Below are 56,528 nucleotides of genomic sequence, written 5' to 3'. Positions count from 1 at the left end.
TGGCGTCTGCTGCGGGCGTTGGTGGCCGAAGGGCCCGACGACCTGTTCATCGTGGGGGACAGCCACCAGCGCATTTACGACCGGCGCTCGTCGTTGTCGAAGGTGGGCATCAAGGTGGTGGGTCGGTCATCCAAGTTGAAGCTGAACTATCGCACCACCCACGAGATCATGTCGTGGAGCCTGGCGATGCTGGGCGAGGCCGACACGTCTGCCGATCAGCCCGGCCCGGGGTTCGACGATCTCGACGGCGGCAGCGACACCCACACCTTTGCTGGCTACCACAGCCTGCGGTCGGGGCCCGAGCCCGAGCTGGGCGGCTTCACCACTGCCGCCGAGCACGACGAGGCCGTTGTTGCCCGGGTGCGGGCGTGGATCGACGAGGGGATCGACCCGATCGAGATCGGTATCGCCGCCCGAACCGGAAAATCGCTCGACCGGGTCAGTGCTGCGCTCACCGGGCAGGGCGTGACCGTCTGTCGGCTGCCGCAGAAGGACCTACCCAACCAGGAGGGCGTGCGGTTGGGCACGATGCACCGCATGAAGGGCTTGGAGTATCAGCGGGTGATCGTGGTTGACGCCGACGACGCGAGGGTGCCGCTGGCCTGGTCGATGACCGACCGTGACTCCGACCCGGTGCAGCACGCCGTGGATCTGGAGATGGAGAAGTGCCTGCTGTACGTGGCGGCCACCCGAGCCCGTGATGGCCTCTACATCACCTGGACCGGAACCCCGAGCCGCTTCCTCGGCCCGTAGCAGGTCAGCCTTCCCAGTCGTTCTTGACTGATCTCCTGCCGGCGAGGCTGGCTCGTGCGGTGGTTCAAGTCAGCACGCAGCCGTTACTCGTCAACGGTGACGCCATCGCATTCTTCTGCGGTATCTATTGTGGTCCACTCGCCAGTCTCGCTGTGATCTAGGGGAATATACACCTGGCACCCAGCCATGAAAAACGTCCAGCCAACCGGCTCTTTACCGTTCATGTCATTCACCATTTCTTGAGCTGCTGCCTGGTCGTGCTCGTCCGCGGTCTCGACAGGATTGTAGTTGCCTTGGGCGGCGCAATATAGATATTCGTTGCCCTCAAACAGTGTTTCGTCGTTGGTGAGCCAACACACTGGGCCACCACCGAAGAAGTGCTCCGTCCTGCTGGCTATACCTTCGTCAACTTCGTATACCAAGCCGCAACATTCGACCGACACTTGGGGCCCACCCTCCCTTCCAGGGTTGTTCGGAGGTAGATCTACGTTGAGTGGTGTATCACCTTTATCCCAATCAATCGATACTCGAGCTTTCCCTGGAGGCGAACTTGAAATGTCAAGCGACCAGGAGTGGACTCCAGTCGGTGGCCACATGGGCGCCGAATAGGTCCAGCCTTCCTCGTCGGTGAATCCGACCGACACACCCGGCAAATCGGAACGCCCGGTGGCTTCAGGGGGATCGGATACGTCGGTCGCTTCTTCTGGCAGATCAGGACCTGTCGAACTTGTCGGCTCTGGAAGCGAGGTGGCGGTCGCTGTCGTTGGGGGCACTGTGGGACCGCCTGCACGCACGTCGCGAGTTGTTGTTGGCCCCCCATCGGACTCGGAGCCAAGCTCGACTCCTCCACCACATCCAACGGCAAGTGTGCAAGTCAAAATCAGTCTTGCCACCCACCGGCCCGTAGTGGGGTTTGGCCTCCATCGAGTCGTATTTCCCCTGCTGCAACGCGACGGCTGGTTTGACTGGCTGTCAATTGGCTGCGTCATGTTTGTTCAAACCCCCAATGCGGCGTGACAAAATGCTGATGGTAATGCCCGCTGGCATGGACAGGGAAAAGGCCGACGTTAATGTGCCCCGAACGTGGTGGTCGACGAGGCGCGGGGTCTGCACGGAACCACCCACGAGATCATGGCGCGGAGCCTGGCGATGCTGGGCACCCACGATGGAGTCACGGCCGACGACCTCGACGGCGGCAAGGATGAGCACACCTTCGCCGGCTATCACAGCCAGCGGTCGGGTCACGAGCGGGTGCTGGCCGGGTTCACCAGCCGCAAGCAGAAGCTCGATAAGCAGGTCGATCGGGTGCGCGGCTGGATCGACGAGGGGGTCGACCCGATGGTGATCGGGTTGCGGTCCGCACCAACAGACAGGTCGAAGCCGCCAAGGAGGCGCTGGACGCGGCCGGGCTGACCACCTGCCCGTTGCCCCAAAGAGATCTGCCCAACCAGCCGGGCGTGCGGCTGGGGACGATGCACCGCATGAAGGGCCTGGAGTACGAACGGGTGGCGATCAGCGACGCCGACGACGACAGCGTCCCGGCGGCGTGGGCGATGACCGATCGCGATGCCGACCCGGTGCAGCACGTCTCCGACCTGGAGCTGGAGAAGTACTTGTTGTACGTGGCGGCCACCCGCGCCCGCGCCGGGCTCTACATCACCTGGTCGGGCACCCCCAGCCGTTCCTCGGCTGAGCATTTCGAAGGGCATTGCCGAATGACCGCTCTCGGGTTACATTTAGTTTCATGGCAGAAGTAAAGAAGCGGCGCAAGGGAACCACCCGGGTGAGCTCCCAGCGGCAGGTGACGATCCCTACCGAGGCCTTTCGCTCTGCGGGCTTCGTCGTAGGTGAGCGACTCACGGCTCGATCCGATGGTCCCGGTCGGGTGACGTTCGAACGGGCCGACGATGTGCTGGCGCAGTTTGCCGGGGCGCTGACCGGTGTCTATGAGCCCGACGAACTCGACAAACTGCGTGACGAATGGGACTGACGCTCCTGGACGCCGGAGTCGTCATCGGTTACCTCAATTCTGCGGATGCCCGCCATGGACCTGCAACCGAGGCGCTTGGGGATGCCATCGCCGCGAATCAGTCGTTGGCCATGCCTGCCTCGGTACTCGCCGAGGTCCTGGTTGGTCCATCGAGAAGCGGCATCGCGGCGGTTGAGGTGGTGCGCACCATGATCGCCACGCTGCCGATCGCTGTGGTTCCACTCGGCGACGAGATTGCGGTGGCTGCTGCTGGTTTACGAGCGCGCCACCCTTCCCTCAAGCTGCCCGACGCGTTGGTGATCGCCACCGCGGAGGAGGAGGAGGGCGCTGACAAGCTCCTGACGACTGATCGACGCTGGCCGTCCGCCCGTCATCTCGGTATCTCAACGAAACTTCAGGTGATGTAGGCCAAGCCGGGACGCCCGGTATGGACGGGTAGGACCCACAGTGGCAGTACGTGGCGGCCACCCGGGCACGCGACGGGCTCTACATCACCTGGTCGGACACACCGAGCCGTTTCCTCGCCTGACGTTGACCAGAGGGCGTCAACATGTACGATTCGTACATGTTTGAAGTGGCAGTGAGCGAGGCACGAAACCGCTTGGCCGAAGTCATTGAAGAATCGACGCGGTCGGGTGAGCCGGTGTCGGTCACCAGACGGGGCCGCCGTGTGGCGGTCATCATCGATCCGGATTCCTACGATGAGCTCGTCGACGCGGCCGAGGATGCGCTCGACCGCCACGAACTTGAGTTGGCTCGGGCCGAGAACGACTTCATTCCGTGGGCGGAAGTCAAAGCCGACCTTGGGTTGGAGTGAGCACGTACGACGTCCAGGTTTCTCGCTGGGCCGCAAAGGCCATCGGGCGGCTTCCCCGCAAGGAGCAGCGTCGGGTGCAGGCGGCGATTGAGCTCCTTGCCGGTGAGCCCCGACCGCCGGGGTGCGTCGCGATGTCCGGGGAGGCGTCGGTCTACCGGGTGCGGGTTGGAAGCTACCGAATCGTCTATGAAGTCGTCGACAGGCGGCTGGTGGTGCTGGTCGTGCGCGTTGGACACCGTCGCGACGTCTACCGGCCGCGTTGAAGTCGAAGCCGACGACTGGTCCCCGCGCATCGTCTCGACACGGCGACGCCGGTCAGTGCCCTAAGCGGTCGATCGCCCCTTCGAGGCGGGCGACGGCGGCGTCGAGAAGCGCCTGACCTCTCGTTCATCGCTGACGATCGCTGCGTTTTCGAATGCGGCGCCCAAGGTTGTGGTGTTCACAACCCGCCGAGGGTATCGCCCGATGCCGCTCCCGGCCCTGGCCATCTTCTCCGCCGAGCATCCCGGCCGACGCCTTCCGATCTGTGAGGTTTGAGGTGGGAGACAACCTCAACAAGCTGCGTGACGGGTGGGACTGACCCGCCTCGGTTTAAAGGCCGCACGAAGGCGGCATGCACCAACGGCGGCTCAGGCGTCGAGTGCCGAGGCCACGTCGGTCAACGCGAAGTCGCTGCCGACGTAGAGCAAGGACTCGTTGCTGGATGTGGCCAGTGCATACGAAAAGCAATCCCCAAAGTTCAGGGCAGCAGGGTGACGACCCTTGCCGAACCTGCGCCAACCATCAAGAGCCATGCGAGCGAGGTCGGGGGTCACGCCCTCGATGCCGATGTCGAAGGTCCTGATGATCTGCTCGACAAGGAGGCCCCCCTCGGCCCCGCACGAGCCTCCGCCACCACCATCAGTTCGACGTAGGTGGTAGCGGGAATTTTCGGTTTTACCTCGGAAGCCAGGAGCTCATCGATCTGTTCCGCGTGCGTTTCGCCCAGGAGCAGTGCAATGACGGCGGACGTATCCACGACCATCAGGTTGGAAGACCGTCGTCGTCGTATCCGAGGATCTCGTCTTCCGTTCGAGCATCGAGCGTTGCCAACCGTTGGAACCGGTGTGCGAGGTCGAGCGCACTTCTGCGTGGCTGACGCACCCGGCGTTCACGATCGAGGCGCGCAGCGATGGCTTTGGTGACCGCCTCGGCAATCGATCCGCCCGTGAGGTCGGCGAGTTCCCGTGCCTGCTGATCTGCCTCGTCGAACTTGATGCTCAACGCCATAATGGAATTTTATATGGACTCCGACCTTTCCGCCATGGAGCACCGAGTCTGCTGCTCGGCGACGACGAATCAGGAGTATGGAACCGATGGTACGACTTCGCGATCCCCAGAGCAGACGACCTTTTCGATGAACACCTCGCATCGCTGACTGAAGGAGAAGATTCCTGATGGCCAAAAATTTCAACAACCTCGTTCAGCCCATCCTTGATGACCCTGTTCGCGCCGCTCGCGTTGAGTAGTTCGTCGACGAGGCACTCCAGGACGTCATCGTGTATCAGTTCTCGGAACTTCGGCGGGAGCTGGGAATCGATCAGGCGGAACTCGCAGAACGGCTCGGGATGACTCAGGCGGGCATTTCCAAACTGGAGCGTTCGTCCGATCCAAAGTTGTCCACTCTTCGAAAGCTCATCGAGGGGCTCGGGGGCACATTGACACTTCATGCCGAGATTGCCGGCAGGACCATCCGCTTGGCACACGGCTCAGCAGCCTGATGTCCGCGCCTTGTTCCTACTCTCCGGTCGGTAGCGCGCACACTGAGTGAGCGGCTTGCCGAGCCTGAGACGCTCCCAGCAATTGACTTCGTCAATGCGTAGCTCCACGCAGCACCGTCCTCACCCGACGACTGGTTGCCCGGCCGCAACGACGAATCGTTCATCCGGAGGAGCCTGTGCCGGCTGAAGATCTCAAGGACCGGCGTGCAAGGGACGATGGTGAGGGACAAGCGCCCACTTCGTCGGCCGCCACGGCGGTCATGGGTAGCCTTCCCTGAACTGGACGCAAACGCCCCAAATGCAGAGGGATGGCCGCATGGACAACGAGATCGAACTGCTCAGCGATGGGGAGGGACTGGCGGTCATCGGCGATGCGGCCGCTGTTGAACAGTTCCTGGCCTCTGAGGGACTGACCCCGACCGAGCGTAAGCAGCCCCGAGCTGGAGCGTTGCTCATGAAACTAGCGACAGCCGCGCAGGCGGGCGCCGCGGTCGGGTCGGTGGCGGCTAACTCGGGGCGCTGGGTGAAGCTGACCAAGGAGTCGGCGGACGCTGTGAACAAATACGGGCTGATGGCGAGCAAGACCCCAGGTGTCAGTCACGCGATGATCGGCCAACCGGGAAATGTGCAGTCGTGGATCCAGATTACGAAAGTCGGGTCTCTGGCCAACCCAGCAATGCTTCCGGTCGCTGCTGCGACCATGTCGCAATTCGCCATGCAACAGCAAATGGACGAGATACACGACTACCTCGTCATGATTGACGAGAAGCTCAACGAGGTGCTGCGGGCTCAGATGAACCAGGTCTTAGCGCAGATGGACGGGGTGGACCTGGCAGTCAAGGAGGCCATGAGCGTGCGGGAGGCCGTCGGTCGTGTCTCTGAAGTTACGTGGTCAAAGGTGCAAAGTTCGGCTCAGTCGATTCATGAAACGCAGGGATACGCTATCCGCCAGTTGGCAGATCTCGCGGACAAGATCGAGGGGAAGTCCCGGGTCGACGAGATAGTCAAAGTGGCTAGGCAGGCGGAGGCAGACGTGCCGAAGTGGCTCTCGGTCTTGGCGCGTTGCTTCCAACTGCATGATGCGATTGCGGTGCTCGAACTCGACCGTGTGCTGGACGCTGCACCGGACGAGCTCGACCGGCATCGCATCGGTCTGCAGGCTGCCCGAGGGGATCGTGTGAACCTCTTCGTGGAGAGCGCCGAACGGCTGCTTGTTCGCATGGAGGCTGCAGCCAACACGGCCAACTCGAAGGTGTTGCTTAACCCGATCCAGTCGCCGGCCGTCATCAAGGCGAGCAACAGCGTTGTCGAAGGCGTCGGCGAATTCCACGGGTTGCTTGAGGTCGAGGCGTCCCTCCAATCGGCCGAGGCCAGACAGTGGAAGCACGCTGCCTCCGAGACCTGGGACACGACCTTTGAGCGAGGGGCTGCTGGCATCGGCACGGTGAAGACCTTCGGCGGGGACACCTTCAGCCATGCCAAGTCGGCAACGGGCAAGCTCTCCGGGAAGCTCTCTGGCCGGAAGCTGCGCAGGCGCGGAAGCGGTGACCAGGAAGAAGATGGGGCCTGACCCCAGCTACTTTGGCTGTACGAAGGAGGCGACTCTCTATGGCGAAGAACTTCGATGAACTCGCACAACCCATCATCGATGACCCAGTGCGTGCAGTCCGTGTCGAGCGGTTCGTCATCGAGGCCCTTGAGCAGGTCGTCACCCTTGAGGGCTCGGAGCAGGACGAGGCGGCAGAGGACTTGGTAGATCAACGCGAACTCGAGCTGGCCCGAGCCGAGAACGAGTTCCTCGCCTGGGAGGAAGTCAAAGCTGACCTCGGCCTGGCCTGAAGCTCCCACCCCGTCCAGAGTGACGGGCTCGCCGGTTAGAGCTACTTCCCAGCGTAGGTGGTGAACTCTGAGAGCGGGCGGGTGGCGTAGTCGTCAGCTTCTGCTTCGATCGCTGCGATGGTGGCGTGTCTGCCGTCGAGGATGTCGGGCTCGCCGGTGGGCTTGTAGAGGTAGCCGTCAGCATCGGCCAGGTAATCGCCGTATGGGTACAGCGGGGTGTCGGGCGTCGGCCTCGGCGCATTCTTCCGGGTCGGTTCGGTCGTGGTGGTGCTCATAGGAAATCGGCCTGTGTGCTCGGCCTCAGCTTCATAGAGTGGATAACTCGGTGTTCAGTATCGGACGGTACGTAGACAATTTCCAGTAGCTGTCCGGTCTGGGTCGCTCCGATGACGAGCACCCGCTCGTCGGGGCGCTCGGGTGGCTCGGCGTCGAGCGGCCAAATTCTAATCGGATGGCTGAGCGCGTGGAGCGTGTCGTCCGCCCTGATGCCGTGGTGAAGAGTGGAGCTCTCCAACCTGTAGGTGCCCATGCAGGCATCGTGAACAGAAGCGCAGTTTTGTCGACGGGTAGCGCACCCCGGTATGGGGTCCCAGCCATCGTCGACTCGGAGTGGTACGCCGCACTGGTTGACGCGGCCGATGAGGCGTTGGACCGTTGCGTACTGAAAGTGCCTCGATCCGAGGAGGGCTTCATCCGGTGCGTGGTCGTGCACGTTCTCTACACGTGAGGTGTAGCTTAGGTGTATGGCTCGAACTCGAACCAACATCGAAATTGACGACACCTACGTTCGGGTGATCATGGACCGCTTCTCCGTGCATACCAAGACTGAGGCGGTGGACCTGGCGCTCCGCCATCTTGCCGGTCAGCCGATGTCCCGTGAGGAAGCGCTGGCGATGAGGGGCGCCCAGGCCCTCGATGCGCCGCCAGCCGATGCGGTCCGGCCGACGCAGCGTGATCCTCGCTGACACGTCGGCATGGGTCGAGTTTGATAGAGCCACGGGTGGTGAGGTCGACCGCCGACTGACCGAGATCATCACCACCAGCGAGCCCCTCGGCGTTACTCAGCCGGTGATCATGGAGCTGACTGCTCGCGCGCGAAATGACGAACGCGAGCAGGACATCCGGCGGCTCTTGGGGCGCTTTGATCTGCTCAACTTCGATGCCGTCATCGACTTCGATGCCGCCGCCCGTATCTACCGGACGTGTCGACGAGCCGGAGTTACTCCACGAGGGATGGTCGACTGCACGATTGCCGCCATCGCTCTGCGATATGGGGCCACCTTGCTGGCCCAGGATGGTGACCTCACCCGCGTTGCCGCCGTGATGGGAATCCCGTTGGACGCGGCCTCTACCCGGGGTTGAGCAGCTCTCAAGCCTTGGGGTCAGCAGGGTGTTGGTCCGCCCCAGCCGGGTCATGATGTTCGGGTGACCGCTCGGCTGCTGACCCCGTCCAAGATCACCGCATGGCTGAGCTGCGAGCACGCGCTGACCTTGCAGCATCGGCTGGAGGCAGGGTCGCTGGCACCGGTTGCTCAGCCCTTCGGCTCGTTCGCCCGGCTGCTGGCCAACAAGGGATTGGAGCACGAGGCTGCGTGCCTGGCTGCCTATCGGGCGCAGGGTTTGTCGGTGCTTGAGATCGCACCCCGGCAACCAACCGAAAGCTTCGCCGACTGGGTGGAGCGCATCGGCGATCCGTTTGCCGAGGGCCACGACGTGATCTACCAACTGCCCTTCGCACACGACGGGGTGCGCGGCGTGGCCGACTTTGTGATGCGGGTGGTCGACGAGGAGGCCGGGCAGGTGAGCTACGAGCCGGTCGACGCCAAGCTGGCTCGCTCGGAAGCGAAACCCGGTCACGTGTTGCAGCTGTGCTTCTACGCCGAGGCGATCGAGGCGCTTACCGGCACGCTGCCTGCACAGATGCACCTGTGGCTGGGGTCGGGCGAGTTCGAGACGATCCGGACGAACGACGTGATGCCGTACTGGCGCCACCTGCGATCCGGCTCCAACTCGCTGATGAGCGAAGCTGAGACCACGCCGATTCCTTGTGATCACTGCGAGATCTGCGACTTCGCTTCAGTGTGCGAGGACCGCTGGCGGGCGGAGGATGCGGTGCACCTGGTGGCCGGCGTGCGGACCGTCGACCTGGCGCCGTTGGAAGCGGCCGGCATCGAGACGGTGGAGGCCCTGGCCGAAGTTTCCCCTGGTTCGGAGCTGGAGGGCGTCGATCCGGATCGACTGTTGCGGATGGCCAGCCAGGCCGAGCTGCAACGGGCGGCTCGAACTGGGCCGGGGGAGGCGCCGCCCCCGTTTCGGTTGATCGAGCCGCCGGACGGCCTACCCGGGTCGCTGGGTTACGAACAACTGCCTGAGCCCGACGACGGCGACGTGTTTCTCGACTTCGAGGGCCACCCGTTCTGGCGACCCTCGGGCGGACTGTTCTTCCTGTTTGGCTGGCTTTGCCGCGACGATGCGGGAGACGGAGCCGGGGGCGCCTGGACCTACCACGCCCGCTGGGCCCACGACCTGGACGAGGAAGGTGAGCAGGTTGGCGAGCTGATCGAGTACCTGGCCGAGCGACGGAGGCGGCGGCCGGGCATGCACGTGTACCACTACAACCACACCGAGCGGTCCACCCTGGAACGCCTCGCCCGTCAGCACGGGGTAGGTGAGCTGCTGCTGGACGAACTGGTGGGCACCGGTGCGTTCGTCGACCTGCTGGCCGTCATCCGCGACGGCATGCAGGTGGGCGTTGAGTCGTACGGGCTGAAACACCTTGAGGTGCTGGCGGGCTACCAGCGGGGCGAGGACATCGGGCAGGGCGCTGGGGCCGTGGTGGCCTACGAGGAGTTCATGGCCGATGGTGACCAGGCCTCGCTCGACCGGATCGCCGACTACAACGCCGACGATGTGCGGGCGACCCGGGCGCTGGGGGACTGGCTGGTGGAGCAGCGAGATGACGCTCACGACTGGCGAGACGCCGAGCTGACCCCGGACGAGCTGCCTGAGGAGCTCGAGGCCCGGGTGGCGGCGCTGAAGGCGTTCGGCCCGGACACCGATGAGCACCTGCTCGCCGACGTACTCGGCTATTGGCAGCGGGAGTGGAGCGCTCACAAGGTGCAGCGGATGTCTCGCCTGACCGGTTCGGTAAACTCGGTGCTTGAGGATCCGCTCGTGATCGGGTCGATGGTCTGGGAGGCCGAGATCCCAAGGGTTCACAAAGGGCATGGTGGGGCCATTGACCCGGCCATGCGGTTTTCGTTTCCCGACCAGGAGATCCATCCGTCGATCAATTCACGAGGTCGCTTCATGTTCGAGGCGCCCGACGGGCAGACCGGCTACGCCGGCGTGGACTCGCTTGGCAGCGGCGTCATCGACCTGGCATGGAATGAGCGCTGCCAGGAACTGGGCGTGCTGCCGGAAGCGATCGTGTTCAACGACTGGGTGGCGCGCAAGCCAAAACCGGAAGCGCTTGACGACTTCGCCGCCCGGCTGATCGGCCCGGACACGGCCGGAGCGCCCAACCCGGTGTCGTTGGCGCTGCTGCGGAGGGAGCTGCCCCGGTTCGTGGACGGCGAGGGCCCCGCCGATGGGACGTTCACCGGGGACCTCGACGAGATGCGCCGCTGGGCGCCGCATCTGGACAACAGCTACGTGGCGGTCCAGGGGCCGCCGGGCACCGGCAAGACCTACAGCGGTGCGCATCTGATCGCGGAGCTGATCCGCTCGGGGCAGCGGGTTGGCGTCACGGCGTTCTCTCACAGCGCTATCGACAACCTCCTGAGCGCCGTGGTGGCAGTGTGCCGGGAGCACGGCGACCCGGAGCTGCTGAGAGCCGTTCGACGCGGGCCCGAGCCACGATCTGGGGGTCTGACGGGCGTGACGTACTCGGGCGGCAACAAGGCGTGTGCCAACGCCAAGTACAACCTGGTGGCCGGAACCACCTGGCTGTTCGCCGGGAAGGATCTACGCAACGCACCGGTGGACACGCTGATCGTCGACGAGGCCGGCCAGCTGTCGCTTGCCGACGCGCTGGCTGCATCCGGTTCGGCCACCAACCTGATCCTGCTGGGCGATCCCTTGCAGCTGCCGCAGGTGGCTCAGGCCTCCCACCCCGGCGGCAGCGGGGCGAGCGTGCTGGAGCACGTCCTGGGTGACGAGGCGACCATGCCCGCCGAGCGGGGCGTGTTTCTGGACATGACCCGTCGCATGCATCCGGACGTGTGCCGGTTCATCTCCGAGCGGGTCTACGACGGCCGGTTGGTGAGCCACGAGACCTGCGCGCAGCAGACGACGGAGTTCGGCACCGGGCTGCGATGGTTGCCGGTGCGTCACGACGGCTGCTCCACCGAATCGGTCGAGGAGGCCGAGGTCGTCGCCCGCGAGGTCGACCGGATGCTGGGAACGGTCTGGACGAATCAGCATGGCGAAACCCGGCCGTTGGAGGCTGCGGACATCATGGTGGTGGCCCCCTACAACGACCAGGTCAACCTCATCGGTCGGACGCTCTTCGATCGTGGACTTGGAGACGTCCCCGTGGGAACCGTCGACAGGTTTCAGGGCCAGGAGGCGGCGGTGGTTTTCTACACGATGACCGCGTCGAGCGCCGCTGCTGCGCCTCGAGGTGTGGGCTTTCTGTTCTCGCAGAACCGGCTGAACGTGGCGATCAGCAGGGCTCGTTGCCTGGCCTTCCTCGTCAGCACGCCGAACCTGTTCAACGTCAAGGCAGGAAGCGTGTCGACCATGCGTCTGGTGGCCAACCTCTGCGCGTTTCGTGTCGAGGCCAACGTTGCAATCAGTCCAGCTGGAGTGCGAGCAGCAGGGCGTGATCAATCGCCGTCTGTTCGTCATGGCTGACCCGTCCGATCAGGGCTCCCAACCGCTCCGGCGCCACCGCAGCGGTTTGTTCGATCAATACATCGATCCCCCGGCTGTTCATGCCCCCGGGCTCCGGGAGTGGAGCGCAGCCGGTGGATGTCACCACGCACGGAGGTCGTCCATGTCGACTCGGACATGGTGGCTCTCTGCCAGATCGTCTTCATCCTGCGACAACGCCAACGACTCGTCCACGGGTCGCGATGCCCGATGACAGGCCGGTCGGATCCTCTTACGGTGAGGCAACACTCAACGAAGGGAGAGCGGACATGGCCTTCATGGGCATGAACCCGGCACAGATGAGGACGTTCGAGACGAGCCTCGATGCCGAAGCGAAGCGGGTGCGAGCGGTGATCTCGGACCTGGACGGTCGCGTGGCCAAGGTGGACTGGCGCGGGCCGGACGCCAACAAGTTCAAGTCGTCGACCTGGCCCTCGGCCCGCAGCCAGCTGCAGAAGCTGGTGTCGGGATACGAGCAGCTGCGGGAGATGGCCAAGACCCAGCGGGTGCAACAGGAGCGCACGTCGGCCGGCTGACGCGGCGTCGCGTCGACCGAGAACCGGTCGAACTGCGGTGAGATCCGACCAACCCGACAAGCAGCATCACAACAGCCAGCAACACGACAGTCAACCAACACGACAGGCAACCAACACGACAGGAGCAAGAACATGGCGGACAGCGAACTGGGTGGGGACCCGGTACAGATGAACGACCTGGCCGGTTACCTGGCCAAGAAGGCGGCCGAGATCGACGGCAACGTCAACGATCTTCGGGCAAAGAGCCGAGCGGTGATGTGGGTCGGCAAGGACGCCGACACCTATCGCAGCGCCCAGATCGACGGGCAACTGCGCAAGTCATCGGAGGCGGCCACGGCCAGCCTGCGCTCGGGCGAGAAGATGCTCACCGAGCAGGCCCGTGGACAGGAGCAGGCCTCGGCCAGCTAGCACTCGAAGGTTGAACCCCGGTGTAGCGGGCTGGGTTTGGCTACTCGCCCGGGGTGATGACGATGACGACGTCACCGTTGGACACCGAGGCGCCGGCCTCCACCTTGACCTCGGCCACGGTGCCGTCGACACCGGCGGCGATGTTGTTTTCCATCTTCATCGCCTCGAGCACGCACACGGTGTCGGTTGCGGCGACCTCCTGGCCGACCTCCACCAGCACCTTGACGATGGTGCCCTGCATGGGCACTGCCACGGCTCCCGTCCCGGCCGCTGCTGCGCCGCCGCCCCCTCCGGAGCGGCGCGGACGCGGTCGGGGCGCGGCCCCGCCACCGCCGGATGCGGCCAACTCCGACTCGGGAATGAACATCTTGACGGCGAAACGCTTGCCGTTGACCTCCACCTCAACGCTTCGCTCCACCTTGGGCTCGGCGTCGTCGGTCTCAGCGCCGGGCGCCGGGGCGCCACCGGTGACTCCGGTGAGGTCGAGCACTTCCTCCACCCACTTGGTGGAGTGCTCCAGAGCGGCAAAGTCGGGGTGGCGGAGGATGGCCAGGTCGGCCGGGATCGTGGTGGCCACGCCCTCGATTGTGGTCTCCTCCAACGCCCGGATCATGCGGGCGATCGCCCGGTCGCGGTTGCGGCCCCACACGCAGAGCTTGCCGGTGAGGTTGTCGTAGTACTGGCTGACCTCGTCGCCGGTCTCGTAGCCGCCATCCCAGCGCACCCCAATGCCGGACGCGACGTCCAGCTTGGTGAGCGTGCCGGGACTCGGCAGGAAGGCACCCTCGGCCGGATCCTCGGCGTTGATGCGGCACTCGATGGCGTGGCCGCTGACGGTCACGTCGTCCTGGGTGAACGGCAGTTCCTCGCCGGAAGCGACCCGAATCTGCAGCTCCACCAGGTCGACCCCGGTGATCAGCTCGGTTACCGGGTGCTCCACCTGGAGACGGGTGTTCATCTCCAGATAGAAGAACTCGCCGTCCTGATAGAGAAACTCGACGGTTCCGGCGTTGGTGTAGTTGCAGCCCCTGGCCACCGCCACGGCCGCCTCGCCCATGGCGGCGATGACGCTGTCGGGGATGCCCGCTGCCGGCGCCTCCTCGATCAGCTTCTGGTGGCGGCGCTGGGCCGAGCAGTCCCGGGTGGCCAGGTACACGTGGTTGCCGTGCTGGTCGGAGATCGTTTGCACCTCGACGTGGCGCGGCTTGGTGAGGTAGCGCTCCATGTAGGCCTCGTCGCGGCCGAAGTAGGCCAGGGCCTCGCGCTGAGCCGACTCGAGCGCAGCCGCCGCCTCATCGGCCGACTTGACCACCTTCATGCCGCGCCCGCCACCGCCGTACGCCGCCTTGATAGCGATCGGGTAGCCGAACTCCTCGCCGAATGCGGTGACGTCGTCGGGGCCGGTGATCAGCTCGGTGGTGCCGGGGACGCCGTGGACGCCCTCCTTCTCGGCGGCGTGGCGGGCCGAGATCTTGTCGCCCATCACTTCGATCGCCTCAGGCGGCGGGCCGATGAAGGCCACGCCCGCCTCGGTGATGCGGCGGGCGAAGTCGGCGTTCTCGGAGAAGAAGCCGTAGCCGGGATGCACCGCCTCGGCGCCCGACTGCTCGATCACGTCGATCAGTTTGTCCGCGTTGATGTAGCTCTCGGCCGCGGTCTGCCCACCGAGGGCATAGGCCTCGTCGGCCAGGCGCACATGCAGTGCGTCCCGGTCCAACTCGGAGTAGACGGCGACTGAGGTAATGCCGAGTTCGCGGCAGGCTCGGATGACCCGCACTGCGATCTCGCCACGGTTGGCGATCAAGACCTTGGAAAACACGTGGCCTATCGTTGCCGGGTGCCCGGGTGTTGTGCCACTTTGTCGAGAAATGAGTCTGGGTGAGCGGCCCGGATGTTCCTGATCCGGCCGGATTTGGTGGGATCCGCTGGGTGGAGCGATGCGACTCCACCAACACCCTGGTGCGGGCGATGGTGGCCGACCTGCCCGCCACTGCGGCCCCCCGTGTGGTGGCGATTGCAGACGAACAGACCGCAGGCCGGGGACGTCTGGACCGTCGCTGGGAGGCACGGCCCGGCTCGGCGCTGATGCTGAGCGTGGCCCACGAGGCGCCTGGCCGGCCTGAACTGTTGAGCGCCCTTCCACTGGCAATGGGGCTGGCCGCGCTGGAAGCCATCGGCGAGGTGACGGGTGTGGAACCACGGCTGAAGTGGCCCAACGACGTGGTGGTAGATGCGCCCGGGCAGCGGTGGCTGAAGTTGGGCGGCATCCTGGGGGAGTCCTTCGACGATCCGCGAGGACCCGCCGCCGCCGCCAGCTCCGTCACCACCAGCTCCGTCACCACCAGCTCCGGCACCACCGGGCGGGTGGCGGTGCTGGGTATCGGCATCAACACCGGCTGGGAGTCGCCCCGCAGTGACCTGCCGGAGGCCACCTCGCTGAACCTGCTGATCGGCCGGACCGTCGACCGCCGAGCGCTCGCCCACGAGCTGCTCGTCCGATACCAGCGTTGGTGGCGGCGCCTGCTGGTGGGCGATGGCGCCGCATTCCAGGCTGCCCTTCACGAACGGTCGGCCACCTTGGGGCAACGGGTGCGCGTGGAGCTGCCCACCTCGGTGCTGGTCGGAACGGCCACGTCGATCACCGCAGGCGGCGCCCTGGTGGTGAACGACGACCAGGGCGTCCGCAACGAGGTGACCGTGGGCGATGTGGTGCATCTGCGCGCGGCTGAGGGTGGCTGACCGGGCAACCGGTAGCCGGACTGCACCCGAGGTCGTTGACGACCCGGACACTCAGGGCCCTGGCGGCGCTTGCGGGTCGGGGGTGGCCGCACGGAGTTGGGTCAGGTAGGCGTCGAGGAGTTGCCACACGGGGCCGTTGCGGCCGGGCTTGGGCCGTTGGTCCACCGAGTCCACCGGGATGACGCCCCGCACCGACGACGTGAGGATCAGCTCGTCGGCGTGGGTGGCGTCGTGGGGTGTCAGACGCTCGGCCTCCGCCACCAACCCGGCATCCAACAGCAGCTGCCTGGTGATGCCGGGCAGGCACCCGGTACTGAGGCTGGGCGTTTCCACCCGGCCGCCGGTGACGACGATGACGTTGGTGCTGGTGCCCTCGCAGAGGAGGTGATCCGAGGTGGGGTGGAGGGACTCGTTGGCCCCGTGGCGCCGGGCCCGGGCGAGCACCCCGCGGGTGTCGGCCGCACCGGCGATCGTCTTGTGACCCGCGCCGAAACGCCTGGAATCCCGTGGATGGACGCCGTTGGCCACCGACAAGGCCGGCGTTGGGACGCCGGGGTCCAGCTCGCTCAACGTGACGAACACGGTCGGGTTGGTGGCGGGTGCCAAGGGTGCGCCGGGCCCGGCGGTCACCGTGATGCGCAGGCGACCGTCGGCCACCCCGAGCTCGGTCGGCAGGGAGGCGACGCGCTCCCATGGCACCTCGGCGGCTTTGAGGCCCAGGTAGTCGAGCGAATCGGTCAGGCGGCGCCGGTGCCGCGAGATGGCGAAGGGCACCCCGCCGAACACCGCCATCGTGGTGTAGACCCCGTCGCCTGAGAGCACACCGCGATCATTGGCGGCCACCAGGGGCATGCCCGGGTCGGCCGGCTCGCCATCGATGAGCGTCCACGACCGGAGCTGAGGTGTAGGGGTGTGGTCGGCCATGCGTGTTTGTCTACCAATCATCGCACGGCTTTGCGGTCACCAGGTTTGAGGTGCGGTGTCGCCTCGGTGGAGCGGATGGCCGGTCTGGGCGAGGGGCGGCTGGGCCAACTCGATCAGGCGTGCGGCCTTCAGCTCGGTCTCGGCCCATTCGTCGGCAGCGTTCGAGTCCCAGGTGATGGCGCCGCCGGTGCCGAAGGTCCAGCGCCACGTTCTTGTCGCGTCGATTGTGGCGTTGGTCGCAGCGTCCGATGAGGCCCAGAAGGTTCGGATGCTGACCGCCAGGTCGGCCTCGCAGGCATCGGCATCCACCCACCCGAGCGTGCCGCAATAGGGGCCCCGTCCGGTCGGCTCAAGCTGGTCGATCGCCTTGAGAGCGGCAAGCTTGGGTGCACCGGTGACCGACCCCGGGGGGAAGGTGGCGTTCAGCAGCTCGCCCCAGGACGCATCGGGGCGAAGCCGCCCGATGACGGTGGTGACCAGGTGCACCAGCGATGGGTGGGCCTCCACCCGCAGCAGATCGGGTACCTCGACGGTGCCCGGCCGACACACCCGTCCCAGGTCGTTGCGCACCAGGTCGCAGATCATCACGTTCTCCGCCCGATCCTTGGCGGTCAGCAGGTCGGCACTTGCGGCAGTGCCCTTGATGGGTTCGGAGATCACCAGGTCACCTTCCCTTCGCAGGAACCGCTCCGGTGAAGCGCCGACCACCCAGACGCCCAGCGCGGGCAGGCACAGGGTGGCGCCGTGAGGTGCCTGGTGTGCCTGCGCCAGCCGTGAGGTGAGGGCAAGGGCGGATGTGCCGGGATGGTCCTGGCGGACCGGGCCCGCCAACCGGCGTGTGAGGTTGACCTGGTAAACGTCGCCGTCGGCGATGCGCTCACGGATGTCGGCGACCCGCAGGGCATGGGCCCGGCGGCCGAGGGACGTCACCCAGGCCACCGACGGGTCGGCTGCGGGGAAAGGAGGAGCATCGGGCGAAGGGGGAGAGATCGCAGGCGCGCTGTGCGGAAACCTTGCCCCCACCATTGGGCCTTGGGCGGGCAGGCACACCACCCAGGTGCCGGTTCCGTCGAGCACGGCGGGGTCGTCGCTCACCTCGGGTGTGCCCCAGTGCCAACGCCCCCCGGCCAGCGCCCACGGGCCCGAAGGATCCAAGCCGGGAGGCACCCACGTGGTGCCGACGAGAGCGTCGGTCACCTGAGAGGGCTCCATGGTTGGAGCGTAGGGGACGGGCCTTGCGGGGAGATCGGTCCGACTCTCCGGTATCGTTTCCCGGTGCCTCGAATACCTTGGAAGTCACACAAGAGACACAGGTCGCTGTCCCAGCTGGCCTTGATCGGGTTTAACGCCCTCTTGGCGGTGGCATGTTTGGCCGCTGCTGCCGGCCTGTTCTACACCCGGGTGTTGGTGCAACGTATCGACACCGTGTCGGTCAGCCAGGCCACCCGTGGCGAGACCCGGGATGCCAAGGATCCGATCAACTACCTGATCATCGGCACCGACAGCGCCGCCACCTTGGACAAGTCGGACCCGATCAACGCCGGCCGTGAGGACTACGGCGAACTGGCCGACGTGATCATGGTGCTGCGGGTGGACCCCGGAACCGGCCAGGCGTGGCTGCTTTCGATTCCTCGGGACACGCTGGTGCCGATCTCGCCCTCGGGCCGAGAGTCCAAGATCAACTCGGCGCTCAACGGGCCAGGTGGTGCATCGGACCTGATTCAGACCATCAAGCGCAACTTTGGCCTGTCGGTGGACCACTACGTGCAGATCGACTTCCGGGCCTTCAAGCAGATTGTGGAGGTGCTGGGTGGAATCCCGGCGTACTTCACCAACCCGGTACGAGACGCAAACACCGGCCTGATGGTGAAGGAAACCGGATGCCAGGTGCTGGGCCGGGATCAGGCACTGGCGTACGCCCGTGCAAGGCACCTGGAGTTTCAGGAGCCTGACGGAACTTGGCAAACCGACCCGCGCGGCGACCTGGGGCGGATTCCCCGGCAACAGCAGTTTGCGAAGGTGCTGATTCACAAGGCTTTGGGGAACGGCATCCGAAACCCGGGCAAGGCGTTGGGCGTTGCCAACTCGGTGATCGACGTTGTGAAGATCGACCAACAACTCTCGGTGCAGCAACTGGTGGATGTGGGTGCGCAGTTCCGCACCTTCAGCTCCGATCAGCTGAAGACCTATCCGCTGCCCAGCTACGACTACAACGTTGGCGCCGCCTATCAGAAGGTTGACTGGGACGAGGCCCGCAAGTATCTCCGCGTGTTTCAGGGCCTGGAGACCGGCAAGCCCACCGTGCCCCGGGACGTGATCGTGGACGTGATCGGTGATACCGAGGACAATGCGGGACCCGTGACGGCGGCGCTGGGCAAGCTCGAATTTGATGCATCGACCATCGTTGACAACACCAGCCGGGACGTGCCGCTGGTGTCCTACGGCCCACTGGGTGCGACCGGGGCCATGTTGATCGCCCGATCGATCGAGGGGCCCATCGAGCTGCGCTTCAACGAGCAGATGGAGGGTCAGCGGGTGCAGGTGGAACTGGGCGACCTGCGACCGACGGTTTCGGCCGAACTCCGGCCGGAGGATCAACTGGACGCCAACGTGCGCAACGAGTTGGTGGAACGGGGCGCCACCACGGAGTCGGGCGACAACCCGCCCAGCACCATCGGCGACCCCAACGCGACCGCTCCGGCAGCCGCCGAGGGAGCGCCCGCCGACACCACCGTGGATGAGGGCGCCCCGACGACCGACGAGGCCGGAGCCCCCACAGCGGGCGCGGAGCCCGACGACGGCACGGCGACCACCGAGGCAACCGACACCGGCGGCGAGGGGGCCACGACCACCACACAGTTCGGCGAGGCGTCGCCGCCGGAGCCCGGCCTGGTCGGGTCGGAGTCCAACGCGTTCATCCCGATCGACTACGAAAAGTCGCTCGGATGCCCCGGATAGGTGACGACCTGCCACAATGATCCCGTGTCGGCACGGGTAGCGGTTGTAGGTACGGGATACGTTGGCTTGACCACCGCTGCGGCGCTGGCGCACTTGGGTCACGACGTGGTGGGCATCGACATCGATGCGGCCAAGGTCGAACGACTGAGGCGTGGCGAACTGCCCATTCTTGAAGCTGGTCTGGACGAACTGGTTGCTGAAGGGGTGGCTGCGGGACGGCTGCGTTTCACCACCGACGGAATCGGCACGGTTGGCGACCGGCGGTTCGTGTTCCTGTGCGTCCCGACCCCGCAAGGCGCCGATGGGGCCGCCGACCTCTCCTACATCCAGGAGGCGGCCCGCACCCTGGGCCCGCACCTGGCGAGCGACACGGTGGTGGTGAACAAGTCCACCGTCCCGGTGGGCTCGGCCCGTGTGGTGGCCGCCGAACTGCGACGCGACGACGTGTCGGTGGTGTCCAACCCCGAGTTCCTGCGGGAGGGCTCGGCGGTGGCCGACTTCCTGAAGCCCGATCGGGTGGTGATCGGCTCGGACGATCGGGCCGCCGCACTGGACACCGCCGAGCTGTACTCATCGCTGAACGCCCCGATCATGATCACCGACCCCGCATCGGCCGAGACGATCAAGTACGCCTCCAACGCATTTCTGGCCACCAAGCTGAGCTTCATCAACGCTGTGGCGGCGGTGTGCGAGGCGGTCGGGGCCGACGTGGCCGATGTGGTCACCGGCATGGGCTACGACACCCGCATCGGCCGTGAGTTTCTGCGTCCCGGGCCGGGCTGGGGCGGGTCGTGCTTCCCGAAGGACACCCTGGCCATGGTGCGCATCGCCGCCGACGCCGGCTACGACTTTGGGCTGCTCAAGGGCGTCGTCGAGGTGAACGACCAACAGTTCGACCGGGTAGTCGACAAAATTCGTCGGGGTGTCGCCGGGCCGCTGGAGGGCGCCACCGTGGCGCTGTGGGGGCTGACCTTCAAGGCCCGCACCGACGACCTGCGCGACTCGCCGGCGCTGGAGGTGGCGGAGCGACTGAGCAAGGCTGGGGCCAAGGTGGTGGCCTACGACCCCACCGTCGAACCGGGCAGATCCGACCCGTCGCTGGAATCGGTGCAGGTGACGGCCACGGCGCTGGAGGCCGTTACGGGCGCCGACGTGCTGGCGGTGATGACCGAGTGGGATCAGTTCCGGTGGGTGGACCTTGGTGAGGTGGCCGAGGCGATGTCCGGCGCCACGGTGATCGACGGTCGCAACCTGCTGAACCCCACGGACGTGCGGGCGGCGGGGCTGCGCTACGACGGCATCGGCCGGAGCTGAGCGTGGCTGATCCGACGACGAGACAGCCCTGCGTGATCGTCACGGGCGGTGCCGGCTTTGTCGGCTCGCACCTGGTGGATCGACTGGTGGAGCGGGGCGACTCGGTGGTGGTGGTGGACAACGTGGTCACCGGGAGCTGGGACAACCTGGCCCATCTCGGCGACCGCATCGGTCGCGTGGAAGCCGATGTTTCGACCGGGCTGGGGCTGGGCGGGTTGCCCGACGGCCCGCCCGCCCACATCGACGCAGTGCTCCACCTTGCGTCGCCGGCCTCGCCGCCCGCCTACCTGCAGCGGCCCTTGGAGACGCTGGCGGTGGGATCGGAGGGCACCCGACAAGCACTCGAGGTGGCCCGGGTGCACCATGCCCGCTTCCTCCTGGCGTCCACCAGCGAGATCTACGGCGACCCCGAGGTCCACCCGCAGCCGGAGAGCTACCTGGGCAACGTCAACTCGATCGGTCCGCGCAGCTGCTACGACGAGGCCAAGCGCTTTGCTGAGGCGCTCACCATGGCCTACGCCCGGGCGGAGGGCTTATCGGTGCGAATCGCCCGCCTCTTCAACACCTACGGGCCGCGGCTCCGGGCCGAGGATGGCCGGGTGGTGTCCAATCTGCTCACCCAGGCGATGGAGGGGCGTCCCATGTCGGTGTACGGCGACGGTACTCAAACCCGATCGTTTGGCTACGTCGACGACACCGTCGACGGCCTGATCCGGCTGCTGGACAGCGACGTGGAGATGCCGGTCAACCTGGGCACACCCACCGAATTCTCGGTGCTCGAGCTGGTGGAGGCCGTGAGACGGGTGACCGGTACCTCGGCAGAGGTGGTGCACCTCGAGCTTCCGGCGGACGACCCCACCCAACGGCAGCCCGACATCACCCGGGCGCGGGAGTTGCTTGGCTGGGAACCCAAGGTGGGCTTGATGGACGGGCTGGCACGCTACGCCGATTGGCTGGCCGGTCAGGCCTGACCCGGCTGGTGCGGGTCGACAACCCAGGTTCAGTTGGCGCGGGCCTCGGCCTCGACCCGGTTGGCGAGGAACCAGGCGATGGTGCGGGTGAGACCGTCCCGGAAGCCGGTGGATGCGGTCCAGGCGAAGAGTTCCTTGGCCCGGGAGGCGTCGACGCCTCGTCGGGGCTGGCCGTCGGGCTTGGAGGTGTCCCAGCGGATCTCGCCGGTGTAGCCGACCAGTTCGGCCACCAGCGGCACCAGTTCGGAGATCGGCAGTTCGTGGTTGCTGCCCAGGTTGACGGGCTCGGTGCCGTCGTAGCGTTCGGCTGCGGCCACAATGCCGGCGGCGGCGTCGTCGACGTAGAGGAACTCGCGACTGGCCGAGCCGGTGCCCCACACCTCGATGAACGGCGCGTCGGTCTCCTTGGCCTCGACCATGCGGCGGATCAAGGCCGGGATCACGTGGCTGACCTGGGGGTTGAACTTGTCGCCGGGCCCATACAAATTGGTGGGCAACAGGTAGACGGCCCGCTGCCCGTACTGCTCGGCGTTGGCCTGAATCTGGGTGAGCATGGCCAGCTTGGCGACGCCGTACGGGGCGTTGGTCTCCTCGGGATAGCCCGTCCACAGCGACGTCTCTTGAAACGGCACCGGGGTGATCTTGGGGTACGAGCAGATCGTGCCCACGGCCACGGTCTTGGCCACTTCGTGGCGGCGGGCCGCATCGATGACGTGGGTGCCGATCAGCAGGTTGTCGATGTAGAGGTCACCGGGCCGTTCCCGGTTGGCGCCGATGCCCCCAACCCTCGCTGCCAGGTGGATCACCAGGTCGGGCGCGGTTCGGGTGAACAGGGCGTCGGTGGCGACGGGGTCGCGCAGATCGCATTCGGCCGAGGTGGGGGTGAGGACCTCGGCAGGATTCAGTGGCGCCAGCGCCCGCTGCACCGCCGAGCCGAGAAAGCCGGTGCCTCCGGTGATCAGCACTCGGCGGCTACTCCAGAAATCGGACATGGCTGCATCGTACCGGCGGCGCCGTGCAACGCTGGAGCGGTGCAGCGACCCACCGTGGCGGTCCCCCTCCAATTCTGTTGGCAGTCCACCCCGGGTGGGACCGGGCGCGCCGCCATCGAGCTGACCGGCTCGCTGGCCCGCCTTGGCCTGGCGGAGGTGGTTGGCGTGGTGCCTGGCACCGGTGCGCCGACCCAGGGGTTCGAGCCGGCCGTGGCCACGGCGCGGGTGCCCCGTTCCCCATGGCCACCCATGAGCGCGCCGTTGTTGAACTCGGCCTGGCAGCGGCTGGGGTGGCCCCCGATCGAGGCGGCCGTCGCAGGGGCGGGCTACGGCCCGGTCGACCTGGTGCATCTGATGGCGCCGATCGTTCCTCGACGCGGCCGAGTACCGCTGGTGGCCACCCTCCACGATGTGTTTCCGCTTCGATTTCCCGGGTCGTTCAGCAAACGGGGCGTGTCGGTGATGAGCCGCGGGCTGTCGCTGTTGGCACGGCGGGCGGCACTGGTGGCCTGCTCCAGTGAGGCCACGGCTGCCGATGCGGTTGATGCCGGATTTGATGGGGACCGGCTACGCGTGATCCCGCTGGGTGTCGCCGCAGCGCCGTTGCCCGACGATGCCGTGGCGACCGTGCGAAGGCGTTACTCGTTGCAACGCCCCTACATCATCAGCGTGGGCACTCTGGAGCCGCGCAAAAATCTTGCGTCGCTGCTGCCGCTTGGGGCCGAGTTGGACCGGCGCGGGGTGGACCTGGTGCTGGTGGGTCCGTCCGGCTGGGCCGACGTGGCGTCATCGGTGGCCCGGGCCTCATCGGTGCGATGGCTGGGGTTTGTGCCAACCGCCGACCGGGACGCGCTGTTGGCCGGGGCCGAGGTGGCCGCCCAACCGAGCCTGGCCGAGGGGTTCGGGCTGCCCGTGTTGGAGGCGATGGCCAGGGGGACCGCGGTGGTGACCTCGGCCACCACGTCGACCGCCGAGGTTGCGGGCGACACGGGCGTGCTGGTCGACCCGGCCAACCCCGGCGAGGTGCAGGCTGCGGTGCTGGACCTGCTGGACGACCCCGATCGGGCGGCTTTGCTGGGCGAGGCGGGCAGACGCCGGTCGACCGAGTTCACCTGGGAACGCTGTGCTCGTGCTCACGCCGCCATGTATGCCGAGCTGCTGGGATGAGGGCTGCTGGGATGAGGGCTGCTGGGATGAGGGCTGCTGGGATGAGCGGAGCAGACGAGAACCTGAGCAGCGGGCCGCGCGTCGGGGTGAACCTGCTGTGGATGTTGCCGGGACAGGTTGGAGGCAGCGAGCAGGCCACCATGCGCCAACTCGGAGCGCTGGGCGAACTGGCTGATGCGGCCCGGTACCACCTGTTCTGCACCTCCGAGGTGACCCGGGCCCACCCTGAGGTGGTGGGCGCTTTCGAGACCACCGAACTGGAGGTGGTCGCGCACTCCCGTTTGCGGCGCATCGTTGCCGAGTCGACCTCGTTGGAGCGGGCCGCCCGTCACGCGGGAATCCACCTGATGCATCACCCCGGGGGCACGGTGCCCGTTCGCACCAGCTACCCGAGCGTGGTCACCATCCACGACATTCAGCCCCTGGACCTGCCCGCCTACACGTCGGCCGTCAAAGGCCGATACCTCGCCTGGAGCCTGCCGCGGGCGGTGCGGGCGGCCCGACGGGTGGCGGTGCCGTCCGAGTTTGTTCGGCGTCGCGTCATCGACCGGCTGGACGCTTCGCCGGACCGGGTGACGGTGATCCCGTGGGGTCCGCCCCGGGCGGCCGAGTTGGGCGGTGGGGTGGACGGTGCCGTGTCCGGTGCCGAGGCCACCATCGGCCTGGATCACCCCCCGGTTGACGGCGAGTACCTGCTCTACCCGGCGGTCACGTGGCCCCACAAGGGGCACCTGGCCCTGCTCGACGTCATGGCGGCGCTGCCCGACGAGGTGCACCTGGTGCTGACTGGTGGAGCGGGGCCCGCCCATCAGGACGTGGTGGCCGCCATCGAAACGCTTGGCCTGGCCGCGCGGGTCCGCCATCTTGGCCGGGTCTCGCAGGCCCGCCTGGCCCAGTTGTACCGCGCGGCGCTGGCGGTGGTGGTGCCATCGGAGTACGAAGGCTTCGGCATGCCGGTCATCGAGGCGGAGGCCGCGGGTGCGCCGGTGATCGCCTCAGACCATCCGGGGTTGGACGAGGCGTGCGGCGGCGCTGCGCTGCGGGTATCGCCGGGCGATGTTGCGGGCTGGGTTGCGGCAGTCCAGAGTGTTCGCACCGACACCCACCGTCGCGACGACCTGATTGCCGCAGGGCTTCGGGTGGCCGCCACCTTCGACTGGACCGACTCGGCACGGGCCCTCGTGGACCTGCACCGTGCCGCATGGGAGACCCCGTGACACACCAATTTCCCACCAGTGGACAGACCTCGTGAAGGTGCTGGTGATCGCGCCTCACTTTGCGCCGGATGTGGCTCCCACCGGCGAGGTGATCACCTCCATCGTGGGTGGTCTTGCCGACCGCGGGCATACGATCCATGTGATCACCGCGTTGCCCTGGTACCGCAACCATCGGGTGGAGCCCGGGTGGGGCGGCCGTTTGGTGCGCACGGAGGCGACCGAGTGGGGGGCCGTCAGCCGACTTCACCCGTTTCCAACCGACAAGTCCAACATCCCGGCCCGTGCGTTGGCCTTCGGGGGCTTCACCGCCCTGGCGACGCTGCGCAGCCTGTTCATCCGCCGGCGTCCCGATGTGGTGCTGGCCATGTCGCCCCCGTTGCCGCTGGGCTTTCCCGGCGTGCTGGTGGCGCGGGCCCGCCGGATTCCGTTCGTCTTCAACATCCAGGACGTGTTTCCGGACGTGGCGGTGGAGGTGGGCGCGATCACCAACCAGCGGGTGATCAGGGCCGCCTCGGCGGCCGAGCGGTTTCTATACCGCCGGGCCGATGCGGTGACCGTGCTGTCCGAGGACCTCAAGCGAAACGTGGCGGCCAAGCTGGGTGAGGTCCCGGCGTTCGACGGATCCACCGAGGCCGTCCCCGGCAGGGTCGCCGGCGGGGACAGCAAAGTGGAGGTGATCCCGAACTTCGTGGACACCGAGCGGGTGAGGCCCGGCAGCACCGACGTGGCCTACCGCAGCGAGTTCGGCCTCGGTGACCGCACGGTGGTGACGTACGCGGGCAACATCGGCTTGTCCCAACCGGTGGAACTGCTCGTCGAGGTGGCCCGACGTATGGCTGATCGAAGTGATGTGGTGTTCGTCATCAACGGTGGCGGCACCACGCTGGAATCGGTCAGGCGCGCCGCAGCCCGGCTGGACAATGTGGTGTTCGTGCCGATGCAACCGAGGGAACGGTTGTCGGAGGTGCTGGCTGCCGCCGACATTCACACGATCCTGTTGAAGCACGGGCTGGCACGGTCGTCGGTGCCGTCCAAGATGTATTCGATCCTCGCCGCCGGTCGTCCGGTGGTGGCCTCGGTGGATGCCGATACCGAGGTCACCCGGGTGCTCGCCGACGCCGAAGCAGGCCTGGCGGCGACCCCGGGCTCGGTGGACGAACTGCACGACGCCATTGCGGCGTTGGTTGACGACCCGGATCGCAGAAGGTCGATGGGAGCGTCGGGACGGAGTTGGGTGGAACGCTGGTTGTCCCCGGCGTCGGTCGCCGAGGCCTACGAGGACCTCTTTGCCCGACTGATCGCCCGGCCCTGACTCCAGCCGACTCCAGCTGAGAGGACGTGGAGGTTGGGGCGGGCGCACTGGTGGCTCGGCCGCCCCGGTGCAGTAGCGTGGACCACTCATGGATTCTCAGCGCTCCCTCCGAAAGATCCAGCGCGTCCAGCGAGCCGGCGTCACCCGCGCCGCCGGCCAACGGCGCCCCGTGGGTTTCGCACTGCTCCTGGTGGCCATCACCGTGGTCGGTGTCACCCTGATCATCTTCGCCCGCGGCTCGTATCGGGCCGCTGCGGTGTCCAGCCCCAAGGTGAACCTGCCGGGCAGCCCGGGCGACCACTTCCACAACGCCTTCGGCATCTACCTGTGTGACAAGTTCATCGAACCGCTGAGCGATGCCGGCCCCGACACCACCGGTATTCACTCCCATGCCGATGGCCTCATCCACATCCACCCCTACCTGCAAAGTTCCTCGGGCGGCAACGCCCAGATGGGCAAGTTCTTCGAAATGGTGGGCCTGGAGGCAACCGGCCAAAAGGTCGTGCTGCCCGCCGGATCCACTGAGAAGAAAAAGACCTGGCAGTCCGGCAAGGACACCTGCAACGTGGGCGATAAGGCCAAGAAGAAGACCGAGAAGGGCCAATGGGTGCTGTTGGAGTACCCACCCCAGGCCGGGCCCGAGACCGTGCCAACCGTGCACAAAGAGGGCTTCGACGGCCTGTCCATTCGCACCGACGGTCAGGCTTGGACCATGGCGTTCCTGCCGGCGAGCCAGGTCGACAGCGTGGCCTCCAAGCGCAAGGGTGACCTGTTGCCGCCCAGCATGGAGGAACTGAAGAACCCGAGCGATCAGCTTGAGCCCGACGGAAGCGGTGCGCCCGGCTCGGGTGATCAGGGTGTGGTTCCGCCGGTCACGGGAGAATCGGTACCGGCGCCCATCAAGCCACCCACCGATGCGGCTCCGACCGATGCTGCTCCAAGCACTGCGGCGCCAACCGAGAAGGCGCCGGCCACCTCGGCCGCCGGCTGATCAGGCCCACGCCCGTGCGCGCCATCGTGTTGGTTGGGGGCTTCGGCACCCGTCTGCGTCCCCTCACGCTGACCCTGCCAAAACAGATGTTGCCGGTGGTGCACACCACCATGCTCGAGCGGGTTGTGGGGCGCCTGGGCAAGTCGGGTGTCACCGAGGTGGTGCTGTCGCTGGGATATCGCCCCGACACGTTCGTCGAGGCCTACCCCTACGGCTCTTGCGCCGGGGTCACCTTGCACTATGCGGTCGAGCCCGAGCCCCTGGACACCGCCGGCGCCCTCCGCTTTGCCGCCGAGGAATCCGGGCTGGACGAGCGGTTCCTGGTGGTCAACGGCGACGTGCTCACCGACCTGGATGTGACAGAACTGTGGAACCACCACGAGCGCTGCGGCGCCGAGGCCACGATTGCGCTCACGCCGGTGGACGACCCGTCACGCTTCGGCGTTGTGCCCACACGGGATGATCACTCGGTGATCGACTTCGTTGAGAAGCCCGAACCTGGCACGGCGCCCTCCAACAACATCAACGCCGGAACCTACGTGATGGAGCCTTCGGTTCTCGACCGCATCGAGCCCGGCCGACGGGTGTCGGTTGAGCGGGAGGTGTTTCCGGCGCTGGCCGCCGACCGGGCCTTGTACGCGCTGGCAAGCGATGCCTACTGGCTGGACGCCGGCACACCCGAGACGCTGCTTCAGGCCAACCTGGACGTGCTGGCCGGAAAGCGGACCTTCAGCGGTGTCGGCGTGCACGCCTCGGCGCGGGTACACCCGGACGCCCAGGTGATCGACTCGGTGATCGGGGCCGAGGTCGTCGTGGCAGCCGGCGCACGGGTGGAGCGATCGGTCGTGCTGGCGGGATCAACGATTGCCGCCGGAGCCACGGTGCTGGACTCGCTGGTGGGAGGGCGTTCCACGATCTCCGAGCGCTCCAGCCTGAGCGAACACAGCGTCGTCGGCTTTGGGCAGTCGGTGCCCGCCGGGACGGAACTGATCGACGGCGTATGCCCGCCGCGGGACTCCTGGCCCGAGTGAGCCCCACTCGAACTCATCCGAGGGCGAAGCCCGCCGTCAGCGGCGGCTCTCCGGACACCGGGGTGGTCACCGGCACGGGTGGTACGGCGAACCCGGCCTGAGCGAGTAGTCGTTCGGAGAGGTCCCACAAGTGCTCTGCGTGGGCGGTGGAGCGGGCCCAGCGGCTGAGCGTGCCTGGACGCTTGCGCACCCAGTAGATGCCGCTCGAACGGCCGCACAGCACCGAGGTGGCAACGAACACCGACGTTTCGGCGCCCTGCTCCGGGGTGATCAGCACGCGCTGTTCGATGGGACGGATCCACCGTTCCAGGCGGGACGAGACATCGCCATCCATGCCGAACTCGCTGGCCACCCCGCCGGGGTGCACCGAGTGTGCCACCACCCGGGCCGGGTCCAGCCTGTCGGCCAGGCTGCGGGTGAACAGCACGTTGGCCAGCTTCGACTCGCCGTACACGCCGAAGGTGTTGAAGCGGCCGTGACGGCGTGCGAGGCGATCGAAACGAATGCCGCCACGGGCGTAGTGGTGGGCGCCGGACGCCAGGTTGACGATGCGGCTGGGTATCGCCCGCCGTTGCAGGGGATCCTCGGGTGCGGGGTCGGACACGCCTCGCAGCTGGGCAAGAAGCAGACGGGTCAGCATGAAGTGGCCCAGATGGTTGACGCCAAAGGTGGTCTCGAAGCCCTGGGCGGTTTCGGTGCGTTGCCCCTGGATGATGCCGGCGTTGTTGATCAGCAGGTCGATCGGCTCACCGCCGAGCGAGTCGACCAGCGCCGTCACCGTGTTGAGGTCGGCCAGGTCCAGCGGCCGCATCTCCACCGCATCACTCCCGGACCGCTCGATGATCTGGGCCAGGGCCCGCTCGCCCTTGGCCGGGTTGCGGACCGCACCGATGATTTGGGCGCCCCGTGAGGCGAGGGCCACCGCCGTCTCCAGCCCGATGCCGGAGTTGCAACCGGTGATCACCGCGACGGCACCGTCGAGGCGTTCGGGTGACGGGGGGCGATTCACGGACGAAACCATGGAGCCAAGGTTACCGTTGGCCATGGCCGCCTCTGCCCCGGAAACCAGTCCGCCCAGCAACCGCTACCTCGAGGGCGCCTACGCGCCGGTCGCCGAGGAGGTGACCCTGACCGACCTCAGGGTCACCGGAACGCTGCCACCCGAACTCGACGGTCGCTACCTGCGCAATGGGCCAAATCCGCTAGGCCCGGTCGACCCGGCGACCTACCACTGGTTTCTCGGCGACGCCATGGTGCACGGGCTGCGCCTACGAGACGGCCGGGCCGAGTGGTACCGCAACAGGTGGGTCCGCTCGACCAAGGTGAGCGAACTGCTGGGGGAGGCAGCGGCGCCGGGGGATCGCCACGGCGGCATGGAGACCGCCAACACCAACGTCATCGGCTTGGGCGGCCGCACGCTGGCCATCGTTGAGGCGGGGGCCCGGCCGGTGGAACTGGGTGACCGGCTGGACACCATTGCTCACACCGACCTGGGGGGCAGCCTGCCCCACGGCTACACCGCCCACCCCAAAGTGGACCCCGGGACCGGCCTGCTGCATGCCATCGGCTACCACTGGGCACGACCCAACGTGTTGGAGTACACGGTGATCGACCCGACCCGGGGGGCGGTGATCCACCGGGTCGACGTTCCGGTGCCGGGCAACCCGATGTGCCATGACTGCTCGATCACCGAGGGGCATCTGGTGATCTATGACCTTCCGGTCACCTTCAACCTCGATGTGGTCGCCGCCGGCACGTCGTCGTTTCCGTACGTGTGGGACGACGCGTACGGAGCGCGGGTGGGGGTGATGCCCCTGGGTGGGCAACCGGAGGAGGTGCGCTGGTTCGATGTGGACCCCTGCTACGTCTTTCACCCGATGAACGCCCGCGAGTCCCGGGTCGCTGACGGTTCCCTCGAGGTGACACTGGACGTCGTGCGTCATCCCTCGATGTTTCGCACCGACCTGCACGGGCCTGACGAGGGCCCGTCATCGTTGTGGCGCTGGCGCCTGCGGCTTGGGCCCGATGGCGAACCGAGCGGGCCGGTTCGGGAGACCCGGTTGGACGATCGGCCCATCGAGTTTCCCCGGGTCGACGAGCGCCTGGTGGGGCGACCCGCCCGGTTCGGTTGGGCCAACGTGCTGTCGTCGGGCGGTGACAACCTGGCGTGGGAGGACTCGGGGCTGGTGCGCTACGACTTTCTGGGCGGTGACCTGTCGGGCCCCAATGAGCGTACGGACGCGGTGACGGCCACCGACGTGCCGATGGGTGCCGGTCGCGCCCCCGGGGAGGCGGTGTTCGTGCCCCGCAGCGACGGCGCCGCCGAGGACGACGGCTGGTACCTGATGCTGGTCGGCGACCGGGCCGAGGGCACCACCACCCTGGATGTGCTCCCGGCCGAGGATCCCACCGCGGGTGCCGTGGCCCAGGTGCATCTGCCCGTGCGGGTGCCGCTGGGCTTTCACGGCAACTGGATTCCGCTTCGGTGAGGCGCGCGTTACCTGAAGAGATCCTCGGCGGGGGAGCGCACGATGTTGGGCACCACGCCGTCGACGTCGAGGTCGCTCACGTCCAGCCATGCAGGTTCCACACCACGCACGATGGCGGCTGCGATTCCGGATGACTTGCCCATCACCAGGTCGGCGGCACCGGCCAATTCGTCCACCAGGCCCACCTCGGTGACCGCCAACTCACGACCGAGCGCGTCGTTGGTGCCCCGCAGGTCGAGGATGGGACGGATTCCCGCCGAGCCCAGCGCCACGTCGGTGACGCCGCGCCTCCAGGGCCGACCGAAGGTGTCCGAGACGATCACTCCACAGGCGATGCCGTAACGGTGCACGAACACGTCGCGGAGGCGGCGCGCCGACCGGTCGGAGTCCTCCGGAAGCAACGCGGCGGTGCCCGGCTCCACGTTGGACACATCGATGCCGGCGTTGGCACACACATACCCGTGGTGGGTCTCGGAGATCACCAGGTCGCCCCGTCGACGCAGGATGCGACGGGACTGGCCGGCGACCAGCCGTCTGTGTGCGTGGGGGTCGGTGGGGTCGATCGCCACCAGGGCGTTCTCGGCCTTGCTGACGACCTTCTGGGTGACGACCACCACGTCGCCGTCGAGCAGGCCAACCGAGGCCAGTGCGCCGTCCGCGACCAAGGCGCCAAGGTCGTCACCTGGGCGCACCTCGGGGATCCCGGGGATCGGCAGCAGTTGCAGCCCGGTCACAGCGCCCGCCCCGCCAGGCAGACCCGTGCCAAGGCCGCAGCATGGTCCGGGGTGTCCATGATCGAGGGCGCCACGATGGGTTCGATGCCCACCTCGCCAACCGCGCCGGCGAGGTGGGCATCGATCGGGTCGATCACCAGCGCTCGGGCGAACGGCGCATACCTGCGAGCCACCCCGACCACCGACGCCTCCTCGCCAAGGTTTTCCATCAGCCGGGCCGCGGGACCCTTCAGGGCCATCCCCCCGACGATCGGCGACACCGCCACCACCGTGTCACGTCTGGAGGTCAGCCCCTGGGTGATTCCGGGCACGGCCAGCACCGGGCCGACCGAGACAACCGGGTTGGACGGGGCGATGATGACGGCGGCGGCGTCACGGAGGGCGATGGTCGCTTCGGGGGTGGGCCGGGCCCCGACGGCTCCAGAGAATCGAACCGACGCCACGTCCACCTCGTGTCGCTCCCGAACGAAGTACTCCTGAAAGGTGAGCGTCGCCCCATCGGGCGTGGTGACCTTGGTGCGGATCGGGTCGTCGGTCACCGGTAACAGCCGCAGGCCCAGACCGAACGTACGGGTGATCTCGGCGGTCACCTCGGTGAGGCGCGCTCCCTCGGCCAGGCGATGGGCCCGCCAGAGGTGGGTGCCCAGGTCGAGATCGCCCAGTGCGAACCAGCCGACGTCGGCCCGTTCGTTTGCGCGGGCGTGGCGGCGCAACGACCCGAGCGCCGCCCAGGTCTCACCGGCCAGACCCCAGCCGGTGTCCGGGTTGACCGCACCGGCGAGGGTGTAGGTGATCGTGTCCAGGTCGGGGCACACGGTGAGACCGTGGAACTCGGTGTCGTCGCCCACGTTGACGACGGCGGCCACGTCGGACGGGTCGACCACCTGCAGCAGCCCCGCCAGGAGGCGCGCTGCGCCGACGCCGCCCGAAATGACGGCGACCGCCGGGGGAGGGGGCTCAGGCGAGATGATCGAGCTTCCCCGACAGCAGGGCCATGTCGGCGTCCACCATCATGTGAACCAGCTGCTCGAAGTCGGTCTTGGGGGTCCAGTCGAGCACCTTGCGTGCCTTGGCCGGGTCCCCGACCAGCAGGTCCACCTCGGCCGGGCGGAAGAACCGCTCGTCGATGGTCACGTGGTCCTCCCAGTTGAGGCCGACCCGTTCGAAGGCCACCTGGCAGAACTCTCGAACCGAGTGGGTGTCGCCGGTGGAAACGACGTAGTCGTCCGGTTCGTCCTGTTGCAGCATCAGGTACATCGCCTCGACGTAGTCGCCGGCAAAGCCCCAGTCCCTCTTTGCGTCCAGGTTGCCAAGCGCCAGTCCGGTGCCCATGCCCAGCTTGATGCGGGCCACGCCGTGGGTGATCTTGCGGGTGACGAACTCCAGCCCGCGACGCGGCGACTCGTGGTTGAACAGGATGCCGGAGCAGGCGAACAGGTCGTAGCTCTCGCGATAGTTGAGGGTGATCCAGTGGCCGTAGACCTTGGCGACGCCGTAGGGGGAACGGGGATGAAACGGCGTCGTCTCCAGCTGCGGCACCTCGTGCACCTTGCCGAACATCTCCGAGCTCGATGCCTGATAGAAGCGGATGTCGGGGTCGACGAGCCGGATGGCGTCCAACAAACGGGTGACGCCCAGCCCGGTGACCTCGCCGGTGAGCACCGGTTGGGAGAACGAGGTCTGCACGAAGCTCTGCGCCGCCAGGTTGTACACCTCGTGGGGCCGATAGGTGCGCAGCAACTCGATCAGGCTCGCCTGATCGAGCAGGTCGCCGTTGACCGTGGCGATCCGGTCCTGGAGGTGGGCGATCCGTTCGAAGGTCACGGTCGAGCTTCGGCGCACCATGCCGATGACCTCGTAGCCCTCGTTGAGGAGCAGTTCGGCCAGGTAGGAGCCGTCCTGGCCGGTGATACCGGTGATCAATGCGCGCTTCGTCATGGGTGTAGTTGTAGTCGACCTGGCGGGGTGTGTCTGTCTACTGGGTTAACACCGGTGCGCTGGGCCATGATCTTCAGCGGGTGTATCTTTGGCGGCATGTTGGAGCCCCCGGACGCATCGCCGGCCTCGTTGGGGCAGAGGATCGCCGGCGGTCGTGCCGTTCTCGGCTGGACGCAGGCGGAGCTTGCCGAACGGGTGGCGATCTCCCGAGTGGCGTTGGCCAACCTGGAATCTGGCCGCTCGGTGCCGTCGGAGCGCACGGTGGTGCTGTTGGCCGGGATGTTTGATGTGGAGCCCCATGATCTGGTGCGGGGCACCATCTACCCGCCGCAGAAGAGCGACCGGCTGCCCCTCGTTGCTGCTCGGCACACCGAGATCGATCTCGAGATGTCGCTGCTTGAGCGGGATCTCATGTGGCTGGCTCGCTTGGAGTCGCCCGACCTGACCCGCCGGGTGGTCGCCGAGTGGCGGTCACGGCTGGACGAGTTGGGGGATCGGGTGCTGGACCCGCGGTGCCGCGGGCAACTGGATGAGGCGCGCCAACGCGTTGCACGATTGGGCCGGATCGCTCCCTGACGGCTCCCACCCCGACCGCTCTGTACCCGGGAGCAGCGTGCGCGCTCCGGCGGGGTTCCGAGTTGCCCGGTTGGTTCAGGGTGTGGCGACGCGGGCGCGGGCGGTGGCCATGAGATCGGCGAGCGTGGTCGCCAACGGAATCTCGGGGGTCCAGCCGGTGGCGGCACGAATCTTTGAGGCGTCACCCAGCAACACGGGAATGTCCACCGGACGCTGGAGGTCCGGATCGGACGTGAGACGAACGTCGACGGTGGCCAGTTCGATAAAAGCATCAACCAGCTGTTGCACGGCCACCGCAGCACCCGAGCAGATGTTGTAGGCCTCACCGGGCTGCCCGTCGAGCACCAACAACCGGTAGGCGCGCACCACGTCGCGCACGTCGGTGAAGTCGCGCTTCGGGGTGAGGTTGCCCACCGCGATGTTGCCGCCGCCACCCACCTCGGCCTGCGCCACCCGCTGCGCCAGGGCCGGCGCAACGAAACGCGGTGACTGCCCGGGGCCCAGGTGGTTGAACGGGCGGGTGCGGATGACCTCCAAACCGAAGCCCAGGCCGGCCTGGACGGCCAGAAAGTCGGCGGCCACCTTGGATGCGGCGTACGGGCTGACCGGGCGAAGCGGGCACGTCTCGGTGATGGGCAGATCGCTTGCGTCCACCCGGCCGTAGACATCGGCCGAGCCGACGACCAGCACGCGTTCCACCCCGGCATCCCGGCAGGCCATCAGCACGTTGAGGGTGCCCTCGGCGTTGGCCCGGAACGTGGCGGCCGGATGGTCCCAACTCCCTCCCACGTCGGCGTCGCCCGCCAGGTGGTACACGGCGTTGGGGCGAACCTCGGCCAGCGCTTTGGCCACCGATGGACCGTCGGTGATGTCGAGGCCCTCCAGCGTGCGGTCCCAGCCGATGACCTCGTCGCCTGAGGATTCGAGGTGGGCGGTGAGGTGACCGCCGACGAATCCGCCGGCCCCGGTGACGAGCGCCCTCACCGGGATTGCGGCGCCGGGCCGGACACGGACGGGGTGGGCACAAAGCGGGGCACGGCGACAGCATAGGAGGGTGAGCGCGATTGCGGTCAGCCGGCGGTGGTCCGGGTGATCAATCAACCCGGCGAAGGTCGTAGACCTCCGCCAGCACGATTCCGCGCTCCTCGACCACCCCGACCGGCGTGTTGTTGGCCCTGAACTCCGCCACCTTCCCGTACAGGTCCAGTTGCCGGTCGTTGATGTAGATGATCCGGTAGTCGGCCGGGTTTCCGGTTTGGGTCGCTCGACCGCAGGTGATCGCCTGGTCGAAGTACGGAAAGGCCATCGCCACCATGATGTCGTCGCAGGCGCCGGCTTCGCGCTCGGCGATGATGTCGCCGGCGTCCCTGATGCCTTCGCCCCAGCCGACGACCAACAGCGCCTCGGCCCGATCCGACCCGCCGAGCAACGGGTTGAAGTAGATCCCACCCCAAGGGCTGACGTGAATCGAATACCCGGTTGCGGCGATGAGAGCGGCCACCGCCGCGATCGAAAGCGCCTGTGGGTACCTGCGAGCCGATGCCGTCCCGATGGCCCCGATGCGGCCGGTTCGGAGCAGGTCCACCAGCCTCGCAGCGCCGATTCCGACCGCGATGGCCAGGAGCGGCACGATCTCGATGATGTAGCGGTCGATCTTCTTCGGGGTCACGGTCAAAACGACGACGACCGTGGCGATGAAGAGGACGAGGGTCAGAAACTGTTGGCGCCGACGGCGGTCTGAGCATCCGAGCGGGACCAGGATCAAGGTTGCGAGCATGAACCAGGGCGTCATCCGAAACGGTGCGGTGACGAAGTAGAAGCGCCCGGATGGAGCAAAGGTGATCTCGTCCCGGAACAGGCTGAACTGTCCGGCATCGGCCAGTTTCGCGGAACTGCGCAGCACCCCCAGCTGATCTCCGGGTGCAACGACGATCGCCGGCCAGAGCACCGCGATGGTCGCCACACCCGCCAGGCAGACGAGCGCGACGGGTATGAAGGCGGACGCAAGACCACTGCGCCATCCGCTCTCCGTTCGCCTGGAGGCGACAACCCGTCGCCACGCGACCCAGCAGGTCAAGAGCACGGCTCCGGGAGCGAACGCGAGTGCGGAGAGCTTGGTCAGGACCGTCAGCCCCGCCAGGACGCCGGCGAGGACGGCGGTCATCGTGGGTCTCGCGAGAGGAGGGCCGCCTCGCCCGAGCAGGCGTGCGAGCAGCACCACGGTGCAGGCGCCGAAGAGCCCGAGCAGCTCATCGGTATGGAGGACGGCGCCGTGTGCCACGAGGAAGGGTTCGGTCGCCAGGAAGAACCCGGCGGTCATGGCGGGCAGGGCTCCGAGCCATTGCCAGGTGAGCAGCACGAGCAGCCCGATCAGCAGGCTCGTGGCGATGGCAACAGCGATCTGTGCGCTCTGGAGTCCTGTCCACGCTCGTGCGAACGGCTCATCGGACACGGCGCCGAGCTTTTGGGCTGCTCCGTAGAAGAACCGGGCGACCGACCCGACGATCATGGTGGGTACCCCCGGCAAGGTGGCCACCTGGTCGCCCCGCGCCGCAGTCATGCCGGCCAGGTCGAGCGTGGTGAGCGCGTCCGAGTAGCGGACCGTACGACGCATCCAGACCAGCTCGTCGTAGGTGAGGTGGTGGCCCGCGGTCAGCAACCGTGGGATGAACGCGCTGACGGCGAGGAAAACGGCCGCAACCTTGGGGTTCAGCACCCGGCGTGTGGATTCGGGGTCGGTCACAGGCTCGCTTGCGACGTCCTGCACGAGCCGATCCTACCGCCCATGGCCTGGTGGGTGGGCGTTGAGCGGGGCGATGGGTGACCTGAGTCGTCTCTCCGGTCGATTAGTCTGAATCCCTGCCGGGCGGTGCGATGACGTCGAGCCGCGCACGTGGAGGTCTCACTATCTCGACCCGGGACAACAACCCCCAAGACACACCTCAGAGCGCTCCCGCGCTCCGTGCCCCCACGTCGGGCAAGGGCGCGCCCGCGGTGGTGGCCGTGCTGGTGACCCACAATCCGGACGAGAACTTCGAGACCACACTGGTGTCGTTGCAGGCCCAGGACTACTCCAACCTGGCGGTCCTGGTGCTGGACAACCAGAGCGAGTCGCCGGTGGAGGGCAGGGTGAAGGCCGTGTACCCCCAGGCCCACGTGGTGCGCCTGGCCGCCAACCGTGGGTTTGGGGCCGCTGCCAACCGTGCGCCGGCGGTGGTTAACGGCGCTTCGTTCTACCTGTTCTGCCACGACGACGTGTATCTGGAACCTGACGCGGTTTCTGCGCTCGTCGCCGAGGCTTTTCGTTCCAATGCCGGTGTGGTTGGGCCCAAGTTCGTCGATTGGGACGAGCCCGAGATGCTGCTCGATGTCGGCCGGGCGATCGACAAGTTCGCGTTCCCGGCGCCGGTTGCCGAGGCAGGCGAACTGGATCAGGCCCAGCACGATGCGGTTCGGGACACATTCGCCGTCGACGGCGCCACCATGTTGGTGCGGGCCGACCTCTTTGAGGCCATCGACGGCTTTCCATCGGACTTCTCCGCCTACGAGGAGGACACCGACCTGTGCTGGCGGGCCCACCTCGCCGGCGCCCGGGTGGTGGTGACCCCGTCTGCGGTCGTTCGCCACCGGGAGGCCACGTTGCGCAGCGTTCCGGCCGAGGAACGTCTGCGCAGCCAGTACGCCCATCGGGCGCGCATGGTGCTGACCAACTACTCGACCGGCCATCTGTTGCGGGTATTGCCTCAGGCGGTGCTGTTCTCGCTGGGCGATCTGGTGCTGAATCTGTTGGCGTTCCGCCTGGTGCGCGCTGCCGACGTGGCGCTGGCGTGGACCTGGAACCTCTCGCATCTGCGAGGGTCGCTCGCCCGACGCGCTCAGGTCAAGCAGTTCCGTCGGGCGACCGACTCGGATATCCGCAACTATCAGGTAGGCGGATCTGCCCGGGTGACGGCGTTCGTGCGTGGCACGGTGGGGGAGGGCGCTGCACGCTTCAACACCGGCGCCCAACAGTCGCGCACCGTGGTGCAACGCCTGCGTGAGGGGCCATCCCAGATTGCGGCGCTTTCGGCGGTGCTGGTGGCGATCGTGCTGATCATCGGCAGCCGCAGCATCATTTTGGGCGACATCCCGGTGGTGCGCGAGTTCTCCGCCACGACGGCGCCGTGGTCGTCGATGTTGCGGGAATACTGGAACGGGTGGCGGACGACGGGGCTGGGTGCAACCTCTGCCACGCCCACCCTGGTGGGGATCATGGGCGTGCTGTCGACGGCCCTGTTCGGAGGCGAGGGACTGGTACGAAACCTCTTGATCATCGGTTGTCTACCTGCGGGCGTGCTGGGCGCCTGGTGGATGGCCAGGGGCGGTTCGAGCAGCAAGACACGTGCGTTGATGATGGTCGCGTACGTGATCACCCCGGTGCCCTACAACGCCATCGCCGAGGGCCGCTGGGGTGCGCTTGGCCTGTGGGCCGCCCTTCCGTGGATCGTCGGCCTGCTGGGACGCTCCGCCGGTGCGATGCCCTTTGCCGGTTCGGAGTTTCGAACGCTCAGCGGTCTGCGGGCCACCGTCGCCCTTGGCATGGTGACCGCTGCAGTCGCCGCGGTGCTGCCGGTGGCTCCGTTTCTGGTCCTGCTGATCGCACTGGTGATGGCGGCGGTGGGCCTGGCGGATCGTTCCGATCTGGCCCGCTGGGAGCGGGTCATACCCACGGCGATCGGCGGCTCGGTCGTGGCCTTTGCGCTCCACCTGCCCTGGGCCATGGAGCTTGTTGTGCCGTGGCCCAAGTGGGGGCAGATCGTCGGGCCGGCGAGCATCGCGGGCGGTCCCCTTGCGTTGCGTGACCTGGTGTGGCTTGACACTGGCCCCAACAGTTTCGGTGTGGTGCTGGTGGGGCTGCATCTGGCCGGTGCGTTCGCCATCCTCGTGGGACGTGAATGGCGGTTCAGGCTGGCGGCTCAGGGTTGGGCCATTGCCCTCGTCGGCTGGGTGTTGGCTTGGATGGGCGAGGCGCGCATCGGGCCCACGTTGCCACCGCCCGAGGTGCTGTTGATGCTGCCGGTGCTCGGTCTGTCGTTGGCCATCGGTGCTGGACTGGCGGCCTTCGAGCGTGACGTCGCCGGTAGCGACTTTGGATTTCGCCAGGTGTTCTCGATGTTGGCGGCGGCATTGATGGTGGTGGCTTCGTTTGCCTGGGTGGCCCGATCGGCGAACGGCCGTTGGGGTCTGCCGGAGGAGGACAACCTGGCCGTGGTGAGCACGTTGAGTTCGCAGGCGCCCAAGGGCCAGTATCGGACGTTGTGGTTGGGTAACGCCGACGTCCTTCCGTTGGGTTCCTGGGAGCTGTCCAACGGATCCAGCTTTGCCACGACCGAGGGCCTGTTCCCCCGGGTGGGTGACTGGTTTGAAGGGCCACGTTCGGTGGGCACCGAGGCGCTCAACGATGCGCTCGAGGATGCGGTGGAGGGAAAGACCACCCGCCTGGGCCGGTTGCTGGGCGCCATGGGCATCAACTACGTGGTGGTTGCCAGATCGGGCGCTCCACTCGCCTACGACAAGGGAAAAGCGGTGGTGGAACCGCCCGCCAGCACGGTGAACGCACTGGATGAGCAGCTCGACCTGTCCCGATTGTCGGTGTCGGAGTCGCTGTTCATCTATGAGAACTCGGCGTTTACCCCGGAGGTGGCCACGGTACCGGCGGGGACGTTCGATGATGCTGGAGACGGCTTGGGGTCGGTGCTGACCACCAACCTCACCGCCGCCAAAGCCGCGCTGCCCCAAGGCACCCGGGCGGATGAGGGCACCGGCAGGTTGGCGGCCGACGTCGAGCTCTACGTGGCCCGCACTCATGACGCCAACTGGACTCTGACCGTCGCCGGTGACGAGGTGCCTCAGGCCCCCGTGTTCGGGTGGGCGTCGCAATCCAAGGTGACCGCCGGCGGGGCCGCATCGCTGACCTACTCGCCGCCGTTGGTTCGCAGCCTGGCGGTGGTCCTCCAGCTGTTGGCGTTGCTTGGCGCCATCAGCGTGGTGCGCAGCCGCCGGGACTCCGTCGACGACATGGGCGGGATGCGGCGCGCCTGGGCCGCTCGCAAGGAGCGGGTTGCCGATCGACGCCTGCGTCGCGAACAGGAGCCAGAAGTGGGCGGTCCGCAGTTGCCCACCACCGAGCTGCCGAAATTCGTCGTCGAGGGCGATGACGCCGGCTACGACCAGCACGTCCCGGAGCAGTTCGGCGACCCGTTGGAGGCACGCGAGGAGCCGGACCTGTCCGAGTTCGAGGACTCCACGACCGGTACCGACGGCTCCACGACCGGATCCGACGAGACCGTGCCGGAAGCCGGCCCTACCGTTACCGCACAAGAAGCCCAGGCGCCGCCGACGGACCTGCCGACGGTCGACGTGCCGCCTGCCGACGCCGAGACCCACTTGGTGAACGACAAGATCGACTGGGATCCCGGCGAGCTCGAGCCTGATTGGCTGGCAGAGCCCCCGGCGTTCAAGCGTCGTCGCCGCCGCAACGTCGTGTTGCCCGAGGATCGGGCGGCGACCGAGCAGTCACCGGAGATGATCGACACATCGACCTCCGACCAGCCCGACCAGCCCGAAACGCCCGACCAGCCCGAAACGCCCGACCAGCCCGAAACGCCCGACCAGCCCGAGACGCCTGCGACTGCATCGGCTGATCACCCGGCCGGCAGCGGGGGTCGACGCTCGCGTCCCAAGCTTCGCCTGGTGCGAGGCCGCACCGGCGGTGCAGGAGTTCCCCAGGACGGCGCCGAGCCAGACCCAGAGGGCTCGGCCAAAGATCCTGCCGAGGCCATCCAGAGTGATTCCGGCGGGGCTGCCCCGTCCCTGGACAAGCCGGCCACCTCAGATTCCGCCATTGATGACGACCGACCGGTGGTTCGCCGTCGCACCAGGCGGCGCGACTCCCAGCCGTCGCTGTTCAGCGAGGACGAACCAGACGAGGAACAGCCATGAAGTTCGTACGCATGGCCGTGATCACGGTGGTGGTCGGCGTTTTGGCCGGCCTGTCGGCGGTCAACCTGTCGGACCCACGGGACAACTCCGCCACCGTGCAGGCTGAACAGCGCTTCGGCCTGCTGAACCAGATGGTGACGGCGGATCCGCCCGGCACGCTGGATTCCACCTGGTACTGCGCTGCAACCCGGGTGAGAGAGGGCGACGCCGGGAAGCACGAGGTGTTCATCTCAAACGGCTCGGGCAAGGAGGTGGCCGTCCAGATCAGTGCGGTTCCGCTCAGCCCCAAGGCCGCCGCCGAACCGGCCAAGCAGCTCAAGTTGCCGGCTCACTCGGTCATCGTGGAGGACGTCGCAACCCTGTCGAAGAAGACGTCTGCGGCGGTCGTGGTGGATGTTCGCTCGGGTGAGGTCACCGTGTCGCACCGGTTGTCCAACAGGACGGGGGCCTCGCAGGTGCCGTGCACCTCACGTCCTTCGGGCTCATGGGACTTTCCATTCGTCAACACCGAGAAGGACGCCACCGCCCGGCTCTTCCTCTTCAATCCCTACCCGGTTGCGGTCAGCGTCGATGTCACCTTGTCGACTGCGGATTACGTGCGGGTGCCCGCCGAACTGAGCGGAGAGAGCGTGCCGGCAGGCGGGGTGAAGGTGATCAACCTGAACGAACGCGCTCCGAGACGAGATCGGTTGTCGGTCAGCGTTCGCACCCGCTCCGGCTTGTTGATCGCCGAGGTGGTGCAAACGTTCTCGCAGGCCAACCTGGAGTTCAACCTGAAGTCGGGTGAGGGCGGCGACGGCAAGGTGGACAAGGAGGAGATCGGAAAGCAGCCCGTGAAACGTCAGGGCGTGGCCCTGGTGTCGGGGAGCCCCGAGCCGACTCGCCAGGCCGCGTTTGTGGACGGGTTCTCTCAGGGTGGCGTCATCGAGCAATACGTGGTGTTGAACCCGTCCAAGGGCAACGCCGACGTTCAACCGATCTGGATCACACAGTTTGGTCAGCCACGGGGGGATATCGAGCCGCTGGCAAAGGTGATTCCCCCGGGGCGGGCCGAGACCATTCGGATCGACAATGATCAGCGCCTCCCAGCGGAGGGTTTCCACCACGGGCTGGTGGTGTCCGACACCGGGGTTGCCTCCGCCCGGGTGCTGGTCAGCGTGGCCAAACGTGGTGACACCAAAACCTCGGGGCAACAGGTTCGGCCCGCACCTGCGACCGGCGTGAGCATCTCGCCGGCGCTGCCGTTGGCAGCCGATCGCTGGTGGTCGGGTGGGCTTCGGCTCACCGGACAGGATGAGGGCTGGTTGTTGGTGGACAACCCGTCACCCACCGAGTCGACCTCCATCAAACTGCTCGTTCACGGTGGGGGGAAGGTGACCGAGGCCAAGGGGTTTGAAGACCTCACCGTCAAGCCCAGCGATCAGTTGGCCGTCAACCTGCGCCAACTGAAGTTGCCCAACCTGGCGATGGTTGAGCTTCGCTCCTCCGCTCCGGTCCAGGTGGAGCAGCGCCTGGTCGATGCGACGGCGGGTGATTACTCGTCGGGCCCGGCCGTACCCGACGCAGCCACGGTGATCTCCCTCTCCCTCTCCGACTCCGGCGACGCTGCGGGGTAACGGTGCTGCTACAGGTGATCGTGGTGGCGGTGGTGGTGGTGCTGACGGTGTTGGTGTCAGTGGCCTCACGCCGTCGTGGCAGCGACGCGGTGCCGACCCCCAGCGGCTTCACGGTCCCTGCCCGAGTGGCTCGACCCGACTTCGATCATCCGGATCGCCCCTGGCTGGTGGTGGTGTTCACCTCGGACACGTGTGATGGTTGTGCCGGTGTGGTCGAGCGCGCACTCCCGCTGTCCTCCGATGAGGTGGCGGTGTGTGCCGTGTCGGTTCAGGAACAGCCCGAGAGCCACACCCGTTACCGCATCGATGGCGTGCCCACCACGATCATCGCCGACGCAGAGGGCACCGTGGTGGGCAGCTTCCTCGGTCCGGTTCAGACGATTGAGTTGTGGGATGCCGTTGCGGCGGCGAGGGAGACCTGAGCGGGGGATTGGCCCACCTGCTCAGTGAACCTCGGCGGGGTCCTGGATCGGGGCGTCCATTCCGGCGCCGTTTGCGGCCTGGCCGAGTATGGCCGACGGTAGTGCCGTGCCTGGATCGGGCGGATGGCCCGGTTCGCCGGTGCGGCCCACCTTGACGAGACGAAGCACCTCGGCCCCGTCGATGGTCTCATGTTCCAGCAGTTGCCGTGCCACCAGGTCGAGGCCGTTTCGCTCGGTGCGAAGGAGTTCCCGGCAGCGGCTCTGTGCCCGCCGCAGGATCTTCTCGGTCTCCTCGTCGATGACCCGGGCCATCTCGTCGGAGTAACTCTTCGTCTGCATCATGTCGTCGCCGAGGAACACGGCACCCTGAGTGCCCCATGCCATGGGGCCGACCCGTTCGGACATGCCCCATTCCTTCACCATGGAATGCGCCAGTTGGGTTGCCTTCACCAGGTCGTCAGCGGCGCCTGTTGACACCATTTCGAACGTGATCTCCTCGGCGGTGCGTCCGCCAAGCATCATGACCAGGCGGTCCTCGATGAAATTCTGACGGTGGATGTGGCGCTCCTCGTCGGGCAGCGTCATCGTGACGCCGAGCGCCATGCCTGCGGGAATGATGGTGACCTTGTGCAGCGGGTCCATCTCGGGCAGCACGGCGGCGCAGACGGCGTGGCCGGCCTCGTGATAGGCGATGGCCTCTTTCTCGGTTTCGGAGAGCACCATCGACTCGCGTCGCTGACCCATCATCACCCGGTCCCGTGCGTCCTCGAAGTGACGGGCGTGGATTTCGTTCTCGCCGTTGCGAACCGCAAACAGCGCGGCTTCGTTGACCAGGTTGGACAGATCGGCACCTGACATGCCGGGTGTGCCCCGGGCGACCAGGTTGAGATCGACGTCCGGAGACATCTTCTTGGACTTCGAATGGACCTCGAGGATGCGGCGCCGATCCTCCAGCTCTGGCAGCGGCACCACCACCTGGCGGTCGAAGCGTCCCGGTCGGAGCAGAGCCGGATCGAGGATGTCGGGGCGGTTGGTCGCCGCCATCATCACGATGCCCTCGGTCGCTTCGAACCCGTCCATCTCGCTGAGCATCTGGTTGAGGGTCTGCTCACGTTCGTCGTGGCCGCCGCCCATGCCGGCGCCGCGCTTACGGCCGATCGAGTCGATCTCGTCGACGAAAATGATGGCGCGGCCGGCCTTGCGTGCCGACTCGAAAAGATCGCGTACCCGGGATGCGCCGACGCCGACGAACATCTCCATGAAGTCCGAGCCGGTGACCGACATGAACGGCACCCCCGCCTCACCGGCGACCGCCCGTGCAATCAGGGTCTTCCCGGTGCCGGGCGGGCCGACCAGCAACATGCCCTTGGGAATGCGGGCGCCGATCGCTGCGAAGCGGTCGGGCTCCTTCAGGAAGTCGACCACCTCCTTGATCTCCATCTTCACGCCGTCGTACCCGGCCACGTCGGCGAACGTGGTGCCGGGCCGCTCGGAGGAGTAGGTCTTGGCCTTCGAGCGGCCGATCGACATCACCCCCGACATCTGGCCTGAGGCACGGCGCTGCATCCAGGCGAAGAAGCCCAGGATCAACGCAAACGGCAGGATGATGGACAGCAGGGACAGAAGCCCACTCTGCTGAGGTGTCTCGAAGGTGTACTCGACGTTGTTCTCTTTCAGCAGCGCCTCGAGCCCCTGGGGGGCCTCAGCGGGCCCGGTGGAGGTGAAGGTCTTGTCGCCGGTGCCTGCGAAGGTGCCCTCGATCTTGCCGGTGGTGTTGTCCCACGTCACCGACTCGATCTTGTCTTGCTTGATCTGAGTGACCAGTTGGTCGTAGCGGAGTTCGTTGGACTTGGGCTCGGCACTGGAGAACCACAGCACCGAGCCGATCACCACCGCCAACAACACAAACATCGACCAGCTGGGCAGCTTGCCGCCAAGGAATCCACCGGAGGATTGGCCGCCGGCGTTCGGTTGTTTGCCCTGGCCTGAGGGTTGCGGAGGTCGGGTCTGCTCTGCCATCCGGTGAAGTGTACGGGGTGGACCCCTGCTCGACGATGCACAGCGGCTGAGACTGTGGGTCGTCCCAGCCCCGATTGGCGGTCAGGGTCCCCCGCTTGGTGTGACCGCTGCCGGTACGGTGGTGCCATGAGTCGTTCCGGGAGTGGTCACGTTGGCGGTGCTCACCAAGGCAATGCACGCTCGGACCGCGCCCAGGCGGACAGGGACTACTCCGGGTCACGGGCCGCCGAGCGGCGCCGGTCCACCAGCAGGGTGTGTGCTCGTCCCTACTGTTCCACGGCTGCGTCGGCGACCATGTCCTACTCGTACGACTCCGGCTCGGTCTGGCTGGACGACCTCACCGTTGATGGGCACCCCATGGTGCACGACCTCTGCTCGCTCCACGCGGACTCCGTCTCGGTCCCCAAGGGCTGGCGGTTGGTCGACCGGCGCTCCGACTCCCTCGCAGCGGACGATCGTCAGTCGTCCGTGACGCATCTCGCTGCCGGTTAGCCGTCCCATGAGTCGGCGATCGCATCGCGACGCGGCCCCAACGCACAACGAAACCACATCCGACGGTCGGCCGGGCACCGACGTGGCGGTCACCCGCCTGTTGTGGTTGGCGGGACTGTGGCTTGGGTCGCGTCTGGTCGCCGGGTTGCTGGTGGCGCCATTCGTCGATCCGGGCGCGCCATTGTCGGCCGGTTCGCTGGTGGTCAGCCAGATTCCGTTCTGGGGGGTCACCGTGGGAGGTCTCTGGTGGATGGCCCGCCGTGAGGGGGAGCGGCTGAGCGGGTTCGTGCGATGGGGGTTCGCTCCACAGGACCTTGGTGTGGGCCTGGTGGCGGGGTTCGGACTGCACTGGGGGGTGAACCTGCTCTACCGGGTGTTGGAGAACGCCGGGGTGTCCGGCGACCCCTCGGCGTCAGCCCGAGAGTTGGTGAACGCGTCGCCCGGCGTGCTGGGAAAGGTGGTCCTGGTGGTGATGGTTGCGGTGGGTGCTCCCGTCGTTGAGGAGATGTACTACCGGGGGGTGGCGCAGCGCACCGCCATGCAGCTGGCCGAGGGCACCTCGGCGAAATCCGGCCTGCGGCACCGTTGGGGCGCCGTGGCCGGACTGGTGGCCGTCGCAGCGTTCTTCGCCCTCAGCCACATCGCAACCGGGGCCGACCTCATCCAACTGCCCGGACTGACGCTGGTGGGCGTGGTGCTGGGTGGGCTCGTCTGGCGCTCGGGGAGGCTGGGCCCGTCCATCGTGGCCCACGGAGTGTTCAACCTCTGCAGCCTGTTGGTGCTGTGGGGCGTCTCAAGTCCGTTGCTGGCGGGCTGATCACCGGGGCCTCCGATGAGGAGAACCCAGGTGCTCATGGCACGATGGTGGGATGACCGACGTGGTTGATCCCCCCGCGCCCGCCGCGCCAGCCCAAGACCAGACCCCCGCCGGAATCTCGGAACTTGAATTGGAACACGGCGCGCCCCGGAATCCCACTGCCGGCGAAGCCGACCGGCGACTTCTTCCAACCTGGCCGTCCGGCTTCGACGCGGCGCAAGCGGCCAACTACGTGGTTCTGGCGGCCTGCACGATCTTCATTTTCGCGACGCTGAATCGCGGTGGGGGCCTGCTGTCGACCAGCACCCCGACGGGCGGCGACATGGGGGCACACGTGTGGGGCCCGGACTACCTGAAAGACATCCTGCTGCCGTCGCTGCGCCTCTCGGGGTGGAGCCAGGACTGGTATGCGGGCTTTCCTGCCTACACCTTCTACATGGTGGTTCCGGCGCTGGCGATCGTGATGCTGGATGCGGGGTTGCCACCGCTGATCGGCCTCCCACTGCTCGTGGTCCTGGTACCTGGCCTGGTCTACGGCTGGTCGATGTTCACGGCCCGTCTGGCGCGGGCCGCCATGTTGGTGGCGGCGGTGGTGATTCTGCCGCTGTGCGTCGACGTCGACCCGAACGTGGCGTTCAAGCTGGTCAGCGTGTCGGGCCTGCTGGCCATGCCCTGGGCGGCGTTCTTCCTGGGCACCTCCTTGCGTCTTCGATTCCCCGGCCCAATGCTGATGTCGATGGCCGCGCTGGCCTTCGTGTGGGACTCGCACTTCACGATCTACGGCGGCAACGTCGCCTCCACCATGGCGGGTGAGTTTTCATTCTCGATTGCGTTCGCCGTCACCCTCGTGTTCCTGGGCGTGGTTGCCAGGGGTTTGAGCACCGGCAGGCATCGGGCCATCGCCGCGACGCTTCTGGGACTGGTGGCCCTGTGTCACGTCATCCCGTTGTTCTTCGCCGTCGGGGCAACCGCCATGATGTTCCTGCTCCGTCCGGGTTGGCGCCAGATGAAGTGGCTCATGGTGGTGATGCCCACCGGGGCGTTGCTTTCGGCGTTCTGGATAGTTCCGTTCTACCTGCGGAGTGACTACCTGAACGACATGGGTTGGGAGAAGGTGGGTCCGGCCGTGAACGGCGCGGCGAGCACGTATTGGCAATACCTGTTGCCCAACGCCATGCCCTACCACGAGATCATCTTTGGGTTGGCGGTCATTGGCGCGGTGCTCAGCATCGTCAGGGCAAATCGGGCCGGGTTGACCTTTGCGCTCTGGTCGCTGTTTGGCGTCGGCGGCTTCATTCTGATGCCCCAGGGCCGGTTCTGGAACGCCCGCGTGCTGCCCTTCTACATACTTTCGCTCGACCTGCTGGCCGCCGTGGCCGTGACGTTGCTCATCGGGGCGCTCGCCGCATTTGTGACCAAGCGGGAACGCCTGCAGCCGGTTGTCTCAGGCATCCTGGCAGGCGCCGCCGTCATCACGGTGTTTCTGGCGGTTGGGCTGCCCATCGGATTGCCCCCCAGTGCAAAGTCCACCAGCGTGAACGCCCCCACCGTGGTGGAGGACCAGTCGTCGGTGCCGCAGCTCAGCGGCCATCAGTTCGGTCCGTTCCTCTCGACCCAGTCCAACAAGGCCACGGGTTGGGCCAGTTGGAACTTCGGTGGTCTCCAGGCCAAGGAGCGCTACCCGGAGTACAGCGCGCTGATGTCGACGATGGCACGGGTGGGCAAGGAGCGGGGCTGTGGGCGGGCGATGTGGGAGTACTACAAGCAGATCGAGGACTACGGCACCCCGATGGCGCCCATGCTGCTGCCGTACTTCACCGATGGCTGCATCGGCTCGATGGAGGGGCTCTACTTCGAGGCCTCCATGACCACCCCGTTTCACTTCCTCAACCAGTCGCTGCTGTCCAAGGAACCGTCCCGACCCCAGCGTGACCTGCCCTATGAGGATCTCGACGTCGCTGAAGGCGTGAAGCGTCTGCAGCTGTACGGCGTGAAGTACTACCTCAGCCGAAGCGAGGAGGCGACCCAACAAGCCCGCGCCCTCACCGAAGGGCCCGATGCGCCGTTGACCGAGGTGGCTGAGGTCCCCAGCCAGAACCTGGCGGGCGACTCCGGAGTGCTCTCCGAGCCATGGGTGGTGTTCGAGGTGGCTGGATCGGAGCTGGTCAGCGGTCTGGACCACGAGCCGATCGTGATGACCGATGTGGCAGCCGATCACGCCCACTGGCTGGACCCGACGGTCGCCTGGTACGGCGACACTGCAAACTGGAGCACCTTCCTGGCGGCCGATGGGCCAAAGGACTGGACCCGGGTGCGCTGTGGTGCCCGAGCCGATGAGGTGGGCCCCGAATCGCCTTACGGTTTCGCTTGTCAGGGGGCGGTGCCGGGAACTCCGATCACTCCGGCCAAGGTCTCGAACATCGTCGTTGAGCAGCAGTCGATGAGCTTCACGGTGGATCAGGTGGGCAAGCCGGTACTGGTGAAGACCAGCTATTTCCCCAACTGGCGAGCCGACGGCGCCGAAGGCCCGTATCGAGTGGCGCCCAACCTGATGGTGGTCGTGCCAACCCAGAAGAACGTCTCGCTCAGCTACGGCCGCAGCGGCGTGGAGTGGTTGGGGATGGCGCTGTCGTTGGCCGGTGTGGTCATCGTCGTGTTGTTGCTCGTCGTTCGCACGCCCCGATTCCCAAGGGCGTGGCAGTTTGCCGGGGATGCCGAACCCGGCGATCCGACCCCGCGTGAGGCGCTCGTTGAGACGGGACACAGCAAGCTTCGGCGGAACATCCGGGTTCTCGCGCGAATCAGCCGGTCCGATCCGGTCGGCCCGATCGACGGCCCGCCGCCGGCCGCCGGTAACGGGCCGGTGATCGGCGATCAACCCGACGGCGGAACGGATCCCGACGCCACCGCCGAACCATCGCCCGACTGGATGATCTCGGCGCAGGAGCCCGCCGAGATCGACGGGGACCCTCCTCCTGCGTAGCGCCGGCCCCCGGCCGCCCGGTTCGTGGTCGCTCACCTGGGAGGTTGTCCGCACCCACCACTAGTGTTGGTTTCGTGGCAGACCTGGACGGCATTTTCAAGGCCTACGATGTGCGAGGCCTCGTGCCCGAACAGCTGGACGAGGAACTGGTGGAGCGCATCGGTGCGGCATTCGCCCGGTTCCTGCTCGGGCTGCCCGACGGGATGCCGGCGGACGAGCGGGCGCCGGACCGTGTGTTGGTGGGGCGGGACATGCGGCCCAGCGGTACGGACTTCGTGCAGGCATTTGCGCGGGGTGTCACCGGCCAGGGACTCGATGTGGTGGACCTGGGGCTGTGCTCCACCGACGAGGTTTCCTTCGCCAGCGGATCGATGGATGCGCCGGCCGCCATGTTCACCGCTTCCCACAATCCCGCCGGTTACAACGGCATCAAGTTCTGCCGCTCCGGCGCACGGCCCCTCAGCCTGGAGACCGGCCTCGATCGGGTGCGTGACCTGGCCCGAAACAAACTGGCGCCGCAGGGTTCGCCCGGTTCGCTGACCACCACCGACGTGTTGGCCGATTTCGTTGCGCACGTCCGCAGCTTTGTGGACGTCGACGGCCTCAGCCCACTGTCGGTGGTGGCCGACGTCGCCAACGGCATGGGCGGTCTGGTGGTTCCGGCTGTCTTTGATGGCCTGAAGCCCCGCTTGGAGGTGATGTTCGGGGAACTGGACGGCACCTTCCCCAACCATCCCGCCGATCCGCTGCAGCCCGAAAACCAGGCGGACCTGCGCGCCCGGGTGTTGGAGGTTGGCGCCGACGTGGGGCTGGCCTTCGACGGTGACGCCGACCGGGTTTTCCTGGTGGATGAGTTGGGCCAGGGGCTGTCGGGTTCCACCACCACCGCCATCATCGCCGCAGCAATGCTGGCGGATCACCCCGGTGCGACGATCATCCACAACCTCATCGTGTCCAAGGCGGTTCCTGAGGCCATTGCCGAACACGGCGGCGTGGCGGTCCGCACCCGTGTCGGGCACAGCTTCATCAAGGCGGTCATGGCCGACCGCGATGCCCTGTTCGGGGGGGAGCACTCGGCGCACTACTACTTTGCCGACAACTACCGGGCCGACTCCGGCCTGATCGCGGCGCTCGTGGTGCTGGCCGAGATGTCGCGCAGCGGACAGCCGTTGTCCGAGCTGCGCAAGCCGTACGAGCGATATGTGGCGTCCGGCGAGATCAACTCCACGGTCACCGACCCCACCGACGCGATGGCTCGTGTGGAGGAGGCGTTCATGGGAAGCCGCCGCGACCACCTCGACGGGCTCACCGTCGACCTGGGCGATTGGTGGTTCAACCTTCGGGCCTCCAACACCGAGCCGCTGTTGCGACTCAACCTGGAGGCGGCCGACACGGCGTCGATGGAGCGTCACTCCGCCGAGGTGCTGGCCCTCGTCCGGGGCGAGACCGACTGAGCGCGCACGTCATAGGATGCGCCGGAGCCTGAGGTCGTGCTTGGAACCATCAGCATCGTCCCACCCGGCCTCGACCCAGCCACTCTCGAATCAAGGAGTCATCAACATGGCGCTCTCCCCCGTGCTCTTGGAAGTGCTGGCCTGTCCCGAGGACAAGGGCCCGCTGTATTACCTGCAGGATGAAAACGCGCTGTACAACCCGCGTCTCACCCGCCGCTACCGCATCGAAGACGACATTCCGGTGATGCTGATCGAGGAGGCCGAGACCGTCGATGCGGACGAGGCCAAGCGCATCATGGCCAAGGTCTCCTCCGAGGGCATCAAGCCAACGTTCGACGGCGGGTCGTCCGAAGACGCAGCCACGTGAGCCCGACGGACACCGGCGTGTTGGACACGCTGGGTATGTTCGATGCCGCATTTGGGCTACCCGACCAGATGGCTGCGGCGGTCGAACTTGCATCATCGGTCGATGGACTGCCGGATGCGTCAGCGGTCACGTCGATCCTGGTCCTCGGCATGGGCGGCTCGGGGATCTCGGGCGACATCATGGCCCTCGTGGCGTCCGAGCATGGTCGGGTGCCGGTCGAGGTCAGCCGGCACTACGAGCTTCCCTCCCACGTGGGGCCTCACACCCTGGTGATGGCCGTGTCGTTCTCCGGCGACACCGAAGAGACGGTGGTGGCCGCCGAGGCCGCGGTCGCAGCCGGTGCACCCGTGGTCGCAGTGACCACCGGGGGAGCGCTTGGCGACCTCGTGTCGGCAGCCGGTGGAGGGGTGTGTGGCCTCCCCAAGGGCATTCCGCTGCCCCGCGCTGCACTGGGGGCGGTGGGCCTGACCCCCGTGGTTTTGGCGACGCGTCTCGGGCTCTTGAACGACACCGCCGCTGCGGTGGACGCCGCCATCGAAGCCGTTGCGGGCCGTCTTGGCGCGAACGCCGGTGCGTCGGGCGACACCGACAACGAGGCTCGCACCCTGGCGCGTCACATCGAACGTACCCAGCCGATCATCTACGGAGGTGGTCGTACCGGCGAGTTGGCGGCCTATCGGTGGAAAGGCCAGGTCAACGAAAACGCCAAGGCACCCGCCTACTGGGGCAGCGTCCCCGAGGTGTGCCACAACGAGATCTGCGCCTGGGGACAGCACGGCGACGTCACCCGCCAGGTGAACTCCATGGTGTATCTGCGGCATGACGGCGAACATCCCAACGTGTCACGTCGATTCGATTTCCTGGCTCAGATCACCGCCGAGGTGGTGGCCGAGATCTTTGAGGTACGCGCCAAAGGTGACGGCTCGCTGGCCAACTTCTACGATTTGGCTGCATTCGGAGACCTGGTGAGCCTGTGGATGGCGGCTGAAGCCGGCGTCGATCCGGGCCCCATCCCGGCCATTTCTGATTTGAAGGCCTACCTGGCCGGGTAGCCGCCCGCTGTCCTGGTACCGCATCACCCCCACCACCTCTCAAGAACCCACGATCACTGAAGAAAGAGGAGTTACCCATGCTGACCCCCGCCGACTACAAGGTGGCCGACCTTTCCCTGGCCGGTTTCGGCCGAAAGGAAATCGAGCTTGCCGAGCACGAGATGCCCGGCCTGATGGCCATTCGTGCCCTGTTCACCGATGAGGCGCCGCTCAAGGGAGCGCAGATCACCGGATCGCTGCACATGACGATCCAGACCGCCGTGCTGATCGAAACGCTGACCGCCCTGGGCGCAGAGGTGCGCTGGGCCAGTTGCAACATCTTCTCCACCCAGGACCATGCCGCGGCCGCCATTGCGGTGGGCCCCAACGGCACCCCCGACGCCCCCGACGGCGTGCCTGTGTACGCCTGGAAGGGTGAGACGCTCGAGGAGTACTGGTGGTGCACCGAGCAGGCGCTGCGTTGGCCCGGCACCGAAACCGGTGGCCCCAACATGATCCTCGACGACGGTGGCGATGCCACCCTCTACGTGCACAACGGCACCAAGTACGAGGCCGCCGGTGAGGTACCCGAGGCCGACGAGGACGACCCCGACGAGTGGAAGGTCATCCTGGCCTCGCTCACTGCGTCGCTGGCCGAGGACAACAACCGCTGGACCAAGATCGGCGCCGGCATCAACGGCGTCACCGAGGAGACCACCACCGGCGTGCACCGCCTCTACCAGATGTTCGAGTCCGGCGAGCTGCTGTTCCCGGCCATCAACGTCAACGACTCGGTCACCAAGTCCAAGTTCGACAACCTGTACGGCTGCCGCCACAGCCTGATCGACGGCATCAACCGCGCCGTCGACGTGATGCTCGGCGGCAAGACCGCAGTCGTCGCCGGCTACGGCGACGTCGGCAAGGGCTGCGCCCAGTCGTTCAAGGGCCAGGGCGCTCGGGTGATCGTCACCGAGATCGACCCGATCTGTGCCCTTCAGGCCGCCATGGAGGGCTTCCAGGTGGCCCGCCTCGAGGATGTGATCGGCACCGCCGACATCTTCATCTCCTCCACCGGCAACAAGAACGTGATCACCCTCGATCACATGGCCGCCATGAAGCACCAGGCGATCGTGGGCAACATCGGGCACTTCGACAACGAGATCGACATGTCCGGCCTGCTGCGCTCGTCCGACATTCAGCGCGTGACCGTCAAGCCTCAGGTGGACGAGTTCACCTGGCCCGATGGGCACTCGATCATCATGCTGTCCGAGGGGCGCCTGCTCAACCTGGGCAACGCCACCGGCCACCCCAGCTTCGTGATGAGCTGCTCGTTCTCCAACCAGGTGCTGGCCCAGATGGAGCTCCATCAGCGGCTGGAGGACTACCCGCTTGGTGTGCACCGCCTGCCCAAGCAGCTCGATGAGGACGTCGCCCGCTACCACCTCGACGCCCTTGGCGTGCGGCTGACCGAGCTCACCGACGAGCAGTCCGAGTACCTGGAGATCCCCAAGGCCGGGCCGTACAAGCCCGACCACTACAAGTACTGAGATACTCCTGGAGCGGTGCCTGGTTGCGGTGGAAACCCGACCGGTGCACGGGAGCTTTCACTCCGACAGGTTGACCTAAGTTGATCGCCCGGCCGCTCGATGCGGCCGGGCGGTTGCGCGTTTGGGCGCTGACGACGGGGGAACACATGAGTGAAGCGCAGGATTGGGCGGGCAGGGTGGCGGTGGTCACCGGAGGCGGGTCAGGAATCGGCGCTGCATTGTGCCGCCGGTTCGCCGAGGCCGGCATGTCGATCGTGGTGGCCGACGTCGACAAACCCGCGGCGGTCGAGGTGGCTGGTCAACTGGCCGACGAAGGTGTGCTCGTCGCTGACGCCCGAGCCCTGCCGGTGAGAGTCGATGTTGCCTCCGCCGACGAGGTCGCAGCCCTGGGCGAGGCGACCATGGACGCTTTTGGCGCCGTGCACCTCGTGTGCAACAACGCCGGGGTCTCTGCCGGTGGCCTGTCGTGGGAGGTGCCCATGTCCGACTGGCAGTGGGTGATGGAGGTGAACCTCTGGGGCGTCGTCTACGGCGTCCGGACCTTCGTGCCGCTGATCGTCCGGTCGGGCGGAGGCCACATCGTCAACACCGCCTCGATGGCGGGGCTGACCTCCCCGCCGTTCATGTCGCCGTACTCGGTCGCCAAGCACGGTGTGGTGGCCTTGTCGGAAGCGCTCTATCACGAGCTGTCCTTCAGCCATCCCGAGGTGGGGGCCTCGGTGCTCTGCCCGGGCTGGGTGCGCACCCGCATCTACGAAGCCGGCCGCAACCGGCCCCAGCGTCATGGTGGCCCCACGATGTTTGGCGAAGGCGGGCTGTCCGAAGGCGAGGAGGGAGCGGACGGTCCTGGAGCGATGGTCGCCCAACTGATCGCGTCGGGGATGGACCCGTCGGAGGTGGCCGACCTGGTGTGGTCGGCGGTGCTGGAGCGCCGATTCTGGGTGTTTACCGGGGACGACTGGATCGCCATGGCCGCCGAACGGGCTCGCGGTGCCTTCGCGGGCGAGAACCCCCAGCTGAAACTCCCCGGCATCGAGCTCCCGGTCGAGCCCGATGACAGCGCAGGTTCGGACTAGCGGAGGCCCATGGTGTCGACGCCGGTCGGAAGCTTGGCCGGGTCCCAACCGAGCTTTGAGAGGGCTTCTGCACAGGCGTAGCGATCGGTCATGCCGCCCACCCAGCGAACCGCCGCCCGGAGCGCCTGGGTCGAGCCCGCTGTGGGTACGGGACCGTCCGCTTGGCCGGTCAACACGTCGGGGGGCAGCGTGCCGGGTCGGTCGGCGTAGTACTCGACGAGCGCCGACAAAATCGCGACCACGGAGTCGGCGGCGACGACCGATGCGGGGCGCAGGTAGATGTTCTCGTAGTTGAACCGTCGGAATGCTGCGAGCGCGCCGGATGCCTCGTCGGTCATGCCCACGACGCCGTGTGTGCGCCCCACATGGATCACGTCGGCAATAAATGCCCGCAGCTGCCCGGACCGCACGCTGTCCCCATAGGCGGCCACCTGCGGTGGCAGGGCGCCGTGGTCGACGATGCCGGCGGTGACCGCGTCCTCGAAGTCGTGCGCGGTGTAGGCGATGCGGTCAGCCCAGCTGACCACGAGACCCTCGGGTGTGGCGGGCCGCGGGCGGGACCAGCTGTGGTTGCGGATGCCGTCAAGCGTCTCGGTGCACAGGTTGAGCGGGGTGAGCACCTCATCGGCGCCCCACACCGCGTGGTCGTAGCCCTCGTCGAGGTACGGGCCCAGCGCGTCCTCTGACGCATGCCCACCAGGGCCGTGTCCGCAGTCGTGACCCAGTGCGATCGCCTCGGTCAACGCCACGTTGAGGCGGAGGGCGGTGGCCATGGCCACAGCAACCTGGGCCACTTCGAGGGCATGGGTCAGGCGGGTGCGTTGATGATCGTCAGGGAAGATGAACACCTGGGTCTTTCCAGCCAGGCGGCGGAAGGCGGGGGAATGGAGAATGCGGTCCCGGTCGCGCTCGAAGCAGGTGCGCTCGGGGTCGGGCCCCTCCTGTCGTCGCCGGTGGCCGGCACCCTCGGATCGGGTGGCGCCCGGGGCCATCCAGGCGTGCTCGGCCTGTTCGCGGGCATCCCGGTTGGCTGGAGCAGATGCCTGAGACGCACCCGCGGCCTGGCCGATGCGCAAGGTGCCGCCCGCGTGAGCCGAGCGCACGCCCGGCTCGTCGGCATGCCCGGGGGCCAGCTGATGACCGCCCATCGTTGCGGCCCAGGCTCGGGTTCGTTCGCCGTCGGCGACCGAGGTCTGACGTTCCGGTGGGGACGTTCTGCTCATGGGGCCGATCCTAGGGAGCTGCAGTGACAACCAAGTTCGGTCGTAGGGCCCACCCGCACCGTTCGGGCGCTTCAGGCGCCCACGATCGCACCGACGCTGTTCAGTAATCCAGGGAGACGCTGTCGTGGTCCAACTTGAGGGTGCCGATCACCAGCACCCGGTTGTTCGG

Annotated in this window: 56 protein-coding genes (2 of these 56 only partly in view); 37 read left to right on the top strand and 19 right to left on the bottom strand. The window is 67.0% G+C overall.

Translation table 11 applies throughout. From position 1 onward, the window contains the following. Positions 1-753: the 3' portion of a UvrD-helicase domain-containing protein gene (locus MPARV_RS0111070; protein ID WP_031278284.1), read on the top strand. It extends 1,413 nt beyond the left edge of the window; 753 of the gene's 2,166 nt are visible here — the last part of the coding sequence; the start codon falls outside the window, past its left edge; its stop codon occupies positions 751-753. Positions 754-836: 83 nt separating this feature from the next. Here MPARV_RS0111070 and MPARV_RS0111065 read toward each other — a convergent pair whose 3' ends face one another. Continuing rightward, on the bottom strand, positions 837-1,175 hold the full coding sequence (locus MPARV_RS0111065) for a hypothetical protein (RefSeq protein ID WP_031278282.1): 339 nt from the start codon (positions 1,173-1,175) through the stop codon (positions 837-839). Positions 1,176-1,836: 661 nt separating this feature from the next. Between MPARV_RS0111065 and MPARV_RS0111060 the strand changes: the two genes are divergently transcribed. From MPARV_RS0111060 to MPARV_RS0111035, 6 genes are all read left to right on the top strand, one after another. Continuing rightward, positions 1,837-2,166 (top strand): hypothetical protein, encoded by a 330-nt coding sequence (locus MPARV_RS0111060; protein WP_031278280.1) that lies wholly within the window; start codon positions 1,837-1,839, stop codon positions 2,164-2,166. Positions 2,167-2,177: 11 nt separating this feature from the next. Continuing rightward, positions 2,178-2,510: a 3'-5' exonuclease gene (locus tag MPARV_RS0111055; protein ID WP_274517211.1), complete on the top strand. Its 333-nt coding sequence runs from the start codon at positions 2,178-2,180 to the stop codon at positions 2,508-2,510. Next, positions 2,498-2,743 (top strand): hypothetical protein, encoded by a 246-nt coding sequence (locus MPARV_RS0111050; protein ID WP_031278276.1) that lies wholly within the window; start codon positions 2,498-2,500, stop codon positions 2,741-2,743. The genes MPARV_RS0111055 and MPARV_RS0111050 overlap by 13 nt, the downstream gene beginning before the upstream one ends. Continuing rightward, positions 2,734-3,150, top strand: coding sequence for a type II toxin-antitoxin system VapC family toxin (locus tag MPARV_RS0111045; RefSeq protein WP_020378282.1), 417 nt, complete (start codon positions 2,734-2,736; stop codon positions 3,148-3,150). Before MPARV_RS0111050 ends, MPARV_RS0111045 begins: the two co-directional genes overlap by 10 nt. Positions 3,151-3,308: 158 nt before the next feature. Beyond that, positions 3,309-3,560, top strand: coding sequence for a type II toxin-antitoxin system Phd/YefM family antitoxin (locus MPARV_RS0111040; RefSeq protein WP_031278273.1), 252 nt, complete (start codon positions 3,309-3,311; stop codon positions 3,558-3,560). Next, positions 3,557-3,823 (top strand): type II toxin-antitoxin system RelE family toxin, encoded by a 267-nt coding sequence (locus MPARV_RS0111035; RefSeq protein WP_020378281.1) that lies wholly within the window; start codon positions 3,557-3,559, stop codon positions 3,821-3,823. The genes MPARV_RS0111040 and MPARV_RS0111035 overlap by 4 nt, the downstream gene beginning before the upstream one ends. Before the next feature lie 366 nt (positions 3,824-4,189). On the opposite strand, the gene MPARV_RS0111030 is transcribed toward MPARV_RS0111035, so the two are convergent. From MPARV_RS0111030 to MPARV_RS0111020, 3 genes are read right to left on the bottom strand one after another with little or no spacing between them, the layout of a single operon-like run. Next, on the bottom strand, positions 4,190-4,375 hold the full coding sequence (locus tag MPARV_RS0111030; protein ID WP_020378280.1) for a type II toxin-antitoxin system VapC family toxin: 186 nt from the start codon (positions 4,373-4,375) through the stop codon (positions 4,190-4,192). Further along, entirely contained in the window at positions 4,372-4,584 is a 213-nt protein-coding gene (locus MPARV_RS26065; protein ID WP_020378279.1) for a type II toxin-antitoxin system VapC family toxin, read from the bottom strand. Before MPARV_RS26065 ends, MPARV_RS0111030 begins: the two co-directional genes overlap by 4 nt. After that, complete coding sequence (locus MPARV_RS0111020) at positions 4,584-4,829, bottom strand: type II toxin-antitoxin system VapB family antitoxin (RefSeq protein ID WP_020378278.1); 246 nt, start codon at positions 4,827-4,829, stop codon at positions 4,584-4,586. Before MPARV_RS0111020 ends, MPARV_RS26065 begins: the two co-directional genes overlap by 1 nt. A 269-nt stretch (positions 4,830-5,098) precedes the next feature. On the opposite strand from MPARV_RS0111020, the gene MPARV_RS26060 reads away from it, so the two are divergent. From MPARV_RS26060 to MPARV_RS0111000, 3 genes are all read left to right on the top strand, one after another. Next, a complete protein-coding gene (locus MPARV_RS26060; RefSeq protein ID WP_020378277.1) occupies positions 5,099-5,320 on the top strand; it encodes a helix-turn-helix domain-containing protein in 222 nt (73 codons plus the stop codon). A gap of 316 nt (positions 5,321-5,636) precedes the next feature. Next, positions 5,637-6,890, top strand: coding sequence for a hypothetical protein (locus MPARV_RS0111005; RefSeq protein WP_031278267.1), 1,254 nt, complete (start codon positions 5,637-5,639; stop codon positions 6,888-6,890). A 38-nt stretch (positions 6,891-6,928) separates the two neighbouring features. After that, complete coding sequence (locus MPARV_RS0111000; protein WP_020378275.1) at positions 6,929-7,159, top strand: hypothetical protein; 231 nt, start codon at positions 6,929-6,931, stop codon at positions 7,157-7,159. 41 nt (positions 7,160-7,200) lie between these two features. On the opposite strand, the gene MPARV_RS0110995 is transcribed toward MPARV_RS0111000, so the two are convergent. Together MPARV_RS0110995 and MPARV_RS0110990 are read right to left on the bottom strand one after the other, a co-directional pair. Beyond that, positions 7,201-7,434 carry a hypothetical protein gene (locus tag MPARV_RS0110995; protein WP_012222833.1) on the bottom strand — a complete coding sequence of 78 codons (234 nt, stop codon included), beginning with the start codon at positions 7,432-7,434 and terminating at the stop codon, positions 7,201-7,203. After that, the gene (locus MPARV_RS0110990) at positions 7,431-7,688 is read right to left on the bottom strand and encodes a hypothetical protein (protein WP_012222834.1); all 258 of its coding nucleotides are present in this window, start codon (positions 7,686-7,688) and stop codon (positions 7,431-7,433) included. The genes MPARV_RS0110995 and MPARV_RS0110990 overlap by 4 nt, the downstream gene beginning before the upstream one ends. 214 nt (positions 7,689-7,902) lie before the next feature. Here MPARV_RS0110990 and MPARV_RS0110985 point away from each other — a divergent pair, with 214 nt between their 5' ends. From MPARV_RS0110985 to MPARV_RS0110960, 5 genes are all read left to right on the top strand, one after another. Beyond that, a complete protein-coding gene (locus tag MPARV_RS0110985) occupies positions 7,903-8,124 on the top strand; it encodes a type II toxin-antitoxin system VapB family antitoxin (protein WP_020378273.1) in 222 nt (73 codons plus the stop codon). Beyond that, positions 8,111-8,521 (top strand): type II toxin-antitoxin system VapC family toxin, encoded by a 411-nt coding sequence (gene vapC / locus MPARV_RS0110980; RefSeq protein WP_031278264.1) that lies wholly within the window; start codon positions 8,111-8,113, stop codon positions 8,519-8,521. Before MPARV_RS0110985 ends, vapC begins: the two co-directional genes overlap by 14 nt. A 63-nt stretch (positions 8,522-8,584) precedes the next feature. Then, on the top strand, positions 8,585-12,016 hold the full coding sequence (locus tag MPARV_RS0110975; RefSeq protein ID WP_020378271.1) for a TM0106 family RecB-like putative nuclease: 3,432 nt from the start codon (positions 8,585-8,587) through the stop codon (positions 12,014-12,016). 287 nt (positions 12,017-12,303) lie between these two features. Then, on the top strand, positions 12,304-12,570 hold the full coding sequence (locus tag MPARV_RS21240) for a WXG100 family type VII secretion target (RefSeq protein ID WP_012222843.1): 267 nt from the start codon (positions 12,304-12,306) through the stop codon (positions 12,568-12,570). Positions 12,571-12,702: 132 nt separating this feature from the next. Further along, positions 12,703-12,978 carry a hypothetical protein gene (locus MPARV_RS0110960; protein WP_012222845.1) on the top strand — a complete coding sequence of 92 codons (276 nt, stop codon included), beginning with the start codon at positions 12,703-12,705 and terminating at the stop codon, positions 12,976-12,978. A 40-nt stretch (positions 12,979-13,018) separates the two neighbouring features. Here MPARV_RS0110960 and MPARV_RS0110955 read toward each other — a convergent pair whose 3' ends face one another. Beyond that, complete coding sequence (locus MPARV_RS0110955) at positions 13,019-14,797, bottom strand: acetyl-CoA carboxylase biotin carboxylase subunit (RefSeq protein ID WP_020378269.1); 1,779 nt, start codon at positions 14,795-14,797, stop codon at positions 13,019-13,021. Between the two features lie 59 nt (positions 14,798-14,856). Between MPARV_RS0110955 and MPARV_RS0110950 the strand changes: the two genes are divergently transcribed. Then, positions 14,857-15,717 (top strand): biotin--[acetyl-CoA-carboxylase] ligase, encoded by an 861-nt coding sequence (locus MPARV_RS0110950; protein ID WP_020378268.1) that lies wholly within the window; start codon positions 14,857-14,859, stop codon positions 15,715-15,717. A gap of 51 nt (positions 15,718-15,768) precedes the next feature. Here the strand turns inward: MPARV_RS0110950 and MPARV_RS0110945 are convergent, their stop codons facing one another. Together MPARV_RS0110945 and MPARV_RS0110940 are read right to left on the bottom strand one after the other, a co-directional pair. Beyond that, positions 15,769-16,641, bottom strand: a complete 873-nt coding sequence (locus tag MPARV_RS0110945; RefSeq protein WP_020378267.1) for an aminotransferase class IV — start codon at positions 16,639-16,641, stop codon at positions 15,769-15,771. A 36-nt stretch (positions 16,642-16,677) separates the two neighbouring features. Beyond that, complete coding sequence (locus MPARV_RS0110940; protein ID WP_081582243.1) at positions 16,678-17,853, bottom strand: chorismate-binding protein; 1,176 nt, start codon at positions 17,851-17,853, stop codon at positions 16,678-16,680. Positions 17,854-18,009: 156 nt separating this feature from the next. Between MPARV_RS0110940 and MPARV_RS0110935 the strand changes: the two genes are divergently transcribed. Genes MPARV_RS0110935 through MPARV_RS0110925 form a run of 3 tightly spaced genes read left to right on the top strand, consistent with a single transcriptional unit; the run spans position 18,010 to position 21,884 of the window. Beyond that, the gene (locus tag MPARV_RS0110935; RefSeq protein ID WP_155852205.1) at positions 18,010-19,599 is read left to right on the top strand and encodes an LCP family protein; all 1,590 of its coding nucleotides are present in this window, start codon (positions 18,010-18,012) and stop codon (positions 19,597-19,599) included. A 24-nt stretch (positions 19,600-19,623) separates the two neighbouring features. Continuing rightward, entirely contained in the window at positions 19,624-20,913 is a 1,290-nt protein-coding gene (locus MPARV_RS0110930) for a UDP-glucose dehydrogenase family protein (RefSeq protein WP_031278246.1), read from the top strand. A gap of 32 nt (positions 20,914-20,945) precedes the next feature. Next, a complete protein-coding gene (locus MPARV_RS0110925) occupies positions 20,946-21,884 on the top strand; it encodes a GDP-mannose 4,6-dehydratase (protein ID WP_020378264.1) in 939 nt (312 codons plus the stop codon). 29 nt (positions 21,885-21,913) lie between these two features. On the opposite strand, the gene MPARV_RS0110920 is transcribed toward MPARV_RS0110925, so the two are convergent. Then, on the bottom strand, positions 21,914-22,876 hold the full coding sequence (locus MPARV_RS0110920; RefSeq protein WP_012222860.1) for a GDP-L-fucose synthase family protein: 963 nt from the start codon (positions 22,874-22,876) through the stop codon (positions 21,914-21,916). Positions 22,877-22,915: 39 nt separating this feature from the next. On the opposite strand from MPARV_RS0110920, the gene MPARV_RS24750 reads away from it, so the two are divergent. The 5 genes from MPARV_RS24750 to MPARV_RS0110895 all read left to right on the top strand — a co-directional run bounded on the left by MPARV_RS24750 (position 22,916) and on the right by MPARV_RS0110895 (position 28,594). Beyond that, a complete protein-coding gene (locus tag MPARV_RS24750) occupies positions 22,916-24,043 on the top strand; it encodes a glycosyltransferase family 4 protein (RefSeq protein ID WP_020378262.1) in 1,128 nt (375 codons plus the stop codon). A 41-nt stretch (positions 24,044-24,084) separates the two neighbouring features. Then, entirely contained in the window at positions 24,085-25,260 is a 1,176-nt protein-coding gene (locus MPARV_RS24355) for a glycosyltransferase family 4 protein (RefSeq protein WP_020378261.1), read from the top strand. A gap of 31 nt (positions 25,261-25,291) precedes the next feature. Then, positions 25,292-26,572 (top strand): glycosyltransferase family 4 protein, encoded by a 1,281-nt coding sequence (locus MPARV_RS0110905; RefSeq protein WP_020378260.1) that lies wholly within the window; start codon positions 25,292-25,294, stop codon positions 26,570-26,572. An 88-nt stretch (positions 26,573-26,660) separates the two neighbouring features. Next, a complete protein-coding gene (locus MPARV_RS0110900) occupies positions 26,661-27,563 on the top strand; it encodes a hypothetical protein (RefSeq protein ID WP_012222869.1) in 903 nt (300 codons plus the stop codon). Positions 27,564-27,577: 14 nt separating this feature from the next. Beyond that, the gene (locus tag MPARV_RS0110895; protein ID WP_012222871.1) at positions 27,578-28,594 is read left to right on the top strand and encodes a nucleotidyltransferase family protein; all 1,017 of its coding nucleotides are present in this window, start codon (positions 27,578-27,580) and stop codon (positions 28,592-28,594) included. A gap of 13 nt (positions 28,595-28,607) precedes the next feature. Here the strand turns inward: MPARV_RS0110895 and MPARV_RS0110890 are convergent, their stop codons facing one another. Continuing rightward, a complete protein-coding gene (locus MPARV_RS0110890) occupies positions 28,608-29,603 on the bottom strand; it encodes an SDR family NAD(P)-dependent oxidoreductase (protein ID WP_172636574.1) in 996 nt (331 codons plus the stop codon). A 34-nt stretch (positions 29,604-29,637) separates the two neighbouring features. On the opposite strand from MPARV_RS0110890, the gene MPARV_RS0110885 reads away from it, so the two are divergent. Further along, positions 29,638-31,083 carry a carotenoid oxygenase family protein gene (locus tag MPARV_RS0110885; RefSeq protein ID WP_020378258.1) on the top strand — a complete coding sequence of 482 codons (1,446 nt, stop codon included), beginning with the start codon at positions 29,638-29,640 and terminating at the stop codon, positions 31,081-31,083. Positions 31,084-31,091: 8 nt separating this feature from the next. Here the strand turns inward: MPARV_RS0110885 and cofE are convergent, their stop codons facing one another. Genes cofE through gmd form a run of 3 tightly spaced genes read right to left on the bottom strand, consistent with a single transcriptional unit; the run spans position 31,092 to position 33,755 of the window. Continuing rightward, the gene (gene cofE / locus MPARV_RS0110880; RefSeq protein ID WP_012222877.1) at positions 31,092-31,817 is read right to left on the bottom strand and encodes a coenzyme F420-0:L-glutamate ligase; all 726 of its coding nucleotides are present in this window, start codon (positions 31,815-31,817) and stop codon (positions 31,092-31,094) included. Then, on the bottom strand, positions 31,814-32,749 hold the full coding sequence (gene cofD, locus MPARV_RS0110875) for a 2-phospho-L-lactate transferase (RefSeq protein WP_081582239.1): 936 nt from the start codon (positions 32,747-32,749) through the stop codon (positions 31,814-31,816). Before cofD ends, cofE begins: the two co-directional genes overlap by 4 nt. A 25-nt stretch (positions 32,750-32,774) precedes the next feature. Further along, positions 32,775-33,755 (bottom strand): GDP-mannose 4,6-dehydratase, encoded by a 981-nt coding sequence (gene gmd / locus MPARV_RS0110870; RefSeq protein ID WP_012222881.1) that lies wholly within the window; start codon positions 33,753-33,755, stop codon positions 32,775-32,777. Positions 33,756-33,851: 96 nt separating this feature from the next. Here gmd and MPARV_RS0110865 point away from each other — a divergent pair, with 96 nt between their 5' ends. Continuing rightward, positions 33,852-34,331, top strand: coding sequence for a helix-turn-helix domain-containing protein (locus tag MPARV_RS0110865; protein ID WP_100221312.1), 480 nt, complete (start codon positions 33,852-33,854; stop codon positions 34,329-34,331). A gap of 75 nt (positions 34,332-34,406) precedes the next feature. Here MPARV_RS0110865 and MPARV_RS23635 read toward each other — a convergent pair whose 3' ends face one another. Together MPARV_RS23635 and MPARV_RS24745 are read right to left on the bottom strand one after the other, a co-directional pair. Beyond that, entirely contained in the window at positions 34,407-35,432 is a 1,026-nt protein-coding gene (locus MPARV_RS23635) for a GDP-mannose 4,6-dehydratase (protein WP_157789561.1), read from the bottom strand. Next, positions 35,425-37,098: a phospholipid carrier-dependent glycosyltransferase gene (locus MPARV_RS24745; protein ID WP_020378257.1), complete on the bottom strand. Its 1,674-nt coding sequence runs from the start codon at positions 37,096-37,098 to the stop codon at positions 35,425-35,427. The genes MPARV_RS23635 and MPARV_RS24745 overlap by 8 nt, the downstream gene beginning before the upstream one ends. Before the next feature lie 107 nt (positions 37,099-37,205). Here MPARV_RS24745 and MPARV_RS0110850 point away from each other — a divergent pair, with 107 nt between their 5' ends. The 3 genes from MPARV_RS0110850 to MPARV_RS0110840 are packed head-to-tail and all read left to right on the top strand — an operon-like array spanning position 37,206 to position 43,350. Next, positions 37,206-41,312 (top strand): glycosyltransferase family 2 protein, encoded by a 4,107-nt coding sequence (locus tag MPARV_RS0110850; RefSeq protein ID WP_031278231.1) that lies wholly within the window; start codon positions 37,206-37,208, stop codon positions 41,310-41,312. After that, on the top strand, positions 41,309-42,928 hold the full coding sequence (locus MPARV_RS0110845; protein WP_012222891.1) for a DUF5719 family protein: 1,620 nt from the start codon (positions 41,309-41,311) through the stop codon (positions 42,926-42,928). Before MPARV_RS0110850 ends, MPARV_RS0110845 begins: the two co-directional genes overlap by 4 nt. A gap of 2 nt (positions 42,929-42,930) precedes the next feature. After that, positions 42,931-43,350 (top strand): YbbN family protein, encoded by a 420-nt coding sequence (locus MPARV_RS0110840; RefSeq protein WP_020378255.1) that lies wholly within the window; start codon positions 42,931-42,933, stop codon positions 43,348-43,350. Positions 43,351-43,371: 21 nt separating this feature from the next. Here the strand turns inward: MPARV_RS0110840 and ftsH are convergent, their stop codons facing one another. Beyond that, complete coding sequence (ftsH, locus tag MPARV_RS0110835) at positions 43,372-45,369, bottom strand: ATP-dependent zinc metalloprotease FtsH (RefSeq protein ID WP_020378254.1); 1,998 nt, start codon at positions 45,367-45,369, stop codon at positions 43,372-43,374. A 126-nt stretch (positions 45,370-45,495) separates the two neighbouring features. Between ftsH and MPARV_RS23625 the strand changes: the two genes are divergently transcribed. The 8 genes from MPARV_RS23625 (at position 45,496) to MPARV_RS0110795 (ending at position 55,136) form a co-directional block, all read left to right on the top strand. Further along, positions 45,496-45,861: a DUF3499 family protein gene (locus tag MPARV_RS23625; RefSeq protein ID WP_081582236.1), complete on the top strand. Its 366-nt coding sequence runs from the start codon at positions 45,496-45,498 to the stop codon at positions 45,859-45,861. A 7-nt stretch (positions 45,862-45,868) separates the two neighbouring features. Next, positions 45,869-46,678 carry a CPBP family intramembrane glutamic endopeptidase gene (locus MPARV_RS0110825; protein ID WP_020378252.1) on the top strand — a complete coding sequence of 270 codons (810 nt, stop codon included), beginning with the start codon at positions 45,869-45,871 and terminating at the stop codon, positions 46,676-46,678. Between the two features lie 52 nt (positions 46,679-46,730). Continuing rightward, positions 46,731-49,661: a glycosyltransferase family protein gene (locus tag MPARV_RS0110820; protein WP_020378251.1), complete on the top strand. Its 2,931-nt coding sequence runs from the start codon at positions 46,731-46,733 to the stop codon at positions 49,659-49,661. A 74-nt stretch (positions 49,662-49,735) separates the two neighbouring features. Further along, positions 49,736-51,115, top strand: coding sequence for a phosphomannomutase/phosphoglucomutase (locus MPARV_RS0110815; RefSeq protein ID WP_012222900.1), 1,380 nt, complete (start codon positions 49,736-49,738; stop codon positions 51,113-51,115). A 106-nt stretch (positions 51,116-51,221) separates the two neighbouring features. After that, positions 51,222-51,482, top strand: coding sequence for a Trm112 family protein (locus tag MPARV_RS0110810; protein WP_012222902.1), 261 nt, complete (start codon positions 51,222-51,224; stop codon positions 51,480-51,482). After that, positions 51,479-52,534, top strand: coding sequence for an SIS domain-containing protein (locus tag MPARV_RS0110805; RefSeq protein ID WP_012222903.1), 1,056 nt, complete (start codon positions 51,479-51,481; stop codon positions 52,532-52,534). Before MPARV_RS0110810 ends, MPARV_RS0110805 begins: the two co-directional genes overlap by 4 nt. 77 nt (positions 52,535-52,611) lie before the next feature. Further along, positions 52,612-54,060 (top strand): adenosylhomocysteinase, encoded by a 1,449-nt coding sequence (gene ahcY / locus MPARV_RS0110800; protein WP_012222905.1) that lies wholly within the window; start codon positions 52,612-52,614, stop codon positions 54,058-54,060. 146 nt (positions 54,061-54,206) lie between these two features. Next, a complete protein-coding gene (locus MPARV_RS0110795; RefSeq protein WP_157789560.1) occupies positions 54,207-55,136 on the top strand; it encodes an SDR family NAD(P)-dependent oxidoreductase in 930 nt (309 codons plus the stop codon). Here MPARV_RS0110795 and MPARV_RS0110790 read toward each other — a convergent pair. Further along, a complete protein-coding gene (locus MPARV_RS0110790; protein WP_012222909.1) occupies positions 55,133-56,359 on the bottom strand; it encodes an HD domain-containing protein in 1,227 nt (408 codons plus the stop codon). The two genes, MPARV_RS0110795 and MPARV_RS0110790, sit on opposite strands and share 4 nt — an antisense overlap. Before the next feature lie 100 nt (positions 56,360-56,459). Next, positions 56,460-56,528, bottom strand: partial view of a glycoside hydrolase family 43 protein gene (locus MPARV_RS22715; protein WP_051011968.1) — the end only. It continues 1,446 nt past the right edge of the window; only the last 69 of its 1,515 coding nucleotides appear in the window; the start codon falls outside the window, past its right edge — the gene reads right to left on this strand; the stop codon is at positions 56,460-56,462.

This window comes from Candidatus Microthrix parvicella Bio17-1, from assembly GCF_000299415.1.
Taxonomy (GTDB): Bacteria; Actinomycetota; Acidimicrobiia; order Acidimicrobiales; family Microtrichaceae; genus Microthrix; species Microthrix parvicella.
Note: the sequence above shows the minus strand (reverse complement) of the source record. Positions and strands in the feature narration are given on the sequence as shown.

Excerpts from the sequence above, each read along its gene's own strand:
- MPARV_RS0111040 (WP_031278273.1), top strand. The coding sequence starts at position 3,309 with ATGTTTGAAGTGGCAGTGAGCGAGGCACGAAACCGCTTGGCCGAAGTC.
- MPARV_RS0110960 (WP_012222845.1), top strand. The coding sequence starts at position 12,703 with ATGGCGGACAGCGAACTGGGTGGGGACCCGGTACAGATGAACGACCTG.
- MPARV_RS0110820 (WP_020378251.1), top strand. The coding sequence starts at position 46,731 with ATGACCGACGTGGTTGATCCCCCCGCGCCCGCCGCGCCAGCCCAAGAC.
- MPARV_RS0110900 (WP_012222869.1), top strand. The coding sequence starts at position 26,661 with ATGGATTCTCAGCGCTCCCTCCGAAAGATCCAGCGCGTCCAGCGAGCC.
- gmd (WP_012222881.1), bottom strand. The coding sequence starts at position 33,755 with ATGACGAAGCGCGCATTGATCACCGGTATCACCGGCCAGGACGGCTCC.
- MPARV_RS0111020 (WP_020378278.1), bottom strand. The coding sequence starts at position 4,829 with ATGGCGTTGAGCATCAAGTTCGACGAGGCAGATCAGCAGGCACGGGAA.
- MPARV_RS0110995 (WP_012222833.1), bottom strand. The coding sequence starts at position 7,434 with ATGAGCACCACCACGACCGAACCGACCCGGAAGAATGCGCCGAGGCCG.
- MPARV_RS0111050 (WP_031278276.1), top strand. The coding sequence starts at position 2,498 with ATGGCAGAAGTAAAGAAGCGGCGCAAGGGAACCACCCGGGTGAGCTCC.
- MPARV_RS0110885 (WP_020378258.1), top strand. The coding sequence starts at position 29,638 with ATGGCCGCCTCTGCCCCGGAAACCAGTCCGCCCAGCAACCGCTACCTC.
- ahcY (WP_012222905.1), top strand. The coding sequence starts at position 52,612 with ATGCTGACCCCCGCCGACTACAAGGTGGCCGACCTTTCCCTGGCCGGT.
- MPARV_RS21240 (WP_012222843.1), top strand. The coding sequence starts at position 12,304 with ATGGCCTTCATGGGCATGAACCCGGCACAGATGAGGACGTTCGAGACG.
- MPARV_RS0110845 (WP_012222891.1), top strand. The coding sequence starts at position 41,309 with ATGAAGTTCGTACGCATGGCCGTGATCACGGTGGTGGTCGGCGTTTTG.
- MPARV_RS23625 (WP_081582236.1), top strand. The coding sequence starts at position 45,496 with ATGAGTCGTTCCGGGAGTGGTCACGTTGGCGGTGCTCACCAAGGCAAT.
- MPARV_RS0110940 (WP_081582243.1), bottom strand. The coding sequence starts at position 17,853 with ATGGAGCCCTCTCAGGTGACCGACGCTCTCGTCGGCACCACGTGGGTG.
- MPARV_RS0110865 (WP_100221312.1), top strand. The coding sequence starts at position 33,852 with ATGTTGGAGCCCCCGGACGCATCGCCGGCCTCGTTGGGGCAGAGGATC.
- MPARV_RS0110985 (WP_020378273.1), top strand. The coding sequence starts at position 7,903 with ATGGCTCGAACTCGAACCAACATCGAAATTGACGACACCTACGTTCGG.
- MPARV_RS0111045 (WP_020378282.1), top strand. The coding sequence starts at position 2,734 with ATGGGACTGACGCTCCTGGACGCCGGAGTCGTCATCGGTTACCTCAAT.
- MPARV_RS0110945 (WP_020378267.1), bottom strand. The coding sequence starts at position 16,641 with ATGGCCGACCACACCCCTACACCTCAGCTCCGGTCGTGGACGCTCATC.
- MPARV_RS0110810 (WP_012222902.1), top strand. The coding sequence starts at position 51,222 with ATGGCGCTCTCCCCCGTGCTCTTGGAAGTGCTGGCCTGTCCCGAGGAC.
- MPARV_RS0110825 (WP_020378252.1), top strand. The coding sequence starts at position 45,869 with ATGAGTCGGCGATCGCATCGCGACGCGGCCCCAACGCACAACGAAACC.
- MPARV_RS0110990 (WP_012222834.1), bottom strand. The coding sequence starts at position 7,688 with ATGGGCACCTACAGGTTGGAGAGCTCCACTCTTCACCACGGCATCAGG.
- MPARV_RS0110795 (WP_157789560.1), top strand. The coding sequence starts at position 54,207 with ATGAGTGAAGCGCAGGATTGGGCGGGCAGGGTGGCGGTGGTCACCGGA.
- MPARV_RS0111000 (WP_020378275.1), top strand. The coding sequence starts at position 6,929 with ATGGCGAAGAACTTCGATGAACTCGCACAACCCATCATCGATGACCCA.
- MPARV_RS26065 (WP_020378279.1), bottom strand. The coding sequence starts at position 4,584 with ATGGTCGTGGATACGTCCGCCGTCATTGCACTGCTCCTGGGCGAAACG.
- MPARV_RS24355 (WP_020378261.1), top strand. The coding sequence starts at position 24,085 with ATGAGCGGAGCAGACGAGAACCTGAGCAGCGGGCCGCGCGTCGGGGTG.
- MPARV_RS0110790 (WP_012222909.1), bottom strand. The coding sequence starts at position 56,359 with ATGAGCAGAACGTCCCCACCGGAACGTCAGACCTCGGTCGCCGACGGC.
- MPARV_RS0110850 (WP_031278231.1), top strand. The coding sequence starts at position 37,206 with ATGACGTCGAGCCGCGCACGTGGAGGTCTCACTATCTCGACCCGGGAC.
- MPARV_RS0111005 (WP_031278267.1), top strand. The coding sequence starts at position 5,637 with ATGGACAACGAGATCGAACTGCTCAGCGATGGGGAGGGACTGGCGGTC.
- MPARV_RS0110920 (WP_012222860.1), bottom strand. The coding sequence starts at position 22,876 with ATGTCCGATTTCTGGAGTAGCCGCCGAGTGCTGATCACCGGAGGCACC.
- ftsH (WP_020378254.1), bottom strand. The coding sequence starts at position 45,369 with ATGGCAGAGCAGACCCGACCTCCGCAACCCTCAGGCCAGGGCAAACAA.